The 55,382-nt window shown below is 71.3% G+C and carries 52 protein-coding genes (2 of these 52 running past the window's edge); 17 read left to right on the top strand and 35 right to left on the bottom strand.

Annotation, left to right across the window (positions count from 1 at the left end; genetic code table 11):
- Positions 1-225: the final stretch of an LLM class flavin-dependent oxidoreductase gene (locus ACZ6S0_RS12690; RefSeq protein WP_465915924.1), read on the top strand. It extends 600 nt beyond the left edge of the window; only the last 225 of its 825 coding nucleotides appear in the window; the start codon falls outside the window, past its left edge; the stop codon is at positions 223-225.
- Positions 226-376: 151 nt separating this feature from the next.
- Positions 377-1,108 (top strand): DUF4097 family beta strand repeat-containing protein, encoded by a 732-nt coding sequence (locus tag ACZ6S0_RS12685; RefSeq protein WP_465915923.1) that lies wholly within the window; start codon positions 377-379, stop codon positions 1,106-1,108.
- A 196-nt stretch (positions 1,109-1,304) separates the two neighbouring features.
- On the opposite strand, the gene ACZ6S0_RS12680 is transcribed toward ACZ6S0_RS12685, so the two are convergent.
- The 5 genes from ACZ6S0_RS12680 to ACZ6S0_RS12660 all read right to left on the bottom strand — a co-directional run bounded on the left by ACZ6S0_RS12680 (position 1,305) and on the right by ACZ6S0_RS12660 (position 9,061).
- A complete protein-coding gene (locus tag ACZ6S0_RS12680; protein WP_465915921.1) occupies positions 1,305-2,150 on the bottom strand; it encodes a hypothetical protein in 846 nt (281 codons plus the stop codon).
- Between the two features lie 161 nt (positions 2,151-2,311).
- Positions 2,312-3,457 (bottom strand): hypothetical protein, encoded by a 1,146-nt coding sequence (locus tag ACZ6S0_RS12675; RefSeq protein WP_465915919.1) that lies wholly within the window; start codon positions 3,455-3,457, stop codon positions 2,312-2,314.
- A 173-nt stretch (positions 3,458-3,630) separates the two neighbouring features.
- Positions 3,631-6,927 (bottom strand): hypothetical protein, encoded by a 3,297-nt coding sequence (locus ACZ6S0_RS12670; RefSeq protein ID WP_465915917.1) that lies wholly within the window; start codon positions 6,925-6,927, stop codon positions 3,631-3,633.
- On the bottom strand, positions 6,914-8,527 hold the full coding sequence (locus tag ACZ6S0_RS12665; RefSeq protein WP_465915916.1) for a hypothetical protein: 1,614 nt from the start codon (positions 8,525-8,527) through the stop codon (positions 6,914-6,916). The genes ACZ6S0_RS12670 and ACZ6S0_RS12665 overlap by 14 nt, the downstream gene beginning before the upstream one ends.
- 126 nt (positions 8,528-8,653) lie before the next feature.
- Entirely contained in the window at positions 8,654-9,061 is a 408-nt protein-coding gene (locus ACZ6S0_RS12660; RefSeq protein WP_465915915.1) for a VOC family protein, read from the bottom strand.
- Between the two features lie 54 nt (positions 9,062-9,115).
- Between ACZ6S0_RS12660 and ACZ6S0_RS12655 the strand changes: the two genes are divergently transcribed.
- Together ACZ6S0_RS12655 and ACZ6S0_RS12650 are read left to right on the top strand one after the other, a co-directional pair.
- Positions 9,116-9,451: a hypothetical protein gene (locus ACZ6S0_RS12655; protein WP_465915913.1), complete on the top strand. Its 336-nt coding sequence runs from the start codon at positions 9,116-9,118 to the stop codon at positions 9,449-9,451.
- Between the two features lie 133 nt (positions 9,452-9,584).
- On the top strand, positions 9,585-10,034 hold the full coding sequence (locus tag ACZ6S0_RS12650) for a hypothetical protein (RefSeq protein ID WP_465915911.1): 450 nt from the start codon (positions 9,585-9,587) through the stop codon (positions 10,032-10,034).
- Between the two features lie 77 nt (positions 10,035-10,111).
- Here the strand turns inward: ACZ6S0_RS12650 and ACZ6S0_RS12645 are convergent, their stop codons facing one another.
- The gene (locus ACZ6S0_RS12645) at positions 10,112-10,972 is read right to left on the bottom strand and encodes a hypothetical protein (protein WP_465915909.1); all 861 of its coding nucleotides are present in this window, start codon (positions 10,970-10,972) and stop codon (positions 10,112-10,114) included.
- 410 nt (positions 10,973-11,382) lie between these two features.
- Between ACZ6S0_RS12645 and ACZ6S0_RS12640 the strand changes: the two genes are divergently transcribed.
- Positions 11,383-11,583, top strand: coding sequence for a hypothetical protein (locus ACZ6S0_RS12640; RefSeq protein ID WP_465915908.1), 201 nt, complete (start codon positions 11,383-11,385; stop codon positions 11,581-11,583).
- 156 nt (positions 11,584-11,739) lie between these two features.
- On the opposite strand, the gene ACZ6S0_RS12635 is transcribed toward ACZ6S0_RS12640, so the two are convergent.
- The gene (locus ACZ6S0_RS12635; protein ID WP_465915906.1) at positions 11,740-12,903 is read right to left on the bottom strand and encodes an acyl-CoA dehydrogenase family protein; all 1,164 of its coding nucleotides are present in this window, start codon (positions 12,901-12,903) and stop codon (positions 11,740-11,742) included.
- Between the two features lie 125 nt (positions 12,904-13,028).
- Here ACZ6S0_RS12635 and ACZ6S0_RS12630 point away from each other — a divergent pair, with 125 nt between their 5' ends.
- Together ACZ6S0_RS12630 and ACZ6S0_RS12625 are read left to right on the top strand one after the other, a co-directional pair.
- Positions 13,029-14,342: a UDP-glucose dehydrogenase family protein gene (locus tag ACZ6S0_RS12630; RefSeq protein ID WP_465915903.1), complete on the top strand. Its 1,314-nt coding sequence runs from the start codon at positions 13,029-13,031 to the stop codon at positions 14,340-14,342.
- A 247-nt stretch (positions 14,343-14,589) separates the two neighbouring features.
- The gene (locus tag ACZ6S0_RS12625) at positions 14,590-15,111 is read left to right on the top strand and encodes an HAD domain-containing protein (RefSeq protein WP_465915901.1); all 522 of its coding nucleotides are present in this window, start codon (positions 14,590-14,592) and stop codon (positions 15,109-15,111) included.
- Between the two features lie 59 nt (positions 15,112-15,170).
- Here ACZ6S0_RS12625 and ACZ6S0_RS12620 read toward each other — a convergent pair whose 3' ends face one another.
- The 3 genes from ACZ6S0_RS12620 to ACZ6S0_RS12610 all read right to left on the bottom strand — a co-directional run bounded on the left by ACZ6S0_RS12620 (position 15,171) and on the right by ACZ6S0_RS12610 (position 17,897).
- Positions 15,171-16,058 carry a GNAT family N-acetyltransferase gene (locus tag ACZ6S0_RS12620; protein WP_465915899.1) on the bottom strand — a complete coding sequence of 296 codons (888 nt, stop codon included), beginning with the start codon at positions 16,056-16,058 and terminating at the stop codon, positions 15,171-15,173.
- 134 nt (positions 16,059-16,192) lie between these two features.
- Positions 16,193-16,669, bottom strand: a complete 477-nt coding sequence (gene purE / locus ACZ6S0_RS12615; protein ID WP_465916138.1) for a 5-(carboxyamino)imidazole ribonucleotide mutase — start codon at positions 16,667-16,669, stop codon at positions 16,193-16,195.
- 79 nt (positions 16,670-16,748) lie between these two features.
- Positions 16,749-17,897: a 5-(carboxyamino)imidazole ribonucleotide synthase gene (locus tag ACZ6S0_RS12610; protein ID WP_465915897.1), complete on the bottom strand. Its 1,149-nt coding sequence runs from the start codon at positions 17,895-17,897 to the stop codon at positions 16,749-16,751.
- 243 nt (positions 17,898-18,140) lie between these two features.
- Here ACZ6S0_RS12610 and ACZ6S0_RS12605 point away from each other — a divergent pair, with 243 nt between their 5' ends.
- Entirely contained in the window at positions 18,141-18,626 is a 486-nt protein-coding gene (locus ACZ6S0_RS12605; RefSeq protein WP_344893341.1) for a GtrA family protein, read from the top strand.
- Here ACZ6S0_RS12605 and ACZ6S0_RS12600 read toward each other — a convergent pair.
- The 8 genes from ACZ6S0_RS12600 to ACZ6S0_RS12565 all read right to left on the bottom strand — a co-directional run bounded on the left by ACZ6S0_RS12600 (position 18,610) and on the right by ACZ6S0_RS12565 (position 24,884).
- Positions 18,610-19,890, bottom strand: coding sequence for an ATP-binding protein (locus ACZ6S0_RS12600; RefSeq protein WP_465915895.1), 1,281 nt, complete (start codon positions 19,888-19,890; stop codon positions 18,610-18,612). The two genes, ACZ6S0_RS12605 and ACZ6S0_RS12600, sit on opposite strands and share 17 nt — an antisense overlap.
- A gap of 3 nt (positions 19,891-19,893) precedes the next feature.
- Entirely contained in the window at positions 19,894-20,562 is a 669-nt protein-coding gene (locus tag ACZ6S0_RS12595) for a response regulator transcription factor (RefSeq protein ID WP_043620820.1), read from the bottom strand.
- Positions 20,563-20,846: 284 nt separating this feature from the next.
- Entirely contained in the window at positions 20,847-21,332 is a 486-nt protein-coding gene (gene bfr / locus ACZ6S0_RS12590) for a bacterioferritin (protein WP_465915893.1), read from the bottom strand.
- Positions 21,333-21,356: 24 nt separating this feature from the next.
- Positions 21,357-21,533 carry a (2Fe-2S)-binding protein gene (locus tag ACZ6S0_RS12585; protein ID WP_465915891.1) on the bottom strand — a complete coding sequence of 59 codons (177 nt, stop codon included), beginning with the start codon at positions 21,531-21,533 and terminating at the stop codon, positions 21,357-21,359.
- A 124-nt stretch (positions 21,534-21,657) separates the two neighbouring features.
- Entirely contained in the window at positions 21,658-22,278 is a 621-nt protein-coding gene (locus ACZ6S0_RS12580; protein ID WP_465915889.1) for an MBL fold metallo-hydrolase, read from the bottom strand.
- Positions 22,278-23,363, bottom strand: a complete 1,086-nt coding sequence (locus ACZ6S0_RS12575) for an S-(hydroxymethyl)mycothiol dehydrogenase (protein ID WP_465915887.1) — start codon at positions 23,361-23,363, stop codon at positions 22,278-22,280. The genes ACZ6S0_RS12580 and ACZ6S0_RS12575 overlap by 1 nt, the downstream gene beginning before the upstream one ends.
- Positions 23,364-23,443: 80 nt before the next feature.
- Complete coding sequence (locus tag ACZ6S0_RS12570) at positions 23,444-23,956, bottom strand: PH domain-containing protein (protein WP_465915885.1); 513 nt, start codon at positions 23,954-23,956, stop codon at positions 23,444-23,446.
- Positions 23,957-24,062: 106 nt separating this feature from the next.
- Entirely contained in the window at positions 24,063-24,884 is an 822-nt protein-coding gene (locus ACZ6S0_RS12565; RefSeq protein WP_465915883.1) for a biotin--[acetyl-CoA-carboxylase] ligase, read from the bottom strand.
- Between the two features lie 128 nt (positions 24,885-25,012).
- Here ACZ6S0_RS12565 and ACZ6S0_RS12560 point away from each other — a divergent pair, with 128 nt between their 5' ends.
- On the top strand, positions 25,013-26,092 hold the full coding sequence (locus ACZ6S0_RS12560; protein WP_465915881.1) for an epoxide hydrolase family protein: 1,080 nt from the start codon (positions 25,013-25,015) through the stop codon (positions 26,090-26,092).
- 24 nt (positions 26,093-26,116) lie between these two features.
- Here ACZ6S0_RS12560 and ACZ6S0_RS12555 read toward each other — a convergent pair whose 3' ends face one another.
- The 3 genes from ACZ6S0_RS12555 to ACZ6S0_RS12545 form a co-directional block, all read right to left on the bottom strand.
- Positions 26,117-28,693: a phosphoenolpyruvate carboxylase gene (locus ACZ6S0_RS12555; protein WP_465915879.1), complete on the bottom strand. Its 2,577-nt coding sequence runs from the start codon at positions 28,691-28,693 to the stop codon at positions 26,117-26,119.
- Between the two features lie 113 nt (positions 28,694-28,806).
- Complete coding sequence (locus ACZ6S0_RS12550; protein ID WP_465915878.1) at positions 28,807-30,393, bottom strand: hypothetical protein; 1,587 nt, start codon at positions 30,391-30,393, stop codon at positions 28,807-28,809.
- 47 nt (positions 30,394-30,440) lie between these two features.
- Positions 30,441-31,217 carry an ABC transporter ATP-binding protein gene (locus ACZ6S0_RS12545; protein ID WP_465915875.1) on the bottom strand — a complete coding sequence of 259 codons (777 nt, stop codon included), beginning with the start codon at positions 31,215-31,217 and terminating at the stop codon, positions 30,441-30,443.
- A 36-nt stretch (positions 31,218-31,253) separates the two neighbouring features.
- Between ACZ6S0_RS12545 and ACZ6S0_RS12540 the strand changes: the two genes are divergently transcribed.
- From ACZ6S0_RS12540 to ACZ6S0_RS12515, 6 genes are all read left to right on the top strand, one after another.
- Positions 31,254-32,843, top strand: coding sequence for an acyl-CoA carboxylase subunit beta (locus ACZ6S0_RS12540; RefSeq protein WP_465915873.1), 1,590 nt, complete (start codon positions 31,254-31,256; stop codon positions 32,841-32,843).
- The gene (locus ACZ6S0_RS12535) at positions 32,840-33,061 is read left to right on the top strand and encodes an acyl-CoA carboxylase epsilon subunit (RefSeq protein WP_465915872.1); all 222 of its coding nucleotides are present in this window, start codon (positions 32,840-32,842) and stop codon (positions 33,059-33,061) included. Before ACZ6S0_RS12540 ends, ACZ6S0_RS12535 begins: the two co-directional genes overlap by 4 nt.
- A 107-nt stretch (positions 33,062-33,168) precedes the next feature.
- On the top strand, positions 33,169-34,110 hold the full coding sequence (locus tag ACZ6S0_RS12530) for an NYN domain-containing protein (RefSeq protein ID WP_344893383.1): 942 nt from the start codon (positions 33,169-33,171) through the stop codon (positions 34,108-34,110).
- A 240-nt stretch (positions 34,111-34,350) separates the two neighbouring features.
- On the top strand, positions 34,351-35,847 hold the full coding sequence (locus ACZ6S0_RS12525; protein ID WP_465915869.1) for an AlkA N-terminal domain-containing protein: 1,497 nt from the start codon (positions 34,351-34,353) through the stop codon (positions 35,845-35,847).
- The gene (locus ACZ6S0_RS12520) at positions 35,844-36,356 is read left to right on the top strand and encodes a methylated-DNA--[protein]-cysteine S-methyltransferase (protein WP_465915868.1); all 513 of its coding nucleotides are present in this window, start codon (positions 35,844-35,846) and stop codon (positions 36,354-36,356) included. The genes ACZ6S0_RS12525 and ACZ6S0_RS12520 overlap by 4 nt, the downstream gene beginning before the upstream one ends.
- Before the next feature lie 31 nt (positions 36,357-36,387).
- The gene (locus ACZ6S0_RS12515; RefSeq protein ID WP_465915866.1) at positions 36,388-37,314 is read left to right on the top strand and encodes an RpnC/YadD family protein; all 927 of its coding nucleotides are present in this window, start codon (positions 36,388-36,390) and stop codon (positions 37,312-37,314) included.
- Between the two features lie 66 nt (positions 37,315-37,380).
- Here ACZ6S0_RS12515 and ACZ6S0_RS12510 read toward each other — a convergent pair whose 3' ends face one another.
- From ACZ6S0_RS12510 to ACZ6S0_RS12455, 12 genes are all read right to left on the bottom strand, one after another.
- Positions 37,381-38,313, bottom strand: a complete 933-nt coding sequence (locus tag ACZ6S0_RS12510; RefSeq protein ID WP_465915864.1) for a hypothetical protein — start codon at positions 38,311-38,313, stop codon at positions 37,381-37,383.
- On the bottom strand, positions 38,310-38,924 hold the full coding sequence (locus ACZ6S0_RS12505; RefSeq protein WP_465915862.1) for a hypothetical protein: 615 nt from the start codon (positions 38,922-38,924) through the stop codon (positions 38,310-38,312). The genes ACZ6S0_RS12510 and ACZ6S0_RS12505 overlap by 4 nt, the downstream gene beginning before the upstream one ends.
- Positions 38,921-41,701, bottom strand: coding sequence for a BTAD domain-containing putative transcriptional regulator (locus ACZ6S0_RS12500; RefSeq protein ID WP_465915859.1), 2,781 nt, complete (start codon positions 41,699-41,701; stop codon positions 38,921-38,923). Before ACZ6S0_RS12500 ends, ACZ6S0_RS12505 begins: the two co-directional genes overlap by 4 nt.
- A 107-nt stretch (positions 41,702-41,808) precedes the next feature.
- Positions 41,809-42,240 (bottom strand): pilus assembly protein TadG-related protein, encoded by a 432-nt coding sequence (locus ACZ6S0_RS12495; protein ID WP_465915857.1) that lies wholly within the window; start codon positions 42,238-42,240, stop codon positions 41,809-41,811.
- Complete coding sequence (locus tag ACZ6S0_RS12490; RefSeq protein WP_465915855.1) at positions 42,237-42,641, bottom strand: TadE family protein; 405 nt, start codon at positions 42,639-42,641, stop codon at positions 42,237-42,239. Before ACZ6S0_RS12490 ends, ACZ6S0_RS12495 begins: the two co-directional genes overlap by 4 nt.
- The gene (locus tag ACZ6S0_RS12485; protein ID WP_344893407.1) at positions 42,638-43,108 is read right to left on the bottom strand and encodes a TadE/TadG family type IV pilus assembly protein; all 471 of its coding nucleotides are present in this window, start codon (positions 43,106-43,108) and stop codon (positions 42,638-42,640) included. Before ACZ6S0_RS12485 ends, ACZ6S0_RS12490 begins: the two co-directional genes overlap by 4 nt.
- Positions 43,092-43,343, bottom strand: a complete 252-nt coding sequence (locus tag ACZ6S0_RS12480; protein WP_344893410.1) for a hypothetical protein — start codon at positions 43,341-43,343, stop codon at positions 43,092-43,094. The genes ACZ6S0_RS12485 and ACZ6S0_RS12480 overlap by 17 nt, the downstream gene beginning before the upstream one ends.
- A gap of 3 nt (positions 43,344-43,346) precedes the next feature.
- The gene (locus tag ACZ6S0_RS12475; protein WP_344893415.1) at positions 43,347-44,267 is read right to left on the bottom strand and encodes a type II secretion system F family protein; all 921 of its coding nucleotides are present in this window, start codon (positions 44,265-44,267) and stop codon (positions 43,347-43,349) included.
- Complete coding sequence (locus tag ACZ6S0_RS12470) at positions 44,260-45,111, bottom strand: type II secretion system F family protein (RefSeq protein ID WP_465915850.1); 852 nt, start codon at positions 45,109-45,111, stop codon at positions 44,260-44,262. Before ACZ6S0_RS12470 ends, ACZ6S0_RS12475 begins: the two co-directional genes overlap by 8 nt.
- A 2-nt stretch (positions 45,112-45,113) precedes the next feature.
- A complete protein-coding gene (locus ACZ6S0_RS12465; RefSeq protein WP_465915848.1) occupies positions 45,114-46,409 on the bottom strand; it encodes a CpaF family protein in 1,296 nt (431 codons plus the stop codon).
- Entirely contained in the window at positions 46,406-47,122 is a 717-nt protein-coding gene (locus tag ACZ6S0_RS12460) for a hypothetical protein (protein WP_465915846.1), read from the bottom strand. Before ACZ6S0_RS12460 ends, ACZ6S0_RS12465 begins: the two co-directional genes overlap by 4 nt.
- A 1-nt stretch (position 47,123) precedes the next feature.
- Positions 47,124-47,792, bottom strand: a complete 669-nt coding sequence (locus tag ACZ6S0_RS12455; RefSeq protein ID WP_465915845.1) for a hypothetical protein — start codon at positions 47,790-47,792, stop codon at positions 47,124-47,126.
- 329 nt (positions 47,793-48,121) lie between these two features.
- Between ACZ6S0_RS12455 and ACZ6S0_RS12450 the strand changes: the two genes are divergently transcribed.
- The gene (locus ACZ6S0_RS12450; RefSeq protein ID WP_465915843.1) at positions 48,122-52,807 is read left to right on the top strand and encodes an FtsK/SpoIIIE domain-containing protein; all 4,686 of its coding nucleotides are present in this window, start codon (positions 48,122-48,124) and stop codon (positions 52,805-52,807) included.
- Between the two features lie 72 nt (positions 52,808-52,879).
- Positions 52,880-54,292 carry a type VII secretion protein EccB gene (eccB, locus tag ACZ6S0_RS12445; RefSeq protein WP_465915842.1) on the top strand — a complete coding sequence of 471 codons (1,413 nt, stop codon included), beginning with the start codon at positions 52,880-52,882 and terminating at the stop codon, positions 54,290-54,292.
- A 44-nt stretch (positions 54,293-54,336) separates the two neighbouring features.
- On the opposite strand, the gene ACZ6S0_RS12440 is transcribed toward eccB, so the two are convergent.
- Both ACZ6S0_RS12440 and ACZ6S0_RS12435 read right to left on the bottom strand, forming a co-directional pair.
- The gene (locus ACZ6S0_RS12440) at positions 54,337-55,137 is read right to left on the bottom strand and encodes a WXG100 family type VII secretion target (RefSeq protein WP_465915840.1); all 801 of its coding nucleotides are present in this window, start codon (positions 55,135-55,137) and stop codon (positions 54,337-54,339) included.
- Positions 55,138-55,155: 18 nt separating this feature from the next.
- Positions 55,156-55,382, bottom strand: partial view of a hypothetical protein gene (locus ACZ6S0_RS12435; protein ID WP_465915839.1) — the final stretch only. The gene runs 799 nt beyond the window's last position; only the last 227 of its 1,026 coding nucleotides appear in the window; its start codon lies beyond the right edge, outside the window; the stop codon is at positions 55,156-55,158.

The raw sequence follows: 55,382 nt of genomic DNA, 5'->3' as shown, positions 1-55,382 counted from the left end.
CTGCGCGTCGGGGCGGACGCCTCGGAAGGCACCCCGCCGATCGTCGAGGGGCAGGCCGGGTTCCTGGGGGTCGCGCCGGAGCAGGTGGCGATGGCGTCCGGCACGCCGGAGGCGGCGGCTGAGCACGTCAAGGAGCTGTGGGCGGCGGGGGCGAGCACGGTGACGGTCCGGCCGATCGGTGACGACCCGCTGGGGCAGGTGTCGGCGCTGCTGTCGGCCCTGTGAGCGAGGGCCGTCTCAGGTAGTCCGCCGCTCTGGGCGGGCGCTCCGGGAGGGGGGCGGGGTTCTGGTACCGGCCGAATGGCCGAGGCGGCCGGTGCCGGGTTGGGCCGGACGGCCGATGGCCCGGCGGCCCGGCTCGGCGACCATCGTGTGCATGAGGCAGATCGCGGTCATCACGGCATGCGCGGCGCTCCTGACGGCGGCGTCCACCGGTTGCGGCATGGATCTGGACGCCGAAGAGATCCACGCCGCCCAGTCGTTCCCCTTCGCGGGAACCACCCTGAAGATCAACGCAAGCCTGGGCGGTGTACGCGTGCTCCAGGGCACGGGAGGCGCCGTCCAGGTCGAACGCTGGCTGCGCGGCAAGGCGGTCACCGACGGCCCCGCCTGGTCGCTGCGCGACGGCACCCTGCGGCTCAGCGCCTCCTGCTCCATGGTCTTCGGCGACTGCGGCGCCCGCTACCACGTCAAGGTCCCGCCCGGCGTACGGCTGTCGGTGGACGCGGCGGACGGCGTCATCCTCCAGGGGCTCGCCCAGGACGTGGACGTCGAGAGCCGCGACCGCATCCAGGTCACCGGCGCCTCGGGCCGGCTGCGGCTGAGCAGCGAGGGCCCCATCACGGGCGACGGCCTGAAGTCCGGGTACGTACGGTGCCGCACCTCCGACGGCTCCATCGACGTGGCCTTCGCCGGCGCGCCCACCACGGTGGACCTGCAGTCCCGCGACGGCAGGGTGACGGCGAGGGTGCCGTCCGGCTCGTACGCGGTGACGGCGAAGAGCGCGGAGGGCGACTCGCGCTCGGAGATCAAGGACGACGGCGGCAAGGGCGCCGGGACGATCGTGGCCCGCAGCACGTCGGGCGACGTCCAGGTCCTGAAGAGGTGATCGGGGCGCGTGCGGGCGCGGCTTCAGGCCCGAGTGCATGGTCGGGGGCGCGGGCAGACCCGTGCAGGTGATCGAGTGTAGGTGCGGTTCTGCTGCGTGGCCGTCAGCGTCGGCCACAACCGCACCCATGTGCCTTTACGTGTGCCGGCCCGACATCACAAGCCGGCGATCCGTCGCCACCTCCAGGTGGCGGCGGTTACTCCCAGATGGCGACGTACTTGCCGTTCTCGGCGTTGACCTGCACCGGGTGCAGGCCCTTGCCCTTGAGGTCGTTGAAGCGCTTCTGGTAGCTGGAGGAGCTCATGTCGACGTAGTGGGCCCAGGACTTGACCCCGTCCTTGCGCCACACGGCCGCGTACGTGCCGTCGGGCGCCACACTCGCCCTGACCGGCCGGTAACCCTCCTCCTTCTTGGCGTAGAACTCGGCCTCGTGCTGCTTCCTGCTCTTGCCGAACGTGTAGTACCAGGCGCCCCCGGTGTTGGCGCTCCAGACTGCGGTGTAGCGGACGTCGCCCGCGGTGCCGAACGCGTCGACCGAGGTGAGCGCCAGGCCCTTGGCGAGGGCCTCCTTGTTGACGGCGGCGAAGCGAGCGGACGTGAGATTCGCCTTGGCGAGGAAGTCTCCCTTCTTCTTCTCGAAGACGACGGTGAACACGGCGGAGTCCGCCGGGCCGGTGGCCGACACCGAGACGGGCTGCGCGCCCTCCTTCAGCGCGGCGTCGAACCGCTGCTGGTATTCCGCGGCCGTCAGGCCCTGCCAGATGCCCCACTCGGTGGAGGAGCCGTCCTTGATCCAGACGGCCGCGTACTTCTCACCGTCCGAAACGTTGACCGTGATCGGCCGGTAACCCTGTTCCTTCAACTGGCGCACCCGCTCGGCGCTCTTCGCGGCGGTCAGCCCGTGGTAGGCCACCCACGCCTGAGCCGCCTGCGCCGAAGCCGCCTGCGCCGGGGCCGCCTGCGCCGTCGCGGCGGGCGTCGTCGCCACACCGGCCGCGGCCAGCGCGGAGACGACCACCGCGATCTTCCCTGTGATCCTCATGACCCTCCCATGCGGAATTCTTCACTCGTTCGAGGAATGAGGGACGACCCTAACAGCCGTCACCGACGGGCCGCAGGCAACGGAGTGGGCTCACAGGGAAACGACAGCGTCCCCAGCCGGTGGGGCCGGGGACGCGGCGGGAGGGCTTCCGAGCCGGATCGTCAGCCGAGCCGCTCGAACGGGGTCGGCGACTGGCCGGTCCAGCGGTAGAGCTGGGCCTGGCCGGTGTGCTTGGTGACGCCGTTCTCGGTGACCGTGCCGGCCTTGGCCACGTAGTAGCGGCCCTTCCCGAGCGAGACCAGCCCGTACTCGCCGGTGAACTGCCAGCCCCTGACGCCGGTGGCGGCGTCCTGGAGGCCGCCGGGCGCCGGCGTGAGCAGCTTGCCCCGCTCGGACTGCGGCTGCCCGGCGATCTCGCCGGTCCTGGGCCGCTCGTCGCCGTCCACCATGAAGAACGGGTAGTTGGGGAACTGCGGCTTGGTGCCCTTGTAGACGGCCATCATCCAGTTGCCGGTGTGCTCGTCGTACTCGAGGTTCTGCACGCCGTAGGTGGTGTTGCCGGTGTAGAGGAAGTACTTGCCGTCCACCCGCTCGGGGCCGCTCTTGTGGGGCTCGCTCTCGGTGAGCGGGCGCTCGTACTTCTTCCACTGGCGGATGTCGTACTGGAGGAGGACCTGGTGGTCGTTGTCCTGGCGGCCGGTGTTGGCGTAGACGCCGTAGGCCACGGTCAGCTTCTGGCCGCCGTTCTTCTTGCCGAACTCGGGCCCGAACGAGACGCCGTCGATGCCGCTGCAGCCGTAGCGGTGGTCGGGGGTGTTGCCCACGTTGCCGTCGAACCTGCCGTCCCCGTTCATGTCGGCGGTGTAGTCGGCCACGACCTCCTCGAGGTAGACCGTCTTGACCACGTCGGTGGTCTGGGCGTCCATGTCGGGGCTGGTGATGCGGTCCACGTCGAAGATCGCGATGTAGAACGACTCCTGCGCCTTGTACTCCAGCGAGCCGTACACGCGGCCGTCCTGGCTGTTGAAGTCCAGGTCGCCGAGGTGGCCGGTGAAGCCCGTCACGGAACCGACGAGGTTGCCCGCCAGGTCGGTCTTGACGAGGAGGTTGGTGAAGGAGAAGTACATGTAGCCCTTGCGCTGGTCGATGGCCATGCCCTGGACGTGTCCTGCCGTCCAGGCACCGCCGTTGATCTCCGCCGGTAGCTCGCGTGGGCGGTCGGCGGCGACGGCCGGGGCGCCGAGGAGGGTGCCGAGGAGGGCGGTGGTGGAGGTGGCGGCCAGGGTGAGCGTCAGGACCTTGCGCATGGTGCGGTACCCGTCTGTCTTCGGTATTCAGATGATCAATCCGAAACGAGACGGTATACCGCACACATGCTTATGTCTGACAAATGGTGAAATTGGGGGTGAAGTGCCTGCGAACTACTGATCGACCGTTCTGACCGTGCTGCTCGATCGTTCTGCGGCCTGAACTCCGCCGGCTACTCCTCCACCGTTCTGACGCGCCGCGCGCGGTAGGCGGCCTCGGGGAAGTCGCCCGCGCGTACGCGTCGCAGCAGCTCCCGCCACGGCTCCGCCCACCCCGACCGGGGCCCGCACGACGCCGCCAGCGCCGTGGCGAGCAGCGCGCCCGTCTCCCCCTCTGCGGCCAGCCACCGCGCGTGCGGCAGCACCCGCTCCGGCGGCACGTGCACGGTGGACTCCGCGAGCGCCTCGCCCGTCTCGACGGCGGCCAGCACTCCCGGCGCCGTCTCCACCAGCCGCGCCAGCACGTCGCGGGGGGCGTCCCAGTCGACGGTCCCGGCCAGGAGCCCGGCCGCCAGGCTCACCGGGAGGTCGTCGGCCGCCTCCAGGACGCCGGACGGCACCGGCTCCCTTTCCACCCGGTGCCACCAGCGCACGTACGTGACGACGGCCGCCAGCCGCTGGGCCGCCGGGAGGTCGCGGTCGGCCCCGGCGTCGGGCTCGGCGGGCGCGGCGGCCAGCGTGCGAACCGCCGCCCGCAGCGCCTGCGGCCGGACCCCGGCGCACGCGCCGACCACCAGCCCGCGCGCGGCGTCCTGCCAGTTCGCGGTCTCGCGCAGCTCGCAGACGATCTCCGCCAGCCGGTCCATGGCGCCCGGCGCGTAGACCACCCAGTGACGCAGCTCCATGACGGCGCTCGCCCGGGTACGCCGGTCCGCCGCCCGCGTCGCGGCCACGACCAGTTCCCCGAACTCCGCCCGCCACCGCTCGGGCACGGCGAGCGGCTGCGTGCCGAGCACCGGGGCCGCCAGGTCCCCTGCCTCCGTCACCGCTCCCCTGAGCACCTCCCACGCCTCGGGCTCGGCGAGCAGGTCGAGGACCGCCGACCCGATCGCCACCCGTACGTCCTTGTGCTGGCCGTCGGCCGCCCACAGGTCGCGCAGCAGCCGGGTCGCGCCGGGCGCGCGGTGGCGGGCGAGCAGCCGGACCGCCTCCTTGCGCGCGGTCACCTTGCCACCGTCCAGCACCGGCTCCAGGGCCGCGGGCAACTCAGCGGGACGCACGTGGCGAGCCGCCCGCACCGCCGCGTACACGGCCACGTGCGCGTCGTCACCACCGGCGTACGCGAGCAGGTCGGCCAGCACCTCCCCCGGACGCGCCGTCCACGGCAGCGCGGTCAGCGCCGCCCGCCGCAGCAGGGCGTCGTCCGAGGCCAGGAACGGCCGCAACCTCCCGGCCTCGGCCGCAGGGACCTCGCCCATCATCCGCACCGCCTGGGCACGCTCCCGCGCGGGCAGCTTGCGGTTCCCCGCCACCCGCTCCATCAGCCCCAGGTACGCCTCGCGCTGCGCCGCCGTCCACCGCCGTACGGCCTGACGGCGGGCATGCGGCACCCGCCGCACGCCCTTCTTGGCGAACCGGCCGGCCGGGACTCGACCGCCCAGCGCGGCGTCCAGCAGATCCGTACGCCGCCACGCCAGCACGTCGAACACCGGGCCGATCACGACCACGGACGGGTCGGACGCCAGCAGCGCCTCCACCCGCCGCCCCCGCGTCCGCGGCGGCTCCAGCCACAGCTCGATCGCCCGCAGCGCGTCCGAGTCGCGCGCGGCGGTCAACGCGCGTTCCAGCGCGTGCTGCAGCTCCGGCACGTCGTGGCCGCGCCGGCCGAGCGCCGCCGCGAGCATGAAGGCCAGGTCGTGGCGGTCGTGGTCGGCCTCCGCCGCCAGGTACGGCGCCAGCCTGCGCCCCAGTACGGCCTCCTGGCCCCGCCTCAGCACGTGCGCCAGCGGGCGCAGGAAGACCGTGCCCGTGTGGCCGGCGACGCGTTCGAAGACCCGCAGTCCGTACTCCAGCAGGGCCGGGTCGTCCCGCCGCGCGCCCTCCCCGAAGACGCCGGCGGCCAGGCGGGCCAGGAAGACCCGGGTGGAGTGGGAGCAGTCGCGGGCGGCGAGCGCGTCGTCCACGAGCCGGTCCAGGACGGGCACGTGCGCGGCCAGGAAGAGCCGCGGCGGGATCTCCGCCAGCGCCCCGGCGGCGGCCAGGCGCACCGGGTCCTGCTCGTTGCGCAGCCGGCCGAGCGCGTCCATCAGGCGGGTGACGATCTCGGGGTCGCGGGCGCGGCCGGCGCAGGCGATCAGGTGGAGGTAGCCGTTGGCGCGCTCGCGCCCGTCTGAGCGGCGGGTGACGGCCCGCAACGTCTCCTCGGCCTCGTCGTACGGAAGGAAGGCGGTGACCTCCAGCACGCGGTACGGATCCCTGGCGACGGAACGCAGCCCCAGCATGCGCCGGGCCTCGACGGCGCGGCGGCCCAGCGGCAGGACCTTCAGCAGGTCTTCCGAGCAGACTGCCTGGGAGACGTCGACGCCCTCCGTCGCCGCGGCGAACACCGCCTCCCTGCGGCTGGGCGGCACCGCCAGCAGCAGGTCGACCAGCCAGTCGTCGTGCTCGCGCACCGCGCGTCCCAGCTCCCCGAGCCGGTCGTCGGTGAGCGCGGCCAGCCGCCGCCGTACGGCCCGCCGCCGCAGCAGCCCGGCGAGCTGCGGCTCCCGCCCGGGGACGAGGTAGAGGGCCAGCGTACGCTCCAGGTCGGCGTCCAGCAGCCGTCCCGCGCACCGCCAGGTCCTGTCGGTCCAGTGGCGCTCCAGCAGCGTGATCACCCGTTCGGGGACGTGCTCGGCGGCGGCCTCGATCCCGGGGCCGACCGCGAGCCACCACGCGGAACGTAACGGGCGCGGCAGCTCGGCCAGCACGGACTCGGCGTGGTCGAGCACGACGACGGGGTGCCGCCGGGCCAGCGCGCCCCAGTTCGGCACCGCGTACGCGAGGTCGGCCAGCCGGGCCGCGACCATCCCGGCCGGGCACGACGTGAGCAGACCGGCCGCCTCCCTGTCGCCCCACCGTTCGCGTACCTCGTCGACCAGCCGCCCGGCCAGGTCGTGCCGCTCGGCCTGCCTGATGGCCCGGTAAGCGGCCATCCGGCGATCGGCGGAGGCGGTACGGACGATCTCCACGACGGCGTCGTCGGGGCCGCCGAGCCGGATCGCCTGGTTGATCGCGTACCGGGAGACGTCCGGATCGGGGTCGGCCATGGCGCGCGTGACGTGCTCGACCTCGTTCGCGACGACGGCCAGCCGCACTCCGAGCGAGCGCTCGTACTGGCCGAGCCCGGCCAGGCCGTCCAGCAGCGCCCGCAGCTCGGGGCGGCCGGCGAGCGCCCTCGCGTGTTCGGCCAGGCGGCGCAGCCGCTGCCCGTACGGCAGCGGCTCCACCTCGTCGAGCAGTTCGCGCGGGGAAAGTTCACGAGGCCGCATGGCCGCCTCGCCTCCGTTCGTCGTCTCGTCGGTGCGGCGGTCGGTCGCCGTCGCGGGTGAGCACGTCGCAGGTGAGCACGTCGCGGGTGAGCAGGGTGCGCATGTCCGCGCGTACGCCGTCGTCCGGCTCGACCTCGTGCGCGGCCCGTACCCAGGTGAGGGCCTCCCCTGGCACGGACGGCCACGCGGCCAGCGACCGCACCGCGTTCCCGCGCACCCTGATCAGCCGGTTGCGCAGCGCCACCCGGATGAGCGTCAGCCCCAGCCCCGGATACGCGCCCAGCTCCTCGACCACCGACTCCAGCGCCCGTTCGTGGCCGTCGCCGAAGAGGCGCTCGCCGGGGCCGTTCGCCAGGCTCTCCACCGGCAGCAGTTCGCCGGCCAGCGCGACGAGCGCTTCCGGCGCGGCCTGGCGGATCACCACGTCCCAGGCGAAATCGTCGCCGGGCTCCAGCCGTACCCTGGCCTCGGCCTGCGCGAGTGTCGGCAGGCCGAGCCGGGACGCGCAGTACAGCGCCGCGCCGAAGTCCGCCCCCGCCGGGTCCGCCACGCCCGCCAGCGCCAGGCCGCTCCAGCGGGGCTGCCCCAGCACCTCCTCGTAGCGCCGGCGCAACACCGCCAGGTCGCCGCCCCGCCAGCCGAACCCGTCCGCGGGCGCCTCGCGCAGCCCCTCGGTCACGGACAGGAGGCTGAGGAGGCGGCCGAGGGTGGCCTCGCGGGTCGCGGCCAGGTCGGCGTAGCGGGCCAGGGCGGGCACGGCGTCGGCGTACGCGCTGATGCCCGAGGTCGGGCCGCCCTCGCCGACGACGAGCGCGGCCAGGAGGTCGCCCGCGCCGTCCACCAGCGCGTCGTCCGGCTCCGGGTCGAGCAGGGCGGAGTACAGGTCGCCGGTCGTGGCGGCGATCGGGGCCAGGTACTCGTTCATGATGCCGTTGCGGAAGCCCTCGCGCAGCAGCCACGCCTTGACCTCGGGGTCGTGGCTGCCTTCGAGGCGTTCGACCGCGTGCACGCGCCCCCAGTCCTTGACGCGCCCGGCCAGCTCGAACACCGCCCGCTCCGGGTCGGGCTGGGTGCGCAGGAGCGCGACGACGGCGTACAGGGTGAACTCCTCCAGCGTGCCGAGCAGGAGCAGCAGCTCGCGGTCCGGCTCGCCGCCGCACGCTCCGACGAGGACGATACCGATCTTCGTCGCCTCACGCCGGGTGCCGTGCTCGGCCAGCCACCGGCCCGCGTCGTAGAGCCGCTCCCCGAGCGGCGGCCGTCGCGACAGCTCGCGCAGCAGGTCGTCGCAGATGGCCAGCGCCGACGCCGCGGCCAGCCGGTCGTGCAGCCGCTCGTACGGCGCGTCGTCCCGCAGCAGGTCGGCGACCTCGGCGACCGCGCCGGGATCGGGATCGGTCGCGAAGTGGTGGGTCCTGATGCCGTCCATGACGGCACTGGAGAGGTACGGCTGACCGTCGTCGGGGCGAGGCGGCTCGTCCGGGAGCTCCTGGGCATGCGGCGGCCAGGGGCCGGGGCCGTACAGGGAGGACATGGAGATCGCGTGTGCCAGGAAGGTGAGCCGGTCGTCGTCGCTCAGCTTCCTCGTGCCGGGGTTCACCGGCTGGGGCGGTGGCCGCCCTTCCCGTAGATCATGTGCGCCATGATGCCGCAGTCTCCCGGGCTCGCGCCAGGGGATTTCACCCCAGATACGGTGAACTTCACCCCAGACACGAGCGAGCCGCCTTCAGGGGGCCGCCACCAGCTCCACCTCGAACCCGTCCCCATCCTCCAGGTAGGCGGCGTAGTGCCGCTCCCCACCCGCCCACGGATGCCGGTCGGGGAACATCAACGTCCACCCGTACGCGGGCGCCTGCCCGGCCAGCTCGTCGACCCGCGCACGGCTCCCCGCGTGGAAGGCCAGATGGTTCAGCCCCGGACGACACCGGTCGTGCCGCGCCTCGGTGAGCGCGGGCGACTGCTCGACCACGATGTACGTCGCCCCCAGCCGCCAGCTCCGCCCGTACTCCCAATCCTGGTGGAGCGCGTACCCGAGCGCCTCCAGCAGCCACTGCCAGCCGGCCGTGGCCCGCCACAAGTCGGGGACCCAGATCTCGACATGGTGCAACAAACCAGTTGCGTGCTCCTCACTCATGAAGGGACCCTACGACGGCCGCTCCCACCGAACGGACCCAGGAGGTCCCGCGCCATGGCGATCCCCAAGAAGGGCGCACGCCCCATCACCGTCGACGGCACCGGCTACCGCTGGCGCATACGCCACAAGCCGACCCACTGCCAGGGGGAGGGTTGGGGACCCATGACCTTCGCCGTGCAACGGGCCGAGTCACCTGGCCGCGTCCTCCTCGTCTCGCTGCCCCGCTCGCGTCCGGACGCCTGGCTGGGCGAGCGCACGACCGCCGTACGCCCGGCGCTCGTGGCGGCGACCATCCGCCGGGCCCGCACGGGCGGCTGGGACCCGTCGCAGGCCGGCAACGCCTTCGAACTGACCCTGACCGACGACGACCTGACCGACCTGCCCACGTAGGAGGTCCCGTCCTTCCGGAGATGACACGGACCGGCCGGGTGCCCACCCGCTCACAGGCTTCTCACATCAGCTCTCGCTACTCTGACGCTCCCGCGGAACGGCGACCGGGCACGACCGGAACTTGGAGGCGGCTGTGACAATGCCGAAGAAGGGCTCGCGGCGCATCAGCGTCGACGGCACCGACTACCGCTGGCGGGTCAGCAACAGCCCGTCCCACAGGGGCGGCACGTGGAACCCGATCAGCTTCGCGGTCGAGCGAGCCGAGCAGGCGGGAGGCGTTCTCACGGTCTCGCTCCCCTTCGCCCGGCCGGACAACGGGTTCGGAGCGCGAACGATGGCCATCCGTCCCGTCCTCGTCAGCGGGTGCGTCCGGCGAGCCGTCGAAGCAGGATGGGACCCGCGGCGGCCGGGCTCACCCTTCACCCTCGACGTCACCGAGGACGACCTGACCGCGCTCCTCGGCGAACGACCCCGCTACCTGATCCCGTTCCTCTGGGGCCTGATCCCCGAGGGCGGCAGCATCAAAGACCTCCCACGAGCCGTCCAGATCTGGCCCAGAGACGACACCCCCTCCGACCGGTAACACCCATCTCTTGTCGAGGCCGAGTACGAGGGAGACGAACTGTCCGCTGTTCCGGATGGGGCCGTCAGCGTTCCCTGCTACAGCCACGCCTCATCACGAGGATCGACTACGGCGAGATCATCGGCACCGGCGCCGGCGGATGCCTGATTGAGGCTCCCCACGGAACTTTCCGCCTGCATGGCAGCGATGAAGAAGTCCTTCGAACCTGCCCTGCCCGCCTTCTTGTACTTGATGGCCAGTTCGTATGCCGCGTTGACCAACTGGAGACCTTGCAGTCGTAGAGCGGCGGCTTCAGGGACCTTGCCCATGGCCTTGCCCTTCCAGAGGGACGCCTTGTCGCGCCAGTACGCCACCTCCTCCGGATCCGCGCCGCCACTCTCCAGGCCGACGGCCTCGCATGCCAACAACACGGCTACCTCGTAGGCAGCCTGCGCATCTCCCCCCTCGGCGTGCTTGAGTCGTCGGCTGCCCAGACGACCCCAGCTACCGGGGATCCGTCCATCTGGCAGGGTGGTCCTCCGTGAAGGACCTTCTCCAGGAGCCGGGTCCAGGACATCACCGGTGACCTGGTCGTCCGCGGGTTCCCCACTGTGGCCAGGTGTCGTGGCATACGCCTGCGACGCGGATAAGCGACCCTCCTCGTCCTCCTTTGCGGCCTGCCAGAGCTGACCGAACTCCCTCACCAGGGACTCCTGGGGAGCGATGTCGAGATTGGACTTGGTGGCGATGCGGTGGCACACGACCACCAGCGTGCGTACAAGCAACCAGTCGGGAGTCCTCTTGGACTTCCCGCTGATCAGGTCGCAGGCGGTGGCTCGTGGCAGATGCCGAAGCCATTCACTGTTCTTCTCGTCAGCCTCGGCGATGATGCGCTCGGCCTCCCTGGAGAGCGTCTGATATGACGGCTGCCCCGCTTCGACGTAATACAGCTTTCTCATCCGCGTCGCGAGCAACGCTAGGCGGGTACCGCCTGGGCTGGCTCCATTCATGATCCAACCTGTTCAGGATCGTGTGCCCATAGTGGGCGGAAGAGGATAGGCCGAGGTGAAGGAAGGTGCACTCCACCCTTAGGCCCGAGAAGTAACTATGGTCCCACAGGTCAGGCTCGTGGATGTTCACCACGCCATGGGCGGCATACCCAAATTGGTCTAATAGCAGCGAAGCTTCCGGATGCGTCCGATTACATCCGAAGCATGCGCCCGTTCATCCGGAGGGGACTCGGTCGCATCCGGATTTGATCAACGCTAAGTATGCAGGACTTACGCTCTGCTACTCGTACTGTCATGAATGTCCACACAGCGCCCAGACGCAGCAAATGCTGGGCCATCACCCAAGAGGGGAACAAGGCGTGAGCAAGGCAAACCTCATTTGGTGGGCCGTCGCAGGCGTCCTGATCTCACTCTTGATCGGCGTCATCGGCGCCTTGCTCGCCCTGGGCAACGGGGACGCGATCCCCGAAGCCATCATCTTCGGCGCGCAGGCCGCCGGGGGATGCGCGGGACTATGGATCGCAGCCACCGCTGCCATACATACGGTGCTCAAACGGTAGGCCGCAATCGCGTCACGCATATATGGCAGACAGCAGTCCGCTCTGCCCGCTCCGTAATCCACGGATCGGGTAGGGAAAATGATCATTTGGCTTCGCGCCAAGCTGAGACACCCTCGCTTGCGGTCTCCGGCAAGCGGGGGTATCACAGGCCGCAGGCTATTTGAGGAGTTGCCGGGCCATCACCATTCTCTGGATCTGGTTGGTGCCCTCGTAGATCTGGGTGATCTTGGCGTCTCTCATCATGCGCTCGACCGGGAAGTCCTTGGTGTATCCGTACCCGCCGAGCAGTTGCACCGCGTCCGTGGTGATCTCCATGGCGGCGTCCGAGGCCGCGCACTTCGCCGCGCTCGACAGGTACGTGAGGTCCTTCTGGGGTTCGCCGTTCATCGCCCGGTCGGACTTGGCCGCCGCGTGGTACGTGAGCTGCCGGGCCGCCTCCAGCTTCATCGACATGTCGGCGATCATGAACTGCAGGCCCTGGAAGTCGGCCACCGGGCGGCCGAACTGCTTGCGTTCCTTGACGTAGCCGATCGCGAAGTCCAGTGCCCCCTGCGCGATGCCCAGAGCCTGGGCGGCGATGGTGACGCGGGTGTGGTCGAGGGTGGCCAGGGCCGTCTTGAAGCCGGTGCCGGGCGCCCCGATCAGGCGGTCGGCCGGGATGCGGACGTTGTCCAGGATGACCTGGCGGGTGGGCGAGCCCTTGATGCCGAGCTTCTTCTCCTTGGGACCGAAGGAGACGCCTTCGTCAGACTTCTCCACCACGAAGGCGGAGATGCCGCGCGCCCCTGCCGACGGGTCCGTGACGGCCATCAGCGTGTAGTACTCCGACACACCGGCGTTGGTGATCCACATCTTGGTGCCGTTGAGCACGTACGAGTCCCCGTCGGCCACCGCCCGCGTCCGCATGGCCGCCGCGTCCGAGCCCGCCTCCGGCTCCGACAGCGCGTACGAGAACATCGCCTCCCCCTTCGCCACCGGCGCCAGATAGCGGCCCTTCAACTCCTCGGAGGCGGAGAGCAGAAGGGGGACCGTGCCGAGCTTGTTGACGGCGGGGATCAGGGAGGACGAGGCGCAGGCGCGCGCCACCTCCTCGATCACGATCACGGTGGCCAGCGCGTCCGCCCCGGCGCCGCCGTACTGCTCAGGCACGTGTACGGCATGCAGGTCGGACGCCACCAGCGCCTTGTAGACGTCCCAGGAGAACTCCTCGGTCTCGTCGATCTCGGCGGCGTGCGGCGCGATCTTCTCGTCGGCCAGGGCCCGGACCGTCTCCCTGAGCATGTCGTGCTCTTCGGCGGGCGCGTAAAGAGGGAAGCTCATGCATCGAATACTAGGACGTCCGAGCATCTTGTTACCAGCCGGTACGGTTTGCGAAGAGGTGCAGGTGGCACGTAGGAGGTAGCAAAGGCCGGTAACATGCCTGCGCGATCGAAAGGAGCTCACTCGTGCCATATCGCCTCACGGTGATCGGGACCGGATACCTGGGCATCACGCATGCGGCGTGCATGGCGGATCTCGGATTCGACGTCCTGGGCCTCGACATCGATGCCGACAAGATCCGCCGGTTGAACGCAGGCGAGCTCCCCATCCACGAACCCGGCCTCGAACCGGTCCTCCGCCGCGGCCTCGATTCCGGCAGGCTCCGCTTCACCACCTCATATGAGGAGGTCGCCGCCTTTGGCGACGTGCACTTCGTCTGCGTCGGCACCCCGCAGAAACGCGGCGAGTACGCCGCGGACGTCACCTACCTCGACAACGCCATCGAATCGCTGGCCCCGCTCCTCGACCGCCAGTGCCTGGTGGTGGGCAAGTCCACGGTGCCCGTCGGCACCGCCGAACGGCTGGCCGACAAGCTGGCCCGGCTCTCACCCGCCGGTGGCGCGGCCGAGCTGGCCTGGAACCCCGAGTTTCTGCGGGAGGGATTCGCCGTCGAGGACACCCTGCACCCCGATCGCATCGTCCTCGGCGTACGCTCCGAGCAGGCGGAGAAGATGCTGCGCGAGGTGTACGAGCCGCTGGGCGAGATCCCGATCGTGGTGAGCGACTTCGCCACCGCCGAGCTGGTCAAGACGGCCGCCAACGCCTTCCTGGCCACCAAGATCTCCTTCATCAACGCCATGGCCGAGGTCTGCGAGGCCGCGCACGCCGACGTCGAGCTGCTGTCGGAGGCCCTGTCGTACGACGACCGCATCGGCGGCCGCTACCTCAACGCCGGGCTCGGCTTCGGCGGCGGCTGCCTGCCCAAGGACATCAGGGCCTTCATGGCACGGGCCGGTGAGCTGGGGGCGGACCAGGCGCTGACGTTCCTGCGCGAGGTGGACGCCATCAACATGCGCCGCAGGACCCGCATGGTCGAGCTGGCCAGAGAGCTGGCCGGCGGCTCCTTCCACGGGTGCACGGTGGGCGTGCTGGGGGCGGCGTTCAAGCCGAACTCCGACGACATCCGCGACTCCCCCGCCCTCGACGTGGCCGTCACGATAGGGCAGCAGGGCGGACAGGTCACCATCTACGACCCGATCGCGCTCGGCAACGCTCGCAAGGCTCACCCCGAGCTGAACTACGGCGAATCGGCCATCGACGCGGCTCGCGGGGCGCACGTGGTGTTGCTGCTCACGGAGTGGCAGGAGTTCTTGCAGCTCGACCCCGACGAGCTGGGGGCCGTGGTCGCCACCCGGCGCATCGTGGACGGGCGCAACGCGCTGAACGCCGAGATGTGGCGGTCAGCCGGCTGGCACTACCGCGCCCTCGGCCGCCCCTGACCTCCGGTTCCACCCCGGAAACGGCCTCGCTCCGCCTCCGGAAGCCCCCTCGCCCCGCCTCCTTGAGCCGCCCCTCGCCTGGCCTGTTTCAGCCCGCTCGTCCGATCCCCGGACTGCCCGCGATCAGGCGCCTCATCGGACGGGCCCCGTCGTTCGAGCGCGCTGACGCGGAGGGCTGATTCGAGCAGACCTGACCCGCTGGTGGAGGAAGCCAAGAAGGTCATCGCCGGATGGGAGACTGAGAGCCGTGGCTGACGACCTCCGTCCCCTGATCTTGTTGGACGTCGACGGTGTCCTGAACCCTTGGCACAGGCAGGGCCCCACATGGCTGAGCGTGGAAGCCGTCTGCGACGGCGTCGCCTTCCCTGTGGTGCTCAACCCCGAGCACGGGCCGATGCTGCTGCAACTCTCCCACGAGACCGGAGCCGAACTTGCGTGGGCGACCACCTGGGTCGAGCACGCGAACCGGGAGATCGGACCCCGGATCGGGTTGCCCGAACTACCGGTGATCCCCGTCAACTCCGGATCCTCCGCACCTCGCGTCCATCCGAAGACGCCGCCCGTCGCCGCCTACGTCAACCGCAGGCCGTTCGTATGGTTCGACGACGACCTCGAACGCGCCGACCGTCAGTACCTGAAATCTCACGACAACGTGGGCGCCTTCCGCGTCATCGACGTCGGCCCACGGCGAGGACTCCGTGATCTGCACGTCGAGCGGGCGGCGGAGTGGCTGACGTCCCTGGACGGCAAGGAGCGATCTGGTGGCTGACGACCTCCGGCGGCGCCGTACTGGCCGGTCCTCACGACGCGCCCGCGGCCAGGAGGCCGCTACACCGGGTGGCGTACCCACTGGGTGAGCAGGGGGCGGTAGCCGCGGCGGGCCCAGAACGGGGTCGAGAACGGGTTCGGCAGCGCGTGGTGGAGCAGCAGGGACGACACCCCCTCCGCCGCCGCATGGCCGTGGGCCACGTCCGCGAGCGCCGGTCCCACACCCCGGCCGCGCGCCGACGGCTCGACGTACATGACCCCCAGGTACCCCACCGGCGAGTCGTTCACGACGTCCGAGATCCAGCCCGACCGGGCGGGCGGCTCCACGACGACGCACCCCACGGGCTCGCCGTCCACCTCGGCCAGCCAGCACCACTGGTGCGGCAATACCTCGGCCACCACCGACTCCCTGATGCGCTCCCCGGTGGACGCCCTCTCCGTTACCCAGCCGAACTGGGCGTCATAGGCCACCAGCCGTTCGTACATCCGCACCAGCGCCTCCAGGTCGTCCGCGGTGGCGGGACGGATGGCGAAGGAGGAGGTGGCCGGGGCGGGCGGCCGGACGCGGTGGACTGCCACCACGGTGATGGGGGCGAAGCCGCGTACGGCCAGCGCCCTGACGGGGACCGTGTCACGGCTCGGCCACGACACGCTCAGCGCCTCGCCGGGCGCGTCACCGCGGGTCCGGGCGAGCCAGCGGTCGAGGAGCGCCCCCAACGCGGCCTCCGGGTCGGGACCCGCGACCCTCGCCCGCAGCCGGTGCACGACCAGCGGGGACCAGGTGGCCTGCAGGCTGTCGGGGTCGATCCGGTCCACCGAGGCCAGGCCGACGGCGTCGGGGGCTTCGAGTAATTCGTCCTGGTCTTTGGCCGGAAGGTCGTCCTGACCGGCGACGAGCGGGTCCATGGCGTTCACGCGAGCGGCGTGGCCGTTGATCGGGTCGTCCATGGCGGCACCCTAACCGCAGGAATGCCCAGGAAAAAAGCGTCTCCCAACGGGCCCCTCATCGACGACAAGCGCCATCGACCAGACCGTCCGGTCAGGCCCGCCGCCCAGCTCAACCACCCCAGAGCCCGGCCGCGTCAGAGTTCGGCGGCCTCGGCGCGGAGTTTCTCGCCCTTGGCGTACGCCTGCTCCTTCAACCGCCCCTGGAACTCCACCATCCGCTCACGCAGCCCGGCGTCGGAGGCGGCCAGGATGCGTACGGCCAGCAGCCCCGCGTTACGGGCCCCGCCGACGGCCACGGTGGCGACCGGCACCCCGGCAGGCATCTGGACGATCGACAACAACGCGTCCATCCCGTCGAGGTATTTCAACGGCACCGGCACCCCGATCACCGGGAGCGGGGTGACGGAGGCCAGCATGCCGGGCAGATGGGCGGCCCCGCCCGCGCCGGCGATGATCACCTGGAGGCCCCGGGAGGCCGCCCGGGTGCCGTATTCGATCATCTCGACCGGCATGCGGTGCGCCGACACCACGTCGGCCTCGAACGGGACCCCGAACTCGGCGACCGCCTCGGCCGCGGCCTTCATCACCGGCCAGTCGGAGTCGCTCCCCATCACGATGCCGATCGTCACAGCGCCTCCTTCTCCGGAGCCGCGGCGGCGGCGCACCCGGCCGGTCGTCGGCTTCGGTCTCTCACGTGTACTCCCCGGTCATGAGGTAGACGGCGGCGTGGCGGGCGCGGGCGCGCACGTCGTCGAGGTTGGAGCCCAGGGCCGTCACGTGGCCGATCTTGCGTCCTGGGCGCACCTCCTTGCCGTAGAAGTGCAGCTTGATGCCCGGGTCGTGGGCCATCACGTGCTCGTAGCGCTTGAACAGGTCGGGATCGTCGCCCCCGAGCAGGTTGGCCATCACGACGACCTGGGCCGTCATCCGCGGCGTGCCGAGCGGGAGGTCGAGCACGGCCCGCAGGTGCTGCTCGAACTGGGAGGTCGTCGAGCCCTCGATCGTCCAGTGACCGCTGTTGTGCGGGCGCATGGCCAGCTCGTTGACCACCAGCCCCCTGGACGTCTGGAACATCTCCACCGCCAGCAGCCCGGTCACCCCCAGCTCGTCGGCGATCTTGAGCGCGATGCGCTGGGCCTGGGCGGACTGCTCGGCGTCGAGGCCGGGCGCGGGGGCGATGACCTCGACGCAGATGCCGTCCTGCTGGACGGTCTCCACGACGGGGTAGCTCACGCCCTGCCCGTGCGGCGAGCGGGCGACCAGCACCGCCAGCTCCCGCTCGAACGGCACGAACGCCTCGGCCATCAGCTCCACCCCGGTCGCGAACGCCTCCGCGGCCTCGTCGGGCGTGCGGCACACCCACACGCCCCGGCCGTCGTAGCCGCCGCGCACCGCCTTCAGCACCACCGGCCAGCCGTGCTCGGCGGCGAAGCCCGTCACGTCGTCGGCGGACGCGACCCGCGCCCACGCCGGGCACGGCGCGCCGATCGCGGTGAGCCGCTCGCGCATGACGGCCTTGTCCTGGGCGTGCACGAGGGCGTCGGCCCCCGGGCGCACGACGTGGCCGGCCGCTGCCAGGGCCCTGATGTGCTCGGTCGGCACGTGCTCGTGGTCGAACGTGATCGCATCGCAACCCTGGGCGAACTCGCGGAGGTCGCCAAGATCACGGTAGTCTCCGACGCGCGTGTCGACGACGACCCGGGCGGCGCTCTCCTCGGGGTTGCCGGCCAGCACCCGCAGCTCGACGCCGAGCGCGATGGCGGGCGGCTGCGTCATCCTGGCGAGCTGGCCCGCGCCGACGATGCCGACGACCGGCCCGATGGGGTGGTAGGAACTCACGCCTGGTGAGCTTACCGGGACGGTACGACTTCCCCCGACGCACCCACGACACCCGCCCCCGGCACCGCCCCTGACGACGGCGCCACCGCAGCGTAATGCCGCCGTAACGGCCATACCGGTCATAGGACGATATTTATGGAAGCGTTCTTTGCTGGGTATGTTCATACGTCTGACACCCGGGCTACATCGCCCCCGGTACGCTAGGGAGGTCCGGCTCGACAAAGGAAGGGACCGAGCAGAGACGTGGACGTCGCCAAACGCCTCTACCAGCGGTTCTCGTCCCTTGTGCATGAGCTCGCCAAGTTCGGCAGCATCGGGGCCATCGCGTTCGTGATCGACACGGGGTTGCTCAACTTCTGCAACGTCGTGCTCGATCTGGGGCCGATGACGTCCAAGGTCGCGGCCACGACGGTCTCCACCACGTTCGCCTATCTGGGCAACCGCTTCTGGACCTTCCGCGACCGCGAGCAGAGTGGGCTGGGCCGCGAATACTTCCTGTTCTTCCTGCTCAACGGCATCGCACTGCTGTTCGGCGTGCTGACGATCGGCTTCGCCACCTACACGCTCGGCCTCGACGACCCGCTCAGCCTCAACATCGCCAACATCGTGGGCGTGGGGTTCGGCACGCTGTTCCGCTACTGGTCGTACAAGAAGTGGGTGTTCCTGGAGGCCACCGAGCCGATCCCGGTGGAGCTGCCCGAGACCGGCGGGGTCAGGCCGGACCGCTGACCACCCGGTTCCTGCCGCCGTCGTCCTCGGCGGGCCGCAGGAAGATGGCGAACGTCGCCGGCCGCCGCAGCACCAGTTCCAGCCGTCCGCCGTCGGCCGCGGCCAGCGCGCGGGCCAGCGTCAGGCCGAGCCCGGTGCCTCCGCCGCCGCTGACGTTCCGCTCGAAGATCTTGGGGGCGATCTCGTCGGCGATGCCGGGGCCCTCGTCCGCGACCTCGATCACCACGTAGTTCTCGCCGCAGGTCGTGGTGACGGTGACGGGGCCGCCGCCGTGCCGCAGGGAGTTCTCCAGCAGCGAGGCGACCACCTGGCCGAATCCGCCGGTGGTGGCCATGGCCTTCAGCCCTCGGGTGCCTTCGAGGCGCAGGATGCGTCCCGCGTCCCGGAAGACCGGCTCCCATTCGGTGATCTGCTGGATGATCACCTCGTCGACCGCGACCGGCTCGGCCTGGGCGTGGCGCTGGCGGCGGGCGGCGGCCAGCAGCTCGTCGATCACGGCGGTGAGCCGCTCGGCCTGGACGATCGCCGCCTCGCCCTCCTCGCGCACGGTCTCCGGCTCGTCGGAGGAGGCCACGATCTCCTCCAGGCGCATGGTGAGGCCGGTCAACGGGGTGCGGAGCTGGTGGGAGGCGTCGGTGGCGAACTCCCGCTCACGGGTGAGCAGGTCGGAGATACGGGTGGCGCTGCGGTCGAGCACCTGTGCCACGCGGTCGAGCTCGGGGATTCCGTAGCGGTGCTTGCTCGGACGCGCGTCCCCCGAGCCCAGCCGGTCGGCGATCTTCGCCAGGTCCTGCAAGGGCAGCGTGAGCCGCCGTGACTGCACCACGGCCAGGCTCACGGCCACCGCCAGCGCGGCGACGGCCAGGGCCACGATGAGCAGCAGACGAGCCCGTACGTCCTGCTCGACCTGGTCACGGTCGCGGCTGATCCGTACGTAGACCCCGGTGTTGGTCTGGGCGTCCTCGGTCATCAGGTGACCGGACGGCGGGGGCTCGCCGACGACGGTCACCCTGAGAGGGGTTCCGCGTTCCCAGATCTGGATGAACCGGCCCGGGTATTTCTGTTCCAGTTGCTGGGGGTCGAGCGGCGTCTCCTGGACGCGGGCATACTCCACCTCTCCCACGAGACGCTTGGCTTCCGCCCCGAGCTCCTGAGCCGCCTCATCGACGATCAGACGGCTGACGACGACGCCCAGGGGGACCCCCAGCAGCAGGACCGCGATTACCGCGACGACCAGGGTGGAGGAGAGCAGTCGGCGGCGCATCTCCTACTCGCGCTCGAACCGGAAGCCGACCCCCCGGACGGTTGTGATGTAGCGCGGCTTGGCCGCGTCGTCGCCGAGCTTGCGCCTCAGCCAGGAGATGTGCATGTCGAGTGTCTTCGTGGAACCCCACCAGTTGGTGTCCCAGACCTCGCGCATGATCTGTTCGCGGGTGACGACCTTGCCGGCGTCGCGGACCAGGACGCGCAGCAGGTCGAACTCCTTCGTGGTCAAGTGCAGCTCTTTCTCCCCCATCCAGGCGCGGCGTGAGTCGGCGTCGATGCGCACGCCCTGGACGACCGGGGTCTCGGAGGTGCCGCGCCGCAGCAGCGCGCGCACCCTGGCGAGCAGTTCGGCCAGCCGGAACGGCTTCGTCACGTAGTCGTCGGCGCCGGCGTCGAGGCCGACTACGGTGTCGACCTCGTCGACACGGGCCGTGAGTATGAGAACCGGAGTGCCGTGGCCCTCCGCGCGGATTCGGCGGGCGACCTCGAGGCCGTCCATTTCAGGCAGGCCAAGGTCAAGGACAATGAGGTCGATGCCGCCCGATAGCGCCCTTTCCAGGGCTTGTGGGCCGTCGGGACTCACCTCGACCTGATAGCCCTCGCGGCGCAACGCGCGCGCGAGCGGCTCAGAAATCGAGGTGTCATCCTCGGCGAGAAGTACGCAGGTCATGAAGCGATCGTAGGACCTTAGGCGATCGTTTCCCGGGCACAGCGCGCGGTTTGACTCGTCGTTGACCTATCCATTGACCTGGGCAAACACGAATAAAATACGGTACGTCGCGATTAAAACGCCCGCGCCACCGGCCCAGGATTCATCGGACGATCATTCCCGCCCGGATGGCCCCGCTGCTCCGCCTGCCCGCGTTTCCCCCAGAATCGCCCGAATCCGGGTACGTCAGGGAATGTCGCTCAACGCGCCGACACGGGACCGACACGAGGCCGATCCGGCGCCGGTCAGTCGTCCGTGGACGGTGGCTCGGCGTAGCGGGCCAGGTAGAGCTGCTCACCGAGGCTGCGAATGAGCCCCAGCTCGGTCTCCAGGTAGTCGATGTGCTCTTCTTCGTCCTGGAGGATGTCCTCGAAGATGTTCGCCGAGGTGATGTCGCCCTTCTCCCGCATGAGCTGAATCGCCGGGCGCAACCGGTGCACCACCGACAGCTCCACCTCGAGGTCGGCCTTGAGCTGCTCTTCGACGGTCTGGCCGATGTGCAGCGTGCCCAGGCGCTGGTAGTTGGGCAGGCCCTCCAGGAAGAGGATGCGATCGGTCAGGCGCTCGGCGTGGCGCATCTCGTCGATCGACTCGTAGCGGGTGTGCTCGGCGAGCTTGGTGTAGCCCCAGTTCGCCTGCATCTTGGAATGCAGGAAGTACTGGTTGATCGCGGTCAGCTCCGCGGTCAACTGCTCGTTGAGCAACTCGATGATCTGCTTGTCGCCCTGCATAACGGGCCCCTCGTCGCTATCCGGCTATGCGGTCGTCAGTTCTTCAGACCGTTTCAGGATCGCACAGATCTTCCGTACACAACGGGCACAGTCACCACCGGCACCAGTGGTGTCGCGAATCTGCTTCGCACTCGTCGCCCCAGCGGCGATGCAGTCGTGCACGTCGTTCTCCGTCACGGCACGACAAACGCATGCGTACATCCGGGGACTTACCTCTCGCGAAGGGGCGGCACCTTTGGGTGCTTTTAGGTTAGGCACACCTAAAGTAGCCCACTTCGGTAAGGCTTGCCTATGTTGGGTGGGTCACACTCCCCTGTCCACGCCCTCAGTGGCCGCGGGCGATCCATTCCTCCAGGTGCGGCGCCTCCGCGCCCACCGAGGTCGAATCGCCGTGCCCGGTGTGGACGACGGTCTCCGGCGGGAGGGTGAGCAGCCGTTCCCTGATCGAGTCGATGATGGTCCCGAACGAGCTGTGCGAACGGCCGGTCGCCCCCGGCCCGCCCTTGAACAGGGTGTCACCGCTGAACAGCGCCCCCAGGTCGGGAGCGTACGCGCAGACCGCCCCCGGCGAGTGGCCGGGCGTGTGCAGGATCTGCAGCCCGATCCCGCCGACCGTCAGCTTCTCGCCGTCGTCCAACGGCTCGTACGCGACCTCAGGCCCGTACACCTGCTCCCACAGCACCTGGTCGGCCGGGTGCAGCCGGATCGGCGCCCCCGTCCGCTCGGCCAGGTCACGGGCGGCGTTGATGTGGTCGTTGTGCGCGTGGGTGCAGACGATGGCCCTGACCGCGCGCCCGCCCACCCGCTCGGCGATCGCCGCAGCGTCGTGGGCGGCGTCGATGACCACGACCTCGCGGGCGTCGCCGACGAGCCAGACGTTGTTGTCGACGTCCCAGGTGCCGCCGTCGAGGGAGAACGTGCCCGAGGTGATGACGCGGTCGATCATCAGAAGACCACCACCGAACGCAGCACCTCGCCGCGGTGCATCTTGGCGAACGCCTCCTCGACCTGGCCGATCCCGATCGTCTCGGACACGAACTTGTCCAGCGGCAGCCGGTTCTGCAGGAACAGGTCGATGAGCACGGGGAAGTCGCGGGAGGGCAGGCAGTCGCCGTACCAGGAGGACTTGAGCGCGCCGCCGCGGCCGAAGACGTCGAGCAGCGGGAGTTCGAGGCGCATCTCCGGCGTCGGCACGCCGACCAGCACGACCGTGCCGGCCAGGTCGCGGGCGTAGAACGCCTGCTCGTACGTCTCGGGCCGGCCCACCGCCTCGATGACGACGTCGGCGCCATGACCGCCGGTCAGGTCTCTGATGGCCTCGACCGGGTCGCTCTCACGCGAGTTGACCGTGTGGGTGGCGCCGAAACCCTTGGCCCACTCCAGCTTGCGGGCGTCCACGTCGACCGCGATGATCTTCGCGGCCCCGGCCAGCGACGCGCCCAGGACCGCCGCGTCACCCACGCCGCCGCAGCCGATGACCGCCACGCTGTCGCCGCGCGTGACCCCGCCGGTGTTGATCGCCGCGCCGAGGCCCGCCATCACGCCGCACCCCAGCAGGCCCGCGACCTCGGCCGGAGCCTCGGCCGAGACCTTCGTGCACTGGCCGGCCGCCACGAGCGTCTTGTCGAGGAACGCGCCGATGCCCAGCGCAGGGGACAGTTCGGTGCCGTCGGCGAGGGTCATCTTCTGCCGGGCGTTGTGGGTGGCGAAGCAGTACCACGGGCGGCCGCGCAGGCAGGCACGGCACTGGCCGCACACCGCGCGCCAGTTGAGTATCACGAAGTCGCCGGGCTCGACCTCCGTGACGCCGGGGCCGACCGCCTCGACGACCCCCGCCGCCTCGTGGCCGAGCAGGAACGGGTAGTCGTCGCTGATCCCGCCCTCCCGATAGTGCAGGTCGGTGTGGCACACGCCACAGGCCCGCACGTCGACCACCGCCTCGCCCGGACCCGGGTCCGGGACGATCACCGTCTCGAGGGAAACTTCCTGACCCTTGCCTCGGGCGACGACGCCCTGCACTTCGTACGGCATGCCAGTCATCTTGTGTCAGGAGGATGATCTCCGCAAGACATGGGGCCGCACCGCGCCGGACCCGCCTCGGTGAGACCGCCTCAGCGGCCGTCGACCTCGCCGTCGGAGGCGTCCTCCACCAGCCGGAACAGGTCGGTGCGGACGTCCTGGATCCTCGGGATGTCGCGCAGCACGATCTCGCCCCGGTCGCCCGCGGACTCGACGGTCAGCGTGCCGCAGCCGAGCAGCCGCTCGGCGAACGTCTGGTCGGAGCTCACCGTGTTGACCTTCGTGATCGGGATCTCGTCGGTCGACTTGTTGAGCACCCCCGTGCTGATCGTGAAGCGGTGCGTGGTGAGCACGTAGCCGGTGTTCTTCCACTGCAGGTACGGCACGAACGACCAGATCGTCAGCAGGACGAGCCCGAGGACGACGACGGCGATCCGGGCGTGGACGGAGTAGTCGAAGTCGCTCGGGATGAAGTAGATCGCCGCGCCCGAGACCGCGGCGATGAGGACCAGCGCGATCAGGGGGACGACGAGCCGCTTCCAATGGGGGTGGAAGGACCGCACGCGCCGCTCACCCTGCGTCAGATGGTGGTCGGGAATGGTCATGACCCAAATCGTGCCACCATCGCCGCCCGGCTGCCACGGCACCGCGAAAACGCCACCGGTTCGGGCCGGACGCCCGTCCCTGTGACTGGTCGATCCGTCCCTGTGGCTAGTCGATCGCGCGTACGTGGACGACGTCGCCCACGCTCAGCGTGTAGCGCTCGCCCTCCGCCTCCACCTGGAGGTGGCCGAAGCGGTCGATGCCAGTGGCCAGCCCGGTCACCGACTGCTCCCCCGGCAGCTCCACGCGTACCTGTCGCCCGACCGTGGCGTTGGCGGCGAGGTAGGCCGAGCGCAGGCCGGACGCCTCAGCGTCGCCCATGGCCGCGGTCCAGTCGCGGTAGTGGCCCTCGATCTCCCTGAGCACGGCCCGCAGCAGCGGGTCGCGGTCGGTGCAGGCCGCCTTCTCGATCTCCAGTGACGTGGCGGTCTCGACGGGCAGCTCGCCGGGCCTGAGCGTGACGTTCATGCCCATGCCGATGACGACGGCGTCGTCCGCCCGCTCGGCCAGCACCCCGGCCAGCTTGCGCTCGCCGATCAGCAGGTCGTTGGGCCACTTGAGGCGTACGTCGACCTCGGCCAGGCGGCGGACGGCGGAGGCGGCGGCGACGCCGTACAGGAGGGAGAGCCAGCCCTGCGCGGCCAGGGGCACGCGCGGCCGGAGCAGGATCGAGAACGTCAGGCCCGAGCGGGGCGGCGCCACCCAGACGCGCCCCAGCCGCCCGCGGCCCGCCTCCTGCGCCTCCGCCACCAGCACCGTGCCCTCGGGGGCGCCTTCTGCGGCGGCCCGCGCCAGGTCGGCGTTCGTGGAGCCGGTGCTGTCGACGACGGTGACACCGGTCCACAGCGAGCCAGGACGCACCAGGGCGCGGTTGAGTGCCGCCTCCGAGAGCGGAGGCCGGTCGAGGTCGGAGTAGCGTGAGTCGGGCATCCCCCCATCCTCGCAGGCGGGAGGGCGGAGCGACGTGTCCGCGTCCCGGTTTTGAGTGGAATAAAGCATTCCGTTCTGATACTCTGGAACCAGAACGAAGCGTTCCGATCCACAAAGAGGAGCTTCCGATGAGCACCGTCACGCCCTTCCGCATCGAGATCCCGCAGAGCGACCTCGACGACCTCCGCGCCCGTCTCGCCCTGACCCGCTTCACCGACGAGATCTCCGGCGCCGAGCAGGGCGTGAGCGTCGAGCGGGTCAGGCGCCTGGTCGGCCACTGGCGCGACGGGTTCGACTGGCGGGCCCTGGAGGCCAGGCTCAACGCCTACCCGCAGTTCACGACCGAGATCGACGGCCAGAACATCCACTTCTTCCACGTACGCTCGAGCAACCCCGACGCGCTCGCCCTGATCCTCACCCACGGCTGGCCCGGCTCGATCGTCGAATACCTCGACGCCATCGAGCCCCTGTCGCGCCACTTCCACCTGGTCATCCCGTCGCTGCCGGGCTACGGCTTCTCCGGGCCGACGCGCGAGCTGGGCTGGAACAACCAGCGCATCGCCAAGGCGTGGGCCGAGCTGATGGCCAGGCTCGGCCACGAGCGCTACGGCGCGGTCGGCAACGACGCCGGCTCGATGATCTCTCCGGAGATCGGCAGGATCGACCCGGAGCACGTCGTAGGCGTGCACGTCACCCAGCTCTACTCGTTCCCGTCGGGCGACCCGGCCGAGTTCGCCGACCTGAGCGAGGAGGACCAGGCCGGGCTGGCCGTGCTCGACTGGTTCTGGAAGGAGAAGGGCGCCTTCAACGTGCTGCACTCCCAGCAGCCGCAGACGCTCGCGCACGCGATCGCCGACTCGCCCGCCGGGCTCCTCGGCTGGCTGGCCCAGCTCTTCGACGACGACCTGGACGACGACTTCGTGCTGGCCAACGCGGCCGTCCACTGGTTCACCGGGACGGCCGGCTCGGCGCTGCGGCTGTACTGGGAGAACGCCCGCGCCGAGCAGCCCAAGGAGCCCACCACCGTGCCGACCGCGCTGGCCATGGGCGAGGGCGACTTCAGGTCGATCCGCCGCTTCGCCGAGCGCGACCACGCGAACCTCGTCTCGTGGAAGACGCTCCCGGCCCCCGCCCGCGGCCACTACACGGCGCACACCGCCACCGAGGCGCTCACCTCGGACATCGTCTCCTTCTTCGAGAGCCGGTAGCCCCGGCGGTGGCGGCCCGGAGCGTCAGCCGGTGTTCTGCAGCCCGGCCGCCACCCCGTTCACCGACAGCAGCAGCAACGTGGAGAGCCGGTCGCGCTCCTGCTCCGACGGGTTGCCGGTGCGCAGCGCGCGCAGGGCCCGCAGTTGGAGGTGCGACAGCGCGTCCACGTACGGGTCGCGGAGCTGGACGGCGCGCGAGAGCACCTTGCGGTTCTCCAGCAGCCGGGTGTGCCCGGTGACCTGCAGGACCAGCTCGCGGGTGCGGTCGTACTCCTCCAGCACCTGGCGGCCGAAGTCGTCCCTGCCGCCCAGCGCCAGGTAGCGCTTGGCGATCGAGCGGTCGGTCTTGGCCAGTGACATCTCCGCGTTGTCCAGCATCGCGTTGAACAGCGGCCACTCCGCGTACGCCGCCCGCAGCTCGTCGAGGGAGTCGACCGCGGCCAGGCCGGTGCCGAGGCCGTACCAGCCGGGCAGGTTGACCCGGGTCTGGGCCCAGGCGAACACCCACGGGATCGCGCGCAGGTCGTCGAGTGAGCGCGGCGCGCCGAGCCCGCGACGGGCCGGGCGCGAGCCCAGCCGCAGCGCGCCGATCTCCTCCAGCGGGCTGACCAGGCCGAACCACTCGGGGAAGCCCGGCGCCTCGGTCAGCCCTCGGTACGCCTGCTCCGAGGCCGTGGCCACCTGCTCGGCCAGGCCGCGGAACCGTTCGGCGGCGCTCGCCGTGCGGGCCCCGACCGTGGGCGAGGAGGCCAGCAGCACGGCGTTGGCCACCTGCTCCATGTGGCGGCGCGCGATGGCGATGTGGCCGTAGCGGGCGAAGATGACCTCGCCCTGCTCGGTGACCTTGAACCGGCCCGCGACCGAGCCGGGCGCCTGGGCCAGCACGGCCCGGTTGGCCGGACCGCCGCCCCGGCCCAGTGCGCCGCCACGGCCGTGGAACATGCGCAGCTTCACGTCGTGCTCGGCGGCCCAGGCGGTCAGCTCTTCCTGCGCCTCGTAGAGCCGGAGCGTGGCGGCCGCGGGGCCCAGCTCCTTGGCCGAGTCGGAGTAGCCGAGCATGATCTCCATGCGCCGTCCGGTGTCGGCCAGCCGCCGCTGGACCTCCGGGATGTCGAGCATGCCGGTCAGTACGCGCGGCGAGTTGGCCAGGTCCTGGCCCGACTCGAACAGCGGCACCACGTCGAGCACCGGCGCACGGTCGCCGAGGGCGTGGCGGGCCAGCTCGTACACGGCCGCGACGTCGTCGGCGGACCGGGTGAAGGAGACCACGTAGCGGGAGCAGGCCGTGACCCCGAAGCGCTCCTGGATCCAGCCGATCACCCGGATGGTGGCGAGCACCTCCTCGGTGCGCTCCGACGGCTCGCCGCCGGCCCGCAGCTCCTCGAGGGCCGCCGCGTGCACCTGAGAGTGCTGGCGCACCTCCAGCTCCGCCAGGTGGAAGCCGAACGTCTCCACCTGCCAGATGAGGTGCTGCAACTCGCCGTACGCCTGCCGCGGCGCCGAGGCGGCCAGCGACTCCTGCGCCAGCCGCAGGTCGGCCAGCAGCTCGGCGGGCGAACGGTAGGCCAGGTCGAGATCGCGGCGGTGGGTGGCGGCGATGCGCGCGGCCACGAACAGCAGCCACTGCCGGTGCGGCTCGCGCGGCGAACGGGTGGCCAGCTCGGAGACCACGTCGGGATGGGCGTCGACGGCCGCCGCCAGCGCCCTCTTCAGCTCGGCCGAACGGGGCGCGAACTGGGCGGAGGCGGTGAGCGTGCGCGCGATGCGCGTGCAGGCGGTCTCCAGGGCGCTCAGCACGTGCTCGGACTGGATCTGGACGGTCTCGCGGGTGACCTTGGAGGTGACGTTCGGGTTGCCGTCGCGGTCGCCGCCGATCCAGCTCCCGTAGCGGATGAAGGCCCTGGCCACCGGGGGACGGGTGCCGGTGCCCTCGTCGAGCGCGGCGTCGAGCAGGCGGTAGACCTGCGGCACCATGCGGAACAACGTCTCGTCGAAGGCGGCCATGGCGGTGCGCACCTCGTCGAGCGGGTCGAGCTTGGTCGAGCGGAGCTGGGCCGTACGCCACAGCAGGTCGATCTCCTCCAGCATGCGGCGCTTGCTCTCGGCGCGCTCGGAGGCCCCGCGGCCAGGGGTGTTGTACTCGGTGAGCTGGCCGCTGACGCGCTGGATGGCGGTGACGACGGCACGTCTGCGCGCCTCGGTGGGGTGCGCGGTGAGCACCGGGTGCAGCTCCAGGCCGTCCACCAGCTCGGTGACGCGCTCGTGGCCCAGCTCCTGCACGGCCTGCGCCAGCGACTCGCGCTGCACCGCGCCCTCCGCGTCACGCTCGCGCAGCGTACGGATGCGGTAGTGCTCCTCGGCCAGGTTGGCCAGGTGAAAGTAACAGGTGAACGCGCGGGCCACCGCCACGGCCCGCTCGATCTCCCATCCGGCGATCATTTCGGTGATCACGTCGGCCGAGATCTCGCCCCTGCGGGCGGCGATGACGGCCTTGCGCAGCCGTTCGACGTCGGCCAGCAGGTCCTCGCCCCCCTGCTCGGCCAGCACCTGGCCGAGCAGTTTGCCGAGCAGGCGCACATCGTGGCGCAGCTCGTCCGGCATCTCGGTTACGGCGACACTTCGACGCTCAAACCCCTGGTCAATCATGTTTCGAAGGGTATCGAGTCGATTCCGGGCGCCGTAGACGGGTCTCAGTAATTGGACTAGACCACTGGTCAGGTGCCCTTCGACACCTCCGCGAGCAACTCCGGCATACGTGCGAAGCCGATCCTGGCGGCCAGCCGCCGCCCCAGCACCTCCGCCAGCAGGCCATAACCGGGCGCCAGCACGCAGACCCAGGTGAGCCCGAACATCAGCGGCAACACGAACGGCAGCACGAGCGCCCCGATGCCCAGCGCGCCGCCCATGGCCGAGGCGAACGCCTGCCCGCCCTGGCCGGGAGCGGCCCCGGTGAAGGCGTTCACCCGCTCCGGCACCGTGTACGGCAGCACCACGCTGGTCACCGAGCCGACCCCGAGCCCGATGCCCAGCGCGCCCCACCCGGCCAGCGCCGCGGGCAGGATCGCGCCGGGATGGCCGGTGAACAGCCCGGTCGCCACGGCGACGGCGGCGAGCAGCGGCACCGCGACCAGCGCGTTGGCCAGATGGCGACCGGCCAGGTCGGTGGACAGGCCGCGTTCGGAGCCGAAGACGACGGCGTTCATCCACAGCGAGCGGCCGTCGATGCCGAAGGCGTTGCCCGACTGCAGCGCCATCATCAGCGCGCCGATGGTGGTCAGCACGATGGGCGTGCCAGGCCCGACCCCGCCCTCGCCCGCGTTGCTCAGCGAGACCGACAACACGACCGTCACCACGACGGCGCTGAACCACCCCACGCGGAAGCGGGGCTCGCGCCTCATGTACTTCAGCTCCTTGGTCACCACGGCGGCCAGCGGCCCGTCGGGCAGGAACCGGTCGGTCAGCCCGCTCTGCCTGCGCACGGAGGCGGCCTGGGTGGAGCCGTCGGGCGTGACCAGGGCCCGGCTCAGCGCCTTGATCCACAGCCAGGCCAGCGCCACCGCGAACAGCGCCACCAGCGCCACCTCACCCAGCGCGACGAGGCCGCCGTCGCCGATCGCGTGGGCCATCATGCCGGGCGGGGTCCACCTGAGCACGGCGGCCGTCCTGTGCAGCATGGCCGCGGGGTCGCCGAAGCCGGAGTTCATCAGCAGGTTGGGGAGCTGGACGAGCACCACCACGAGCAGCGCCGCCACGGCCAGCACGTCACGGCCGCGCCGAGTGCGCAGCACGCTCGACAGCACGGTGGTGACCAGCCTGGACGCCACCAGGCACAGCGCGAACTGCAGCAGCACGGCCAGGATCCCGATGATCAACCCGCCGAGGCCGTAGGCCAGCCCGACCAGGGCGCCGAACGTGGCGACCAGCATCGCCACCGGCCACACGCCGGTCGCCGACGCGGTGAACATGCCGACCGCCAGCCGCCGCGTGTCCAGCGGGAACAGCGCCAGCTTCGCCGGGTCGAGCGTGTCGTCGAGGCCGAAGGCCAGCAGCGGCACGGTCATCCAGCCGAGCAGCAGGAGGAAGAAGAACACGGTCACGAGCGAGAGCGCGACCTGGGGCGGCGCCAGCCGCAGCAGGCTCATCAGGAAGAAGCCGAGCACGGCCAGGCCCGCGGCGGCGAGGAGGGTGAAGACGAAGCCGAGCTTGCGCTGGAGGTCGCCGCGCAGGCTCCCGGCCATCAGGCGCAGCTTGAGCCGCGCGAAGAGCGTCACCGTGCCCAGGAGGCTCAAGGGGGCCGTCATGCCTGTGGGGCCACCGTGACCAGGTCGGCGCGCACCGGACGGCGTGCTCACGACTCCGCCCGCGGCTTGGCGCCGAGCCAGCTCAGGCCCGTCTCGCCGCTGCCCGGCGCCCGGCCGACGAGTTCGAGGAACGCCTGGTTGAGGCTGCGCCCACCGCGTACGTCGGCCAGCGGCCCCTGCGCCACGATGTGCCCCGCGCTCATCACCGACACCCAGTCACACAGGCGCTCGACCAGGTCCATCACGTGGCTGGAGAAGATCACGGTGGAGCCGGAGGCGGTGAAGCGCCGGAGCACCTCGGTCAGCGTGTCGGCGCTGACCGGGTCGACGCCCTCGAACGGCTCGTCGAGGAAGAGCACCGACGGGTTGTGCAGCAGCGCGGCGGCCAGGCCGATCTTCTTGCGCATGCCGGTGGAGTAGTCGACGACGAGCTTGTCGGCGGCGCCAGTCAGGTCCATCACGGCCAGCAGCTCGCCCGCGCGCTGCTCGACGTCGGCCTTGGGGATGCCGCGCAGCCTGCCGTTGTAGAGCAGCAGCTCGCGCCCCGACAGGCGCTCGAACAGCCGCAGCCCCTCGGGCAGCACGCCGATGCGCGCCTTGACCTCGACCGGATCTCGCCAGACGTGGAACCCGTCCACCTCGGCCGAGCCGCCGTCGGGACGGAGCAGCCCGGTGATCATGCTCAGGGTGGTCGTCTTGCCCGCGCCGTTGGGACCCACCAGCCCGGCGAAGCTCCCCGCCGGTACGACGAGGTCCACACCCGCGACGGCGATCTGCTGCCCGTATCGCTTGAGCAGGCCATGGGTGCGCACGGCGTCCGTCATGGAACCACTCTAGGAGGAGGGGTTAGCCTTGCGCGCATGAGCACAGCCGCGGAACCGCAACCGGAAGAGCGCGACCTCCACACCACCGCCGGGAAGATCGCCGACCTGGAGCGGCGGCTGGAGGAGGCCGCGCACGCCGGGTCCGCGGCGGCCGTCGAGAAACAGCACGCCAAGGGGAAGATGACCGCCAGGGAGCGGGTGCTGGCGCTGCTGGACGAGGGCTCGTTCGTCGAGTTCGACGAGTTCGCCAGGCACCGGTCCTCGCTGTTCGGGCTGGAGCGGCGGCGGCCGTACGGCGACGGGGTGATCACCGGGCACGGCACGGTCGACGGCCGGCAGGTGTGCGTGTTCTCGCAGGACGTGACCGTGTTCGGCGGCTCGCTCGGCGAGGTGTACGGCGAGAAGATCGTCAAGGTGCTCGACCTGGCGATCAAGACCGGCTGCCCCGTCATCGGCATCAACGAGGGCGGCGGCGCGCGTATCCAGGAGGGCGTGGTCGCGCTCGGCCTGTACGCCGAGATCTTCAAGCGCAACGTGCACGCCTCGGGCGTGATCCCGCAGATCTCGCTCATCATGGGCGCCGCGGCGGGCGGCCACGTCTACTCCCCCGCGCTGACCGACTTCGTGGTGATGGTGGACCAGACGTCGCACATGTTCATCACCGGGCCCGACGTGATCAAGACGGTGACCGGGGAGGAGGTCACGTTCGAGGAGCTGGGCGGGGCACACGCGCACAACTCCAAGTCGGGCGTGGCCCACTACCAGGCCGCCGACGAGCAGGACGCGCTCGACTACGTCAAGGCGCTGCTGTCGTACCTGCCGTCGAACAACCTGGACGAGGCGCCGGTGTTCGAGGCCGCCGACGACCTGGCGCCCGATCCCGGGCTCGACGAGGTGATCCCCGACTCGGCCAACCAGCCGTACGACATGCACCGGGTGATCGAGCACGTGCTGGACGACGGGGAGTTCCTGGAGGTCCACGCGTTGTTCGCGCCGAACGTGGTGGTCGGGTACGGCCGCGTGGACGGCCGGCCGGTGGGCGTCGTGGCCAACCAGCCCATGCATTTCGCCGGATGCCTGGATATCAACGCCTCCGAGAAGGCCGCCCGATTTATTCGAACATGTGATGCGTTTAATATTCCGATCCTGACTTTTGTTGATGTGCCGGGATTCCTTCCCGGCACCGATCAGGAATGGAACGGAATCATCCGCCGCGGGGCCAAGCTCCTGTACGCCTACGCCGAGGCCACCGTCCCGCTGATCACGGTCATCACCCGTAAGGCGTACGGCGGGGCGTACGACGTCATGGGCTCCAAGCACCTGGGCGCGGACGTGAACCTCGCCTGGCCCACGGCCCAGATCGCGGTCATGGGAGCACAAGGCGCGGTCAACATTCTGTATCGACGCGAACTGGCCGCCTCCGACGACCCCGACGCCGAACGGGCCAGGCTCGTCACCGAGTACGAGGACACGCTGGCCAACCCGTACATCGCGGCGGAGCGCGGTTACGTGGACGCGGTGATACGGCCATCCGAAACCAGGCCCCAGGTCGTCAGGGCGCTGCGGGCCCTGCGGAACAAGCGGGCGACGCTGCCCCCCAAGAAGCATGGGAACATCCCGCTATGACGGCACATCTGCGTATTGTCCGGGGCGATCCGACGCCTGAGGAGATCGCGGCCCTGACGGCCGTACTCGCCGCGCGGGCCGCCGCCCGAACCGCCACTCAAGCCGAAGCGGAGACTTCTCCGATACCCCGAAGCCAAACGTGGCGAAACCCGGCTAGAGCTATGCGTAAGCCTATCGTCCCAGGGAAGTCGGCATGGCGGATGAGCGCACTACCCTAGATAGATCCTGAGAATCGGGTGTCAAGTTCCCCGGGAGTTGGGACTATCTAGAGAAAGTAGGCGTATATAGTCAGCCGATCAACTAACACCGCGGCCTGGAGGACGACATGGCCATCCCAGACCTCATGCCGCATCCTGTGGCAGCCAAGTACGCCGTCCTGGTGGATGTAGGTTATCTCTACGCCGCGGCGGGCGAAGTGCTGCTCGGTGCGAAGGAACGCAAGGAATATCGGGTGGCCGCCGATGAGCTCATCCAGAGTCTACAGAAACATGCAGAGGAACGTATTTCCGGCGAGCTTCTGCGGATCTATTGGTATGACGCAGCCCGTGACCGCGTGCCCACCGTCGACCAGCGGGTCATCGCCCAGCTTCCATGGGTCAAGGTGCGACTTGGCAACCTGAACGCCCGTGGCCAGCAGAAGGGCGTGGACGCGCAGATCCGGAGCGATCTGGAGGCACTGGCCAGGCATCACGCGGTCACCGACACGATCCTGTTGGCGGGCGACGAGGACATGGTCCCGGCGGTCGAGGCGGCGCAGGCGTACGGCGTGCGCATCCACCTCTGGGGCGTCGAGCCACCGTACGGCACCAACCAGGCCGAACGCCTGGTGTGGGAGTCCGACACCGTCGAAGTGATCTCCGCTGATTTCCTGAGGCCCTTTTTCAGCCGTGCTCCGCAACCCGTGCCGGTCGCGCCACCGGCCGCCGCCCCCTCGCCCGCCCAGGTCTTCGCCGGGCGCGCGCCCGTCAAACCGCACGCCAAGCCCGGCCAGGTCGCCAAGCTCGGGCCGAGCCGTCCGCGCGTGGAGGACGTGGGCGAGCACGTCGCCCAGAAGTGGATCCTCACCCGGGGCCGCGACAACATCCGCGACCTGCTGCCGGGGCCGATCCTGCCGACCGTGATCGACACCGAGCTGCTGATCGAGGCGGAGAAGGAGCTCGGGCACTCGCTGCGGCCCTACCCGGAGGCGCGGGTGTGGCTGCGCGACGGGTTCTGGGCCCGGGTCTACCGGGAGTTCGACCTGGGGGTCGGCGTCTCGTCGAAGTAGCGCCCGGACAGAGGACCTGGTCAGCGCACCCGGACAGAACACCCGGACAGAGCACCCAGGCAGCGCATCCGGACAGAGCGCCCGCGGGCCCACGCCACGCCCGCGGAGTGCTCCTCCCACCATGCCGGGGCCACCCCATGCGGGGGACCTGGGCGGCGGCGCGGCGGCGCTCGCGTGGGGTGACGATCACGTCTGATTTCCGCCAGTCAGCACTCCCTGGAAGGGCATACCGTCGAAGACATGGCCCCTTCAGAGCTGGACTTCGACTCCTGCTACCGGGCTGTCTCCGCACGGGACTCCCGGTTCGACGGCCGCTTCTACACGGCGGTGACGACGACCCGCATCTACTGCCGTCCGATCTGCCCGGCCCGTACGCCCGCGTCCCGCAACGTGCGCTTCTACCGGCACGCGGCGTCGGCGGAGGCCGCCGGGTTCCGCCCGTGCAAGCGCTGCCGTCCCGAGCTGTCCCCCGGCGACCCCGGCTGGGACGTGCGGGGCGACCTCGTCGGGCGGGCGCTGCGGCTCATCGACGACGGGGCGGCCGACGAGCAGGGTGTGGCCGGGCTGGCCGGGCGGCTGCACATCACCGAGCGCCACCTGCACCGGCTGTTCGTGGCCGAGCTGGGCGTCGGGCCGCTGGCGGTGGCCAGGACGAAGCGGCTGCTGCTGGCCAAGCAGTTGCTGACCGAGACGGGGCTGCCGGTGACGGAGGTGGCGTTCGCGGCGGGATTCGGCAGCGTACGGCAGTTCAACGCGACCATGCGGGAGACGTACGGCTTCACGCCCAGCGAGCTGCGCGCCACGGCAGGTCCACGTGCGGTCCGGCTCGCGGGAGGCGCAGCGGCGGCCGCGGCGACCTCTCTGGCCACGGCGACGCCTCCGGCCGCGGAGGCATCCGTGGCCGCCGACGACGCACCGGCGGAGACGGCCGGGCCCGCCACGCTCAGGTTGCGGCTGCACCGGCGGGAGCCGTACGACGTGGACGGGGTCTTCGCGTTCCTGGCCTCCCGGGCGATTCCCGGGCTGGAGGTGGCGGACCGGACGTCGTATTCCAGAGCCGTACCGGGCGGGACGATCACCCTCACCCCACAACGCGACCACCTCGCCCTCGACGTGGCCGTGGACGACACCCGGCAGCTCGCCCGCCTCGTCGCCCGCTGCCGCCGCCTGCTCGACCTGGACGCCGACCCCGACGCCATCTCGGAGGTGCTCGGACAGTCCTCGCTCGGCCCGCTCGTCGCGGCGCGGCCGGGGTTGCGGGTGCCGGGCACGTTCGACGGCTTCGAGCTGGCCGTGCGCGCCGTCGTGGGGCAGCAGATCTCGGTGGCGGGGGCGCGTACCCTGCTCGGCCGCATCGTGGCCAGAGCCGCCGCCCCCGGTGGGCTCTTCCCCACGCCGGCCCTGCTCCTGGAGACGGACCTGACCGGGCTGGGCCTGACCAACCGCCGCATCGACACGCTCAAGGAGCTGGCCGCCCTCCTCGCTGGAGGGCACCTCGACCTCGACGGCGGGCAGGACCCGGCCGAGGCGGTGGCTACCCTCCTGAACGTCCACGGCATCGGGCCGTGGACGGCCAGCTACGTCGCGCTGCGCGCGCTGCGCGACCCCGACGCCTGGCCCACGGGCGACCTGGTGCTCGTCAAGCGCATGGCCGCCCTGGGCATTCCCGAAGACCACATCGAGCGGTGGCGCCCGTGGCGGGCGTACGCCGCCCTGCATCTCTGGAGCTCCTCATGATCGCTGCACAGCTCGTACCGACGCCGGTGGGGCCGCTGTCCCTGCTCTCCCGCGAGGGTGTGCTGGTCGCGGCCGGTTTCACGGCCGAGCCCAAGGAGATGTTCGTCCGGCTCACGCCCGCGCTGCAGGCCGAGGGGATGGAGGTCGTGGAGGCCGTGGGGCCCGTCGTGGAGGCCGTACGCGCCTACCTGGACGGGGACCTCGACGCCCTGGACGACGTGCCGGTCTCGCAGCCCGGCAGCCCCACCCGCAAGCGGCTGCACGCGGCGTTGCGTGAGGTCAAGGCGGGCACCACGATCTCGTACGCGGAGCTGGCCGAGCGCGCGGACCTGCCCAGGACGGCCGCCCGCGCGGCGGGCGCGGCCTGCGCCCAGAACCTGATCGCCCCGTTCGTGCCCTGCCATCGGATACTGCCGAGCGGCGGCGGATATGGGGGTTACTACTACGGCATACCCATCAAAGAATGGCTTCTTGCCTACGAATCTGAAGGTATCGCTAACTCCAAGTAAAGACGCCACTGCGTTCGGTAATTTGTTCGCCATGCCAACGCAGCAACACGAGTTCCTCATCGAACTCGTACGCAATCGCCCATCTCTGGTCACGACGCTGCTGACCGAGGTAGGCGTGGCCGTGCCGAGCTTCGATGAGGCATCACTGGCCAACACCGACTTCACGGACTGCGTGCCGACGGAGTATCGGGCCGACTCTGCCGTCGTCCTGTTCGAGAGCAGGAAGGCGGTGCGCGCCGTCGTACTGGAGGTCCAGCGGCAATTCGATCCACAAAAACGGTGGACCTGGCCGGTCTACATGGCCACGCTCAGGGCACGCCAGAGGTGTACGGTGACACTCCTGGTCTTCTGCCACGACGCCGCGACAGCTGAGTCCTGCGCCGCGGCCATCGACATGGGGCATCCTGGATGGGTGCTCTCCCCGATCGTCACAGGGCCGGATGATGTGCCGGTGGTCAGTGACGTCGTGCAAGCCGTCAATGAACCCGAACTCACGGCCCTCTCGACGATCGTCCACGGTGGCGGCGACTCCGAGGCGAAGGCCAAGGTCCTCCAGACGTTCATCGACGCCATAGCCCAAGGGCCGCAGGACCGGCCCAGCTATGCTGAGCTTGTGCTCGCCCTGCTACCCAGGCCCGATGCGGAGAAGTTGTACAAGGAGCTCGAGATGACCGTAGGCGTCGAAGACCTGATGCACCTCCCCTTCGTCCGCGAGTGGGTCGAACGCGGCAAAACCGAAGGCATAGCCGAAGGAAAGGTCGAAGGCAAAGTCGAAGGGAAGGTCGAAGGGAAGGTCGAAGGCGAGGTCAGGTCCCTCCTGCTGATCCTCAACGCACGCGGCCTCCACCTGACCGACGAGGCACGAACCCGCATCACCGAGTGCACCGACCCGGACATCCTTGAATCATGGATCACCAAGGCCATCACCGCCACCAGCACTGACGAACTGTTCGACTGATCCACCGACCCGGCCGGTACGGCAACCACCCCTACCGGCCCCTGAAGGCTCGGCGCAGATCCACGGTCAGGGGCGCACGTTGCTCTGGATCTCGCCGACCTGCACGTCGCGCGTGGTCTCGACCTGCACGGGCGCGAACTGGAACGGCACCACGCCGCCCTCGCTCTCGACCTCGACCGGCCACACGGTGGTGACGGTGATCGTGTACTGCTCGCGCGGCTGGTCGATCGACGAGCGCAGGTAACGTACGCCGCAGGAGAACGTGCCGCCCTTGGTGTACGCCTTGCCGGCGGCCCCGCAACCGCTCTCGGCCACCTCCGCCCGCTCGGGCGTCGTGCCCGGGTCGATCTCGATGTTCTCGAGGGTCGCGACCAGGGTGACGCTCATGACGCCGGGCAGCTCCGCCGTGACCGTACGGGTCGGCTGGCCGATGCCTTCGAGCCAGACCCAGGTGGGCAGGTTGACGTAGCTCTTGGCGTCGGGGTTCAGCTTGACGGTGGGCTCGGGCACGGTCAGCGCGGCCCTGGCGATCTGGGCCAGTTGCTCGATCGTGAGGCCGGAGGGCGGCGTGGTGCCGGTGGGCACGAAGATGAACTGTTCGAGGTCGGTCCAGCAGGCCACGCCGTTGGGGTCGGCCTCGTTCAGTCCGGGCAGCCACCACCGCCCGTCCTCCCCGATCTTGTCCTTGAACTGCTGGATGAACGCCTGGTGGCTCTCCTCGTCGATCCGGGCCCGGTTGGCCGCGTCGCGGCCCTCGGAGCGCTGGCGCAGCATCTCCTCCGGGGTGGGGCCCGGCTCGTACCAGCACGGGCGCGGGATGCGGTAGCCGTCGCCCCGGCCGCCCTTGACGTCACCGCTGACGTTGATGTTGGTGTGTTTCCCGACCCATCCCACCGTGTTGCCGGACTGCTCCTTCTCCTGCGTCGTCCGCTCGCCGGGGCCAGGGGCGGGATCGAGGAGCAGCGGAGCCACGAGCAGGGCCGCTAGCCAAGATTTCATGAGGGGCATCTCTCTCTGGAGGGGACGTAGGTCCTGATGCGCCACACCCCGTCGTCGCCGCGGCGGGCGGCCACGCTCTGGCCGTAGGGGGTGCGGAGCCAGTCGGGCTGAGGGCTGACGGCCTTCCCTGTGCGAGCGGAGACCATCCGGATCCCCGACTCGTCGACGCACGCGTCCACCTGTGCGCCCTTGCCCATCCGGGCGCTGACCCGCAGGTTGTAGAGCCGTCCGACCCCGCGCATCGACCACCCCTCATCGGCGAACGACTCGACCCAGTCGGTCGCCTGGACGGCCGCGTCGAGTTCGAGGCCGTCCTTGTAGACGCGCAGGCCCTCGGCCACGGCCCTGCGGGTGCCGACGTACTGGTCGACCATGACCTTCAGCAGCGGGTCGGGGTCGGCGGGCCATTCGATGCGCGTCCGCAGCCCTTCGGCGATCTCCACCGTCTCGGTTCCCGAGCGCGGCTGCTCGCCGGTGGGGCTGGGGGGCGCGGTGCTCGGCGGCGGCGCGGACGCGGCCTCCTGGGGCCGGTACGCCCGCTCGGCCGTCCCACAGCCGGCCACCACCATCAGCAGGCTCAGCACCATCGCCGCTCGTCTCTTGCCGATCATGCCGACGACTCCCTCACCACATGAATGCGCCACGTGGGCAGCAGTTCCTCGATCAGCGCCTCGGTCTCCGGGGCCATGCCGCCCCCGTACGGGTGCGAGGCGGCCCGGCGGGTCAGGCCCTCGACGACGGCGCGCAGCCGTACGGCGTCGTCGGTGGCGTGCGTGGCCCGCAGCAGGTCGCGCCAGAGCCCCTCGTCGTCGGGCGCCAGCAGCAGCGCGGCCCGTACGGCGGACACCGCGGCGTCCGGCTGCCCGTGCGCGAGCCGCAGCTCGCAGAGCTGGTGGGCGGCGTCGGCCACCTCGGCGGACACGTCGTACTCCAGGTCGTCGGCCGCCAGCCAGGCGTACCCGCCGGGGCGGCGGCTGGCCAGCAGCGGGCCCCTGACCAGGCCGAGCGCCTTCTCCAGCAGGACGGCTCTGGTCGTCGGGTCGCCGTGCGCGCGGCGGACCAGCTCGCGGAACAACATCCAGTCCGTACGCACCTCCGGCCCCAGCCTGAACCGGCCCGCCTCGTCGGTGAGCAGGTGCTCGGGCCCCAGCCATTCGGCGACCCTGGCGATCGTGGCGTCCCTGACCAGGTCCTGGACCCCGCGCGGCCACAGCACGCCGCCGAGCACCACGGGATGGACGCCGCCCACGTGCGTGGCCAGGTAGACCAGCAGCTCGGTGGCCAGCTCCATGCGGCCGGCCTCCAGCGGGGGCAGTCCGGCGATCTCGACGGGGCCGAGGATCCTCAGCTCGACGGCCGGCGCGTGCAGCCCGGCCAGCGGCTCGGCCTCCGGGATGGGCTCGCCGTCGTAGCGGTCGGCGGTGCGGAAGAGGTCGACCAGCGCGCGGTAGTGGCGGCGCGGCAGGAGCTGCGCCTCCACCTCGAAGCCCAGCTCGGCGATCCTGGCCCGGCCGTCGTCGCCGATCTCCAGGGTCCAGGTGGCGTGCGGGACCTCGCCCGCCAGCACGTAGCCGGCGGTGTCGCGGCGGGCCAGCAGCGCCAGGCGGCGGGCCTCCTCGTGCGTGGGCGCGACCGCGGACAGCAGGTAGTGGGCGCTGCGCCGGCTGCCGGTGATGCGGCCGGTGAGCACCTCCCTGCGTGGCGCGGCGCTCGCCTCCAGCTCGGGCAGCACCTCGGCCAGGCTGCCGACGGCCCTGATACGGGCGGGCGCGATCGCGGTCAGCTCCGCGCCGAAGCCGACGAGGGTGATGCGCATGCGGTCGGACCAGCGGTTGGTGGCCAGTTCGACGGCGAGGGCGGCCAGCGCGGCGGTGGTCTGCGGGCCGCGTACGTTGATCAGGCCCTGGGCCGCCTCCAGGTCGATGAGCACGCGCCCGCCGTCGTCGGTGCCGATGGAGACCAGCCCCGGGTACGGCGCCCCGCGCCCCTGGCCGTGGCTCCCGGGGTCGGGCAGCAGGCGGCCCTCGTGCGCGGGAAGCCGCCAGATCTGGCCGCCGTCGGCCGCCGTCCACGGGGCGGGCGGGTCGGGGTCCGGCGGGTGGATCCACAGGTCGAGGGTGCGGGCCGACAGGTGGGCTCCGTACACGATGGGCGGGGTGCGGCGCTGGGCGGCCAGTTCGGCGCCGAGCATGCGCAGCCCGACGTCCAGGACGCGGGCGCCCGGCGCGTCGCCGCCCAGCCGGAGCGCGACCTCGGCCTGCGCGGCGTCGTCGCGCGGGCGGACGATCCGGCGGCCGAACACGCGGCGCCAGAGTTGTTCGCGGCGGCGTCTGGCCAGCACGAGCAGCAGCCCGGCGGCGGCCAGCGAGGCGGGGGCGAGATAGTCGACCAGCTCGCCGTCGCGGGCCTCCTGGATGACCGGCTGCTGGTCCCGGTCCGGCCGCCGGTCGTCCTGCCGCTGGGCCTGGCCGCTCTGGCTCTGCCCGTTCTTGCTCTGGTCCTGCCCTCGCTGGTCTTGGCGGTCGGCGCGCTGGTCCTGCTGGCGGTGCTTGGCCTGGCCCTTGCCCGCGGCCTGCCGGCCGTCGGCGTCGCGGTCCACCTGGGCGCGGCCGGGGTGTTCGCGCAGGGTCTGGTCGCGAGGTTGGTCGACGGGGACGATGTGGACGTTCCTCGCGTCGTCCGGCATGTTGAGCACCCAGCCGGGCCTGATCAGGTCGGCCATCTTCAGGCGGCTGCCGTCGGGCTGCTCTTTCGCCTGGTTGAGTCGGTAGATCTCGGGATATCTTCGGCCGTCTCCGAGGCACTTCTCGGCGATCTCCCACAGGCTCTCGTGGTGGCGGCCGTGCGGCGGCTGCACCACGTAGACCTTCTTGGTCTTGGGCGTCTCCAGCGTCTGCTCGACCAGCGGGGCCGCGTACGCGACCGCCGTCACCGGCGGGGCGGCCGGCGTGGGGGCCAGCTTGGCCAGCGGCACCACCATCGCCCCTGCCGTGAACAGCAGCAACACCGCCGAGACGAGCTTGTTGGCCAGGAACTGCGTGCCACCGGAGAGCGGTACGCGGGCGGGCATGCCGACCCGGCGGACCCCGGCGTACACCTCGACCAGCACGCACGCGAAGAGCTGGAACCAGGCCAGCCACACCAGCAGCACCAGGACCGCGATGATCGTGCTCGGGCCGACACTCCCGGTCAGCGTCTCCAGGTCGAGCAGCTCGGGCCTGAGCGGCGGCCCCACGAACGTGAGCAGCGCGTACGGCACCCCGCCCACGAGCGCCACCAGCACGAGCAGCGCCCCGAGCCCGGCGACCACGTCGCCGGCGCTGCGCCTGGCCGGGGTGCGCACGGGACCGTGACGTCGGTGCGCACGCGCGGGCTGTCGCGACGGCATCGCCTCTCCTTTCTCCGCTCCAGCGTCGTGCCTCTGGTGTCCCGCATCCATCGAGTGGCGGGATTCGGTCTGACTCGCTTCGGCCATCTCGCTTCGGCTGTCTTCAGCTATCTCGCTTCCGGCGCGGCGGTGGCCTCGCCGGTCATCTCGGAGCCGGAGAAGCCGATCGCGCTGAGGAAGAACGCCTCCCACCGCACCAAGACGGTCACCGTCACCTGCGCCTGGCCCTGGCCGACCGAGCACTCGCCGGGGCTCACGTCGTCGCCGCCCTGGGCCGCGACGATCTCGTCCGCCCTGGCGCACACCTGGTCCTCGCCGAGCAGCCGTGTCTGGCCCGTCTGGCGCAGGTGGTCGACGTCGAGCTGGTCGGCCCCGGCCCGTGCGGCCTGCTCGGCCACGTCCGCGGCGCGCAGCCGGGCGTTGATCGCCGACCCGCCGTCCACCAGCAGCCCGGCGAGCAGGAACACGACCACCGAGAACAGCACCGTGAACACCGACATGGACCCGCGCTCGCCGGACCTCATTCGACCGGACCTCATTCGACCCTCCTGAACTGCTCCAGCGGCACCACGGCCGTGCCCGTGAGCTGCTTGGTGCCGCCGAAGCCGAGGAAGGCGAGGTCCAGCTCGCACGTCACCTCGGCCTGGACGTGGCCGCCCTGCTCCCACTCCGACCCGTCCAGGGAGACGGCGGAGGACCGGCAGCGGTCCGCCAGCACGCCGGTCGTGATGGCCTCCGCCGCCGCCTCCGCGTCGTCGAGCGTGCGCTGCACGGACGCGAACCTGGCGGCGTCGCGGGCGGCCCCGTTCACCCGGCCCTGCGACTCCACCAGCACCCCCGCACCGGCCAGGAACATGAGGAACAGCAGGAACACCGGCGCCAGCATGACGGTCTCCACCGCCATGGACCCCCGCTCGCGGCCTGCGCGATCGCGGCTCATTCGCAGTCCTCGCCGCCGTTGTCGGGACGGAAGCACTCGACGGGACCGCCGGAGGTGGCGGTGATCGTGAAGGTCAGGTCGGGCAGCAGCGGGATCACCTGGACCGCGCTGCCGGTCACGGTGACGAACCGCTCGTCGGGCTCCTTCTCGGAGGTCGTGGCGGCGGCGTCGCGCAACAGCCGGGGGCCGATGGTCCGGACGATCTCGGTGGCCTTGCCGGTGGCCGCCCCCTGCCAGCCGCCCGAGTCGAACGGCGCCGACCTGGCCACCCTGGCGCCCTCCCTGGCCGCCGCCTCGGCGACCTCGCGGGCGTGGAACCAGAGCGCGACCTGCACGATGAGCAGCACGGTCGCGAGGATGACCGGCATGAGCATGGCCAGTTCGATCACCGTCGCACCGCGCTCGTCCAGCGGCGGCCGGGCCCGCGCGGGGTCCGTCGCCGCCGGGCGGTCACGGTTGGCCGCCACCGCCGTCCCCTCCGTTGCCACCGGTGCCGCCACCGCCGAAGCTCTGTTCGAGGTTGCTCTGCTGCTGCTCCACGAGGCTCTTGATCAAGGTGGCCAGGCCCAGGGCGACACCGGCGATGATGGCGGTGATGATCACCCACTCGACGGCGGACGCCCCGCGGGTCGGCGCGGTCCGCGCACGGTGGACCCGATCGCCCAGGTACGCGGTGAGGTAAACGATCCAGGGATGGTGCATCGGTCAGACCCCCAACATCTTCATTGCGGCTGGAAAACTGAGAAAGATCACGAAACCGGCGCAGAGCAGGAGCTGGGCCACGAGCATCGACTGCGAACGCTCGCCCGCCCGCCCCTCGATCTCGGCCAGTTCCCGGCGGCGCAGCGTGGCCGCCCTGGCCGTCAGCGAGGCGCGTACTTTGGCGCCGTCGTCGGCCACCAGGCCGAGCGCCGCCGACAGGTCGCGCAGCTCGTCGACGTTGATCTCCTCGCCGAGCTGGCCAAGTGCCTGCCACGGGGTGATGCCGACGATCCTGGCCCCGCTCAGGGCGTCGCGGATGCGGCCCATCGCCCAGTTGGGCTGTTCGCCACTGACCGAGACGGCCATCATCAGGGCCTCGGGCACACCGCGGCCACCGGCCAGGTTCATGGAGACGAGGTCGAGGAAGGCGCCCACCACGTGGCGGAAGTCGCGCCGCTTGGCCGCCGCGTCCCGCTTCACCTGCAGGTCGGGCAGGAAGAAGAAGACGGCGGCCACGAGCACGGCGGCCCAGAACGGGATGGCCAGAGAGGTGCCCCACTCCATGAGCACCAGCCAGGCGAGCAGCAGCGGGAACGCCAGCAGGCCGCTGGCGGCCAGCAGCGCCTTGGTGGCCAGGAACGCCTCGAACGAGCGGCCGATCAGGGCCAGGTCGGCCTTGATCGAGCGCGCCTCCCAGCCGCGCGCGCCGTAGAGGTGGGCCAGCCTGGCGCCGAGGCCGCGGCGGAACGCGCTGACCTCCTCGTCGGGCAGCACGAGCTGGATGCGCGGCGCGCCCGCGTCCTCGCGGACGGCGTCGAGCGCGAGCAGCCGCGACACCAGGCCGGGACGGGCCGGGAAGAGCGCCCGCAACAGTACGAAGAGCCCGAGCCCGAGCGCCCCACCGGCCAGCGCGCCCTCAACCATGGCCGCCGCCTCCTCCCATGAGCAGCCGCGTGGGCTTGTCGAACCTGGCCAGCCGCCGCATCCAGGCGAACCCGGCGCCGAACAGCCCGGCCACGACCAGCAGGACGGCCTGCCCGAGGAAGCCCTCGTACTCGGCCACGTAGGAGGGGTTGAACACCACGAGGATCCCGGCGAACACCAGCGCGGTGATCACCACGATCTGCACGCTGCGCCTGGTGGCGCGGCGCTCCGCCTCGACGCGGCGGCGCATGTCCAGCTCCTCGCGGGCCGAGACGGCCAGCGCGCCCAGCACGTCGCGCAGGCCGGGCCCGCGCAGCCGGGAGTTGAGGATGAGCGCGGCCACCACGAGGTCGGCCGAGGGGTCGTCGAGCTCGTCGGCGAAGCGGGCCAGCGCCTCGGGCAGCGCCATCCGGGTGTGCAGCCGGTCGACCAGGGCGCGCAGGTGCGGCCTGAGCGAGGGCGCGGCGGCCCTGATGGACGACGGGATGGCCTGTTCGAGCCCGGCGGCGCCGGCGATGGTGTCGCGCAGCGACTCCGTCCAGGCGGCCAGGCCCTCCAGGCGGTGCATGGCGACGCGTTCCTCGGCGGCGCCGCCCGCCAGCCCGCGCCAGGCGAACACGAGCAGCACCGTGCCCACGGCCACGACCGGCCAGCCGGTGACGAGCAGGACCGCGGTGGCGGCCACGGCGGCGACGGCGGCGCGGGTGGTCAGCATCTTGACCAGGTGGCGCTTGGGCTGGGGCGGGCGGGGGCGCAGGCCGTACAGGGCCAGGACGAACAGGAACAGCCCTCCGCCCGCCACCGCGCCGGCCAGCAGCGCGAGCGGGTCGAACGTGAACGGCATGCCTACCATCCCCCCGGGTTGTAGCCGTGCGCGGCCAGCTCCTCCAGGCAGGAGAGCGGAGCGTGCGGCAGGGCGGCGCCGTCGGGCCCCGGCGCGAAGACCTCGCTGGACAGGACGCGGCCGTCGCAGCCGTTGACCTCGCGGATGCTGGAGACGAAGCGGCGCAGCTTGCCGCCGAGGTGGTAGTCGTTGCGCTTCTCGATGAAGACCACGAAGTCGATGGCGCCGGCGATGAGCATGTGGGTGGCGTCGATGGGCAGCCGCTCCCCGGCCTGCAGGGCGTAGGTGGAGATGCGGTTGAAGACCTCCATGCTGGAGTTCGCGTGGATGGTCGACAGGGAGCCGTCGTTGCCCTGGGTCATGGCGTTGAGCATGGTGACGATCTCGTCGCCGAGCACCTCGCCGACGATGACCCGGCTGGGGTTCATCCGCAGCGAGCGCCGGACCAGCTCGGCCATGGAGATCTCGCCCTGGCCCTCGGAGTTGGGCAGGCGCTGCTCGAAGGCCACCACGTTGGGGTGCAGCTCGGGGAACTGGTCGAGGCCGAGCTCCAGGGCGCGTTCGACGGTGATGAGGCGCTCGCCGGACGGGATCTCGTTGGCCAGGGCGCGCAGCAGGGTCGTCTTGCCGGCGTTGGTGGACCCGGCGATCATGATGTTCTTGCGGGCGGCGACGGCGGCGGTCAGGAAGCGGCCCACGTCCGCGCCGATCGTGCCGTTGCCCACCAGATCCGACAGGAACACCTTGCCCAGGCGGGCGCGGCGGATCGACACGGCCGGCCTGACCGTGACGTCCATGACCGCGCTGAGCCGGGAGCCGTCGGGCAGCCGCAGGTCGAGCTGCGGGTTGGCGGTGTCGAACGGCCTGCTCGACAACCCCGAGTACGCCGCCAGGATCTGGATCAGCTCGATCAGCTCGTCGTCCGACTCGGCCACCGGGTCGTGCATCAACTCCTGCCCGTCGGCGTAGCTGACGAAGACCCGGTCGCAGCCGTTGATGTCGATGTTCTCGACCTGGGTGTCGTCAAGCAGCGGCTGGAGGCGGCCCACCCCGAACAGCGCCGCGTGGATGCCCGCCGCGAGCGCCTCTTCCTCCTCCACCGTGGGCGGGGTGCGGCCGAGGCCGATCTCGCTGCGGGCGTGCTCCTCCAGCACCTGGGAGATCAGCGCCCTGGCGAACTGGCGCTCGTCCTCCCCGGTCATCGGGGGCAGGCCGTTGGCCTGGTCGAGCCGCCGCTGGTGGGCCAGGCGGTCGCCGACCTCCTGGCGGAAGCGTTTGACGAGCGAGTGGTCGATCATCGTTGGCTCACCAGCCTTGCCGCCAGGTCACGGGCCGTACGGATGAGGAGGGAGCGGTCGAGTCGGCCGCCCCACTGGCCGCGCAGCAGTTCGGCGCCCTTGGGGTCGTACGCGAGGCCGTGCACGAACTGGACGCTCGGGCCGACGATCCTGCGTACGTCCTCGATCGAGCCCCGGTAGTTGCGCGGGTCGGCGATCACGACGACGCCGTGGGCCTTGCTGATCTGGAGTCGTTCGCGCAGGTGGGCGACGTGGTCGAGGGTGGCTCTGGTGAGCAGCACGACCTGTTCGGCCTCGGCCAGCAGGTCACCGAGTTGCGGGTGGGCGCCGAGGCGGCCGCAGTCGGCGATCACGTCGGCGTTCGGGACCGCGGCCAGCGACCGGCCGAGCGGGCCCCACAGCCAGGTGAGCCCGGCCGCCTGCTCGCCGTGCGTGAGCCCGACCAGCACGTCGAGGCCGCCGACGATCTTCTGAGTGTGCTCGTGGATCTGCGCCGCCTCCAGCCCGCGCCGGGCGGTGGCCCCGAGGGTGAGCAGCCCCCTGCCGGGGTTGAGCACGCCGCCGCCCGCGGCGGGCAGCCGGTAGGCCAGGTCGCCGCCCGCGGGGTCGCATTCGGCCAGCAGCACGGGACGCGGCCACACCGCCGCCAGTGCCGTGGCGGCGGTGGTCACCCCCGGGGCCCCCTTGTCGGCGGCCAGTACGATCAGCGCCACGTCAGCGTGCCCCCGGAAGCTCGGCCACCGCGATCTCCCCGCTGGAGGCGGCGGACACGATTTCCGGCGCGGCCGGCGCGTCGACGACCACGGTGATCTGACCGGAACCACCGGTTCTGGAGCGGTCACCGGCGGAGAAGACGAGCGCGCTGGCGGCGAGTACGCGGCTTTCTCCCTGACTCGACCGGCTCGGCACGAATATCACCTGCACCCGGTCGCCCTCGGCGACTCCGGCCGGCATTTGTCCCGGCTTGAGCGAGAGTCCGACCGTGGCCTTTCCCTCGCCCAGTTCGCTGCTGGCGCGTACGCCCATCTGATTGGTCAGCAGGGTGCCGGGCAGGATGGTGACGGCCGCGAAGCTGTCGAGCACCTGCGCGCGCTGCGACCACGAGACGAAGTCGACGCCCGTGTCGGCGATCTTCACTTCCTCGATCGCCTGCTGGCTGAATTTCTGACCCGCGCCGATCTGCTGGGTGACGCGGATGGCGGAGACGCGGTCGCCGCTGTTGAGCACGAGCAGGGTCGTGGCCAGCGCGCCGCCCAGGATGAGCAGGACGGCGAGGGCGGCCAGGGCCGGCTTGCGTTCCCTGGGTGATACGGGGAGCTTGCGCGAGGCCGGGCCGGACAACCCCGCCGCCGCGTTGACGGCAGGCTTTTCACTGGTCCTCATGGGTGGGGGGCTCCCGAAGTGAATTGCGGAATTCACGCCATTATGTGGGGATCATCGCGGCGACGTGGGCGGAATTCGGATACCCATGCTTGTTTCGCAGGTGACATGATGTCAAGCGGAAATAATCGATGCCTATTGTTTCTATCGAGTTGACGGATGCGCATTTATCCGGCATGCCGCCACTTCAATAACTCCCGTCGCAGAAATCACAGCTTTTCGCGAATCCGGCCTTCGTGCGAACTCGGTCATGCCATTGCCGTCAACCGGCACGCCCGGCCGCGTTCCTGGCGTTACCTTGGGCGCCCGAAGTCGACCCAGGAGACGGCACCATGCGGATCATGCTCACCGTGCTCGGCGGGCAGGGCGACCGCGACGTCGTGATCGACGGCGACGACGGCGTCACGGTCGCGAGGCTGAGCGAGGCGCTCGGCGACCAGGGCCCGCTGGCCGAGGTCGTCCGGCTGCCCAAGGCGCGCGCCCCCTACGGCATGACGGCCGCCGGCCCTGTGCCCCGCGCCGGTACGCACGCGGGACCCCACGCGGTCCCCCGCGTGCCACGCCCACGCAGGCCGGAGCGGCCCGGCAGGGCGGCGCCCACACTGTGGCGCGACGGCCGGCCGCTCGACCCGCGCGCCCCGGCCGCCGCCGTGCTGCGCGACGGCGACAAGGTCACGCTCGACCCCCACCTGGCCGGGGCCACCGTCGTCACCGAGCCCGGCGGGGTCGCCGAGGTACGCGTGGTGGGCGGGCCCGCCGCCGGGGCCGTGCACCGGCTGGGGCTGGGCGTGCACGTCATCGGCTCCGACCCGATGTGCGCGATGGCGGTCGACGACCCGGCGCTCGCGCCCGAGGCGGTGACCGTACGCGTGACGCCCGAGGCCATCACCGTGGAGCGGGCCTGGCAGCCGCGCGACCAGGCGCCCAGGCCCAAGCTCAAGGGCCGCTGGGCCGAGGAGGTGGCCGCGATGACGGCGCGCACGGCCGAGCGCGAGGCGGCCGAGATCGCCGCCGGCTACGGCGAGATCCCTCCTGAGCTGGACGGCCGCCCGGTCGCCGAGCCGGTGGACTGGCCCGACCAGGCCGTGCTGACCTGCGGCTCCTCGGTGTTCGTGCTGACCTCGATCGAGCCGCAGGACGCCCACCTGGCACCGCGCCCCGAGGGCGGGGTGGCCTACAACCGCCCGCCCAGGCTGCGGCGGCCCGAGCCCCAGCGCACGTTCGTCCGGCCCAAGGAGCCCACGCGGAGCGAGGGGATGCGGCTGCAACTGCTGGCCGCGTTCCTGCCGGCCGTGCTCGGCCTGACCCTGGCGATCGCGCTCCAGCAGTGGTACTACCTGCTCGTCGCCCTCATGACGCCGGTCATCATGATCGGCCAGTGGTGGAGCGACCGCCGCCACGGCAAGAAGCAGCACAAGAAGGCACTCAAGGAGCACGCGGAGCAGGTCAGGGCGTACGACGAGGCGGTGGAGCGGGCGCGCGTGGCCGACGAGGCGGCCCGCAGGTCCGACGCGCCCGACCCGGCGCAGGTGCTGCTGACGGCCACGGGGCCGCGCAGGCGGCTCTGGGAGCGCAGGATCCACGACAACGACTCGCTCCGGCTGCGCGTCGGGCTCGCCGACCTGCCCGCCGACCTGGAGCTGTCGGAGGAGCAGGGCGGCCGGATCGACCCGCCGATCTGCCGTTCCGTGCCGGTGGCGCTGCCCATGCGGCGGCTGGGGGTGGCCGGTGTGACCGGCCCGCGTACGGCCGCGACCAGCCTGGCGAGCTGGCTCATCGCCCAGGCCGCGACCCTGCACAGCCCTCGCGACCTGGCCATCGTGGTGGTCTCCGCGCACCCCGACGCCGAACGGCGCTGGGGCTGGCTGCGCTGGCTGCCGCACTGCGCGCCCCGGGCCGGCGAGGAGTGCGTGGCCCTCGTGGGCACCGACCCCGAGTCGGCCGCCCGCCGGGTCTCCGAGCTGGCCGCGCTCATCGACGAACGCCAGAACACCGCCATCCCCGAGCTGGGCAAGATCCCGACCGGCTGGGACGATCTCGGCGGCCCCGAGAAGCCCACGTTCTCCTCCTACGACGTACGCCCCTACGACGTGCTGGTGATCCTCGACGGTGCCCAGGTGCTGCGCGGCCTGCCGAACATGCCGCAGGTGCTGCGCCAGGGCCCGCGTTCCGGGGTGTTCACGCTGGCCCTCGACGACGACCAGCGCCTGCTGCCCGAGGAGTGCCAGACCGTGGCCGCGTGCGGCGACGACGGCCTCGTACGCCTGCGCGGCGGCGGCCTCGACGTCATCGGCCCCGTTCTGGGCGACCTGGTCTCGGTCACCTGGTGCGACCGGCTGGCCAGGGCGCTGGCCCCGATCCGCGACGTGAGCAGGGACGACCCCGGCGGCAACCTGCCCGACGCGGCCCGCCTGCTCGACCTGATGGGCCTGACCGCCCCCTCCGGCGTCGAGGTGGCCGCCCGTTGGGACGAGCGGGGCAGCACCGAGGCGCTGATCGGCGTCGGCCCCGACGGGCCGTTCTCGGTGGACCTCAGGCTCGACGGCCCGCACGGGCTGATCGCCGGCACGACGGGCGCGGGCAAGTCGGAGCTGCTGCAGACGCTGATCTGCTCGCTGGCCGTGGCCAACCGTCCCGACCAGCTCACGTTCGTGCTGATCGACTACAAGGGCGGTGCCGCGTTCAAGGAGTGCGTACGCCTGCCGCACACCGTCGGCATGGTCAGCGACCTGGACGGACACCTGACCCAGCGGGCCCTCGACTCCCTGGCGGCCGAGATCCGGCGGCGCGAGCGGCTGCTGCTGTCCGCCGGGGCCAAGGACATCGACGACTACACGGGGCCAGGGCTGCCGCGCCTGGTCCTGATCATCGACGAGTTCGCCGCGCTGGTGGCCGAGCTGCCCGACTTCGTGACGGGGCTGGTGGACATCGCCCGCAGGGGGCGGTCGCTGGGCATCCACCTGATCCTGGCCACGCAGCGGCCGGCCGGTGTGGTGACGGCCGACATCCAGGCCAACACGTCGTTGCGGATCGCGCTGCGGGTGACCGAGCCCGCCGAGTCGGCCGACGTCATCGACCTGCCGGACGCGGCGCACATCTCCAAGTCCACGCCAGGACGGTGTTACGTGCGCTCGGGGGTGGGCGCGGCGGTGGCCGTGCAGACGGCCAGGGTCGGGGGGCGCACCCCGGCCGCCGGTCCCGCCGACGCGGGGGCCGTGCGCGTACGGGTGCTCGACGTGGAGTGGCGGGCCCTGGGCAAGGCGCTGCCGCCGCCCCCGCAGCCCGCGGAGGAGGAGTCCACCACCACGGACCTGTCCCTGGTCGCCGACGCGCTCATCGAGGCGGCCCGGCTGGCCGGGGTCCCCGCCCAGCCGAGCCCGTGGCTCGACCCGCTGCCCACGCACCTCGTCCTCGACCTGCCCCGCCGCGGGCCCGGCGAGGGCGGCGAGGTGGCGCCGCTGTCGTTCGGGATCACGGACCGGCCGTGGGCGCAGGACCGGCATCCGCTCGCGCTCGACGTGGCGCACGGCGGCCACCTGCTCATCGCGGGGGCGGCGCGCAGCGGCAGGTCGACGGCGCTGCGGACGATCGCGGGCGCCATCGCGGCCCGGACCTCCCCCGAGGACGTGCACGTGCACGCCGTCGACTGCGGGTCGGGCGCGCTGCTGCCGCTGGTGGCCCTGCCGCACTGCGGCGCCGTGGTGACCCGCGACCAGCTCGACCGGATGGAGCGGCTGCTGACGCGGCTGCGAGCCGAGGTCGGACGCCGCCAGCAGTTGCTGGCCGAGGCCGGGCACGCCTCGCTGGCCGAGTACCGGCAGGCCGGGCACCGGCTGCCCTGGCTGGTGTTCATGCTCGACCGCTGGGAGGGCTTCGTCGCGGCCTTCGAGGGCTACGACTACGGTCGCCTGATCGAGGCGCTGCTCCAGCTCCTGCGCGAGGGCCCGGCCGTCGGGCTCAGGGCGGTGGTCACCAGCGATCGCTCCGGCCTGCTCGGCCAGGTCTCGACGGTCTTCGACGACCGGCTGCTGCTGCGGCTGTCCGACTCCTCCGACTACGGGCTGGCCGGCTTCCCGCTCAAGGGCCTGCCCTCCGTGACGCCGCCCGGCCGGGCCCTGTCGATGGGCGAGCACGGCATCGTGGAGCACCACATCGCCCTGCTGGCCGACGACCCGGCCGGGCCCGCGCAGGTGGCGGCGCTCCAGGCGCTGGCCCGCGCCGCCTCGGGCCCCGGCGGGCCCGGCGTCTCCCCTGTGCCGGGTTCGAGTCCGGGGCCCGCGCACGCCACGGGGCCGGCGGGCAGGGGCGCGTGGCGCTGGACGGGCGCGCCGCCGCTGCGCGTGGACGCGCTCCCCATGCGCATCACGGCCGCCCAGACGCTGGACCTCGACCCCGGCTTCAGCCCGCCGTCACCGCTGTGGGCGCTGGTCGGCGCGGGCGGCGACGCGCTGGCCCCGCTCGGCCTCGACCTGCTGGCCCAGGGGCCGGGCGCGGTGATCGCGGGGCCGTCCCGTTCCGGCCGCTCGTCGGTGCTGATGACGGCCGCCCGGTCGCTCATCGCGCGCGGCACGCCGGTCGTGGCCGTCGCGCCCAGGCGCAGCCCGCTGCGCGATCTGGACGGCGCGGTGGCCGTACTGGACGGAGAGGCGGCGAACCTGCCGGAGCTGGTGGCCGATCTGAGCGACTACGTCGTGCTGGTGGACGACGCCGAGCTGGTCAACCCGGACGGCCCGCTGGGGAGCGCGCTGGAGGAGGTGCTCCGCTCGGGCCGCGACGGCGACCACGGGCTGCTGATCGCCGGTACGACGGGCGACCTGGCCGTGGCCTACCGGGGGTTCGTGGCGGAGGCGCGCAAGGCGCGTACCGGCCTGCTGCTCGCCGTGCAGGGGCAGACCGACGGCGACCTGTTCACGATCCGGCTCCCGCGCGGCGCGACGGGCGGGCCGGCGGGGCGCGGCTTCCTCGTGACGGCCGGCAGCATCACGCCCATTCAGGCCGCCCTTCCGGACGACCTCTGATATCAACCGTCTTGACCGGCATTCCCGACACGTGGCGCTCTATGCTGATGCCTGCGACACGTGGGGAGTGAGATGCAGACCCGGAAGGACCTCTACCAGGCGCATCGGCTGATGCAGCAGCGCCTGGGAATGGCGTTGCTGCAGGCCGAGCCCGATGTGCCGGAAAGCCCGACGCGGCGGCACAACGTGGCGATGTTCTGCGGAATACTCGTCGGAGTGCTGATCATGGCGGGGTTCGGGATCTGGGGGCTGCTCAGCCCCGGCCAGGCCACGAACCTGGAGGATCCCGGGCAGCTCCTCGTCGAGAAGGAGACCGGCGCCACCTACGTCTACAGCCAGGACCAGCGACGCCTGCTGCCGGTCGCCAACTACGTCTCCGCGCTGCTGCTGCTCGACACGACGGACTTCCAGGTCAAGAGCGTTTCCGCGGCCTCGCTGGCCAAGTACGCCCGCGGGCCGCTGGTGGGCATCGCCGGCGCGCCCGACTCGCTGCCCACCAGGGAGAAGCTGATCAAGGGCCCCTGGTCGGTCTGCGTCACGGAGGCGGCGGACAGCACGGGCACGCCGGTGCCGTACGTCACGCTCGTCGGCGGCGACCAGGTCGGCGGGACACCGGTCGGCGGCGGCGCGCTGGTCGTCACCGACGGCCGGCAGCAGTGGGTGATCTGGAACGACCAGCGCATGAAAACCGGCGACACCGGCGTGCGCGCGCTCAACGCCCGCCCCCGCAAGGTGCCGGCGACGTGGGTGAACGCCATCCCCACCGGCCCCGACTTCGCCGCCCCGGCCATCCCCGACCTGGGCAGGAAGATGCGCGGCCCCGACGGCGGCAGCGCCGCGGTCGGCCGCGTCTACACGGTGAAGGGGGTGGGCGGCGCCGCGGACCGCTGGTACGTGCTGCTGAGCGACGGGCTCGCCACGATCAACCTCACCCAGGCCACGCTGCTGCTGGAGGAGCCCGACCTCAAGAAGGCGTACGGCGGCCAGGGAGCCAGGCCGCTGGAGATCGACGCCGCCACCGCCAACGCCGCCGCCACCGGCCGCTCGCTCACCGTGGGCGGGCTGCCCACGAGCCTGCCCAAGGCGGTCGCCGCCTCGGCCTCGGCGCCGCTGTGCTCGGTGTACGCCGACACGCAGAACGGCTCGGCCCGCGCGACGGTGACGGTCGGCGCGACCATGGCCGTCCCCGCCCCCGCCGTCCGGGGCGACCAGGAGCACTTCGACCAGGTGCTGATGCCGGCGGGCTCGGCGGCCCTGGTCGGGCTGCTGCCGGGCGACGGGCAGAAGGGCTTCGTACAGACCTACTTCCTGCTCACCGACCAGGGCAGGCGCCATGCGCTGCAGTCGGGCGACCAGATCAACAAGCTGGGGTACGGCGCCGAGGACGTGGCGCCGATGCCGGCCAACCTCGTCCACCTGCTGCCCGAGGGACCGTCCCTCGACCCGGCCGCCGCCCACTCGCCGATGCAGGTCATGGCGCAGTAGCACACACCGGACGCCGTTCGGTGGACGGCGTCCGGTGGTGTCGCTCAGAGCAGGAAGCTGCCCATGCCCCCGGAGCCGGTGGGCATGCCCGCCGACGCCGTGCCGTCGTTCTTGGCCTCGATCGCGCCCGGGAGCTTTTTATTTTCGTTGGGCACGAACTCCACCTCCGTGGACGCGAAGTCCGGCCTGGGGCGGCCCTTGTCGATGGTCTGGGTCATCATGGCGAACATGCCGCTCACCGACGCCAGGAGGAGCGCGAGCATCCCTGTGGCCTTCATGTTCTTGCCCATCAGGCCCCGAACGACCTCGGCCAGCATCCCCAGGCCGCCCATGATGACGCCTCTGATCCCGATGTAGAGCCCAGCGGCCTGCCAGACCACGGTGGCCAAACGAAAGGTGGCAAAGCTCATCATCACGACGGCCACGACCACGGCCACCTCCGCGGCCCAGTGGTATGCCGTGGCGATGACCCCCAGTCCTTCGCCGACCCCCGTGAAGTAGGTCATGGCCGTGTCCAGCACTTCGGCGAGCTGGTTCACCATCTCGCCGAAGGAGTTCGCAGCGGCCCCCTTCCACCAGTCGTTCTCCAGGAGCTCGTCCTTGAGCCGCGTGACCTCATCCCTGACGGATTGGAAGTTGACGCCGCCCTCTTGCGCCTGGGCGGGGTCTTGCCATTGCTGGGCGGCCTCCTGGATGCTCCCCGGGTTGGCTGCCAGTGTGATCAACGCCAACTCGATGTTCCTGGCCACCGGGAAGTCGTAGAGGATCACTGCGGCCGCGCCCGCGACCGAGGCGGCAGTGATGAACTGCCACCGATCGCTCGAGTAGCCGGTGTAGTCGAACATGCGAGAAGCCAGCCTTTCTCACTCGCCGATCACCGGCGGCGCGATGTCGATGTCGTCCATCCAGTCGTCCTCGTCGCCGCGTACGTATTCGGGCTTCTCCCGCTCCTTCTCCTCGGCTCCTGGGCCGCCGCCGGACATGGGCATGAAAGGCATGCCGGACATGCCGTTCATGCCGCGCATCCCGTTCGTCAAGGCGGCGGCCGGCTGGACGCCAGAGGAACTGCCGCCGCCCATGGGGGTTCCGC

Source organism: Nonomuraea sp. NPDC051298 (genome assembly GCF_055586305.1).
Note: the sequence above shows the minus strand (reverse complement) of the source record. Positions and strands in the feature narration are given on the sequence as shown.

What these genes read in the sequence shown, in the direction of transcription:
- ACZ6S0_RS12685 (WP_465915923.1), top strand. Translation starts at nt 377, where the DNA reads ATGAGGCAGATCGCGGTCATCACGGCATGCGCGGCGCTCCTGACGGCG.
- ACZ6S0_RS12680 (WP_465915921.1), bottom strand. Translation starts at nt 2,150, where the DNA reads ATGAGGATCACAGGGAAGATCGCGGTGGTCGTCTCCGCGCTGGCCGCG.
- ACZ6S0_RS12675 (WP_465915919.1), bottom strand. Translation starts at nt 3,457, where the DNA reads ATGCGCAAGGTCCTGACGCTCACCCTGGCCGCCACCTCCACCACCGCC.
- ACZ6S0_RS12670 (WP_465915917.1), bottom strand. Translation starts at nt 6,927, where the DNA reads ATGCGGCCTCGTGAACTTTCCCCGCGCGAACTGCTCGACGAGGTGGAG.
- ACZ6S0_RS12660 (WP_465915915.1), bottom strand. Translation starts at nt 9,061, where the DNA reads ATGAGTGAGGAGCACGCAACTGGTTTGTTGCACCATGTCGAGATCTGG.
- ACZ6S0_RS12655 (WP_465915913.1), top strand. Translation starts at nt 9,116, where the DNA reads ATGGCGATCCCCAAGAAGGGCGCACGCCCCATCACCGTCGACGGCACC.
- ACZ6S0_RS12645 (WP_465915909.1), bottom strand. Translation starts at nt 10,972, where the DNA reads ATGAGAAAGCTGTATTACGTCGAAGCGGGGCAGCCGTCATATCAGACG.
- ACZ6S0_RS12635 (WP_465915906.1), bottom strand. Translation starts at nt 12,903, where the DNA reads ATGAGCTTCCCTCTTTACGCGCCCGCCGAAGAGCACGACATGCTCAGG.
- ACZ6S0_RS12620 (WP_465915899.1), bottom strand. Translation starts at nt 16,058, where the DNA reads ATGGACGACCCGATCAACGGCCACGCCGCTCGCGTGAACGCCATGGAC.
- purE (WP_465916138.1), bottom strand. Translation starts at nt 16,669, where the DNA reads ATGGGGAGCGACTCCGACTGGCCGGTGATGAAGGCCGCGGCCGAGGCG.
- ACZ6S0_RS12600 (WP_465915895.1), bottom strand. Translation starts at nt 19,890, where the DNA reads ATGCGCCGCCGACTGCTCTCCTCCACCCTGGTCGTCGCGGTAATCGCG.
- ACZ6S0_RS12595 (WP_043620820.1), bottom strand. Translation starts at nt 20,562, where the DNA reads ATGACCTGCGTACTTCTCGCCGAGGATGACACCTCGATTTCTGAGCCG.
- bfr (WP_465915893.1), bottom strand. Translation starts at nt 21,332, where the DNA reads ATGCAGGGCGACAAGCAGATCATCGAGTTGCTCAACGAGCAGTTGACC.
- ACZ6S0_RS12585 (WP_465915891.1), bottom strand. Translation starts at nt 21,533, where the DNA reads ATGTACGCATGCGTTTGTCGTGCCGTGACGGAGAACGACGTGCACGAC.
- ACZ6S0_RS12580 (WP_465915889.1), bottom strand. Translation starts at nt 22,278, where the DNA reads ATGATCGACCGCGTCATCACCTCGGGCACGTTCTCCCTCGACGGCGGC.
- ACZ6S0_RS12575 (WP_465915887.1), bottom strand. Translation starts at nt 23,363, where the DNA reads ATGCCGTACGAAGTGCAGGGCGTCGTCGCCCGAGGCAAGGGTCAGGAA.
- ACZ6S0_RS12570 (WP_465915885.1), bottom strand. Translation starts at nt 23,956, where the DNA reads ATGACCATTCCCGACCACCATCTGACGCAGGGTGAGCGGCGCGTGCGG.
- ACZ6S0_RS12565 (WP_465915883.1), bottom strand. Translation starts at nt 24,884, where the DNA reads ATGCCCGACTCACGCTACTCCGACCTCGACCGGCCTCCGCTCTCGGAG.
- ACZ6S0_RS12560 (WP_465915881.1), top strand. Translation starts at nt 25,013, where the DNA reads ATGAGCACCGTCACGCCCTTCCGCATCGAGATCCCGCAGAGCGACCTC.
- ACZ6S0_RS12555 (WP_465915879.1), bottom strand. Translation starts at nt 28,693, where the DNA reads ATGCCGGACGAGCTGCGCCACGATGTGCGCCTGCTCGGCAAACTGCTC.
- ACZ6S0_RS12550 (WP_465915878.1), bottom strand. Translation starts at nt 30,393, where the DNA reads ATGACGGCCCCCTTGAGCCTCCTGGGCACGGTGACGCTCTTCGCGCGG.
- ACZ6S0_RS12545 (WP_465915875.1), bottom strand. Translation starts at nt 31,217, where the DNA reads ATGACGGACGCCGTGCGCACCCATGGCCTGCTCAAGCGATACGGGCAG.
- ACZ6S0_RS12540 (WP_465915873.1), top strand. Translation starts at nt 31,254, where the DNA reads ATGAGCACAGCCGCGGAACCGCAACCGGAAGAGCGCGACCTCCACACC.
- ACZ6S0_RS12535 (WP_465915872.1), top strand. Translation starts at nt 32,840, where the DNA reads ATGACGGCACATCTGCGTATTGTCCGGGGCGATCCGACGCCTGAGGAG.
- ACZ6S0_RS12530 (WP_344893383.1), top strand. Translation starts at nt 33,169, where the DNA reads ATGGCCATCCCAGACCTCATGCCGCATCCTGTGGCAGCCAAGTACGCC.
- ACZ6S0_RS12525 (WP_465915869.1), top strand. Translation starts at nt 34,351, where the DNA reads ATGGCCCCTTCAGAGCTGGACTTCGACTCCTGCTACCGGGCTGTCTCC.
- ACZ6S0_RS12520 (WP_465915868.1), top strand. Translation starts at nt 35,844, where the DNA reads ATGATCGCTGCACAGCTCGTACCGACGCCGGTGGGGCCGCTGTCCCTG.
- ACZ6S0_RS12515 (WP_465915866.1), top strand. Translation starts at nt 36,388, where the DNA reads ATGCCAACGCAGCAACACGAGTTCCTCATCGAACTCGTACGCAATCGC.
- ACZ6S0_RS12510 (WP_465915864.1), bottom strand. Translation starts at nt 38,313, where the DNA reads ATGAAATCTTGGCTAGCGGCCCTGCTCGTGGCTCCGCTGCTCCTCGAT.
- ACZ6S0_RS12505 (WP_465915862.1), bottom strand. Translation starts at nt 38,924, where the DNA reads ATGATCGGCAAGAGACGAGCGGCGATGGTGCTGAGCCTGCTGATGGTG.
- ACZ6S0_RS12500 (WP_465915859.1), bottom strand. Translation starts at nt 41,701, where the DNA reads ATGCCGTCGCGACAGCCCGCGCGTGCGCACCGACGTCACGGTCCCGTG.
- ACZ6S0_RS12495 (WP_465915857.1), bottom strand. Translation starts at nt 42,240, where the DNA reads ATGAGGTCCGGTCGAATGAGGTCCGGCGAGCGCGGGTCCATGTCGGTG.
- ACZ6S0_RS12490 (WP_465915855.1), bottom strand. Translation starts at nt 42,641, where the DNA reads ATGAGCCGCGATCGCGCAGGCCGCGAGCGGGGGTCCATGGCGGTGGAG.
- ACZ6S0_RS12480 (WP_344893410.1), bottom strand. Translation starts at nt 43,343, where the DNA reads ATGCACCATCCCTGGATCGTTTACCTCACCGCGTACCTGGGCGATCGG.
- ACZ6S0_RS12475 (WP_344893415.1), bottom strand. Translation starts at nt 44,267, where the DNA reads ATGGTTGAGGGCGCGCTGGCCGGTGGGGCGCTCGGGCTCGGGCTCTTC.
- ACZ6S0_RS12470 (WP_465915850.1), bottom strand. Translation starts at nt 45,111, where the DNA reads ATGCCGTTCACGTTCGACCCGCTCGCGCTGCTGGCCGGCGCGGTGGCG.
- ACZ6S0_RS12465 (WP_465915848.1), bottom strand. Translation starts at nt 46,409, where the DNA reads ATGATCGACCACTCGCTCGTCAAACGCTTCCGCCAGGAGGTCGGCGAC.
- ACZ6S0_RS12455 (WP_465915845.1), bottom strand. Translation starts at nt 47,792, where the DNA reads ATGAGGACCAGTGAAAAGCCTGCCGTCAACGCGGCGGCGGGGTTGTCC.
- ACZ6S0_RS12450 (WP_465915843.1), top strand. Translation starts at nt 48,122, where the DNA reads ATGCGGATCATGCTCACCGTGCTCGGCGGGCAGGGCGACCGCGACGTC.
- eccB (WP_465915842.1), top strand. Translation starts at nt 52,880, where the DNA reads ATGCAGACCCGGAAGGACCTCTACCAGGCGCATCGGCTGATGCAGCAG.
- ACZ6S0_RS12440 (WP_465915840.1), bottom strand. Translation starts at nt 55,137, where the DNA reads ATGTTCGACTACACCGGCTACTCGAGCGATCGGTGGCAGTTCATCACT.